This window comes from Pseudomonas fluvialis, from assembly GCF_014207935.1.
In the GTDB taxonomy this organism is placed as follows: domain Bacteria; phylum Pseudomonadota; class Gammaproteobacteria; order Pseudomonadales; family Pseudomonadaceae; genus Aquipseudomonas; species Aquipseudomonas fluvialis_A.
Window position 1 is genome coordinate 476733 of sequence record NZ_JACHLL010000002.1, and the last position, 55506, is coordinate 532238.

At 63.5% G+C, this 55506-nt stretch carries 56 protein-coding genes and 1 pseudogene (2 of these 57 running past the window's edge); 28 read left to right on the top strand and 29 right to left on the bottom strand.

Annotated elements, in window-relative coordinates; translation table 11 throughout:
* On the top strand, nt 1–393 hold the end of the coding sequence (locus HNP49_RS07250) for an ABC transporter ATP-binding protein (protein ID WP_184681895.1). 534 nt of this gene lie to the left of the window's left edge; the window shows 393 of its 927 coding nt (coding positions 535–927); its start codon lies off the left edge, out of view; it ends in the stop codon at nt 391–393.
* Nucleotides 390–1151, top strand: a complete 762-nt coding sequence (locus tag HNP49_RS07255) for an ABC transporter permease (RefSeq protein ID WP_184681897.1) — start codon at nt 390–392, stop codon at nt 1149–1151. The genes HNP49_RS07250 and HNP49_RS07255 overlap by 4 nt, the downstream gene beginning before the upstream one ends.
* 6 nt (nt 1152–1157) lie before the next feature.
* Here HNP49_RS07255 and HNP49_RS07260 read toward each other — a convergent pair whose 3' ends face one another.
* Nucleotides 1158–1478: a DUF5629 family protein gene (locus HNP49_RS07260; RefSeq protein ID WP_184681899.1), complete on the bottom strand. Its 321-nt coding sequence runs from the start codon at nt 1476–1478 to the stop codon at nt 1158–1160.
* Between the two features lie 99 nt (nt 1479–1577).
* Here HNP49_RS07260 and HNP49_RS07265 point away from each other — a divergent pair, with 99 nt between their 5' ends.
* The 3 genes from HNP49_RS07265 (at nt 1578) to HNP49_RS07275 (ending at nt 4592) form a co-directional block, all read left to right on the top strand.
* The gene (locus tag HNP49_RS07265) at nt 1578–2255 is read left to right on the top strand and encodes a COG3650 family protein (protein WP_184681900.1); all 678 of its coding nucleotides are present in this window, start codon (nt 1578–1580) and stop codon (nt 2253–2255) included.
* Between the two features lie 67 nt (nt 2256–2322).
* Nucleotides 2323–3357, top strand: coding sequence for a type I glyceraldehyde-3-phosphate dehydrogenase (gene gap, locus HNP49_RS07270; RefSeq protein ID WP_184681902.1), 1035 nt, complete (start codon nt 2323–2325; stop codon nt 3355–3357).
* A 134-nt stretch (nt 3358–3491) separates the two neighbouring features.
* Nucleotides 3492–4592: a polyamine ABC transporter substrate-binding protein gene (locus HNP49_RS07275; protein ID WP_184681903.1), complete on the top strand. Its 1101-nt coding sequence runs from the start codon at nt 3492–3494 to the stop codon at nt 4590–4592.
* A gap of 1 nt (nt 4593) precedes the next feature.
* Here the strand turns inward: HNP49_RS07275 and HNP49_RS07280 are convergent, their stop codons facing one another.
* Nucleotides 4594–5697, bottom strand: coding sequence for a PLP-dependent cysteine synthase family protein (locus HNP49_RS07280; protein ID WP_184681905.1), 1104 nt, complete (start codon nt 5695–5697; stop codon nt 4594–4596).
* 10 nt (nt 5698–5707) lie between these two features.
* Nucleotides 5708–6607, bottom strand: a complete 900-nt coding sequence (locus HNP49_RS07285; protein WP_184681907.1) for a DMT family transporter — start codon at nt 6605–6607, stop codon at nt 5708–5710.
* Nucleotides 6608–6786: 179 nt separating this feature from the next.
* On the opposite strand from HNP49_RS07285, the gene nhaA reads away from it, so the two are divergent.
* Nucleotides 6787–7968 (top strand): Na+/H+ antiporter NhaA, encoded by a 1182-nt coding sequence (nhaA, locus tag HNP49_RS07290; RefSeq protein WP_184681909.1) that lies wholly within the window; start codon nt 6787–6789, stop codon nt 7966–7968.
* A gap of 65 nt (nt 7969–8033) precedes the next feature.
* Here the strand turns inward: nhaA and bfr are convergent, their stop codons facing one another.
* From bfr to pyrC, 4 genes are all read right to left on the bottom strand, one after another.
* Complete coding sequence (gene bfr / locus HNP49_RS07295; protein ID WP_184681910.1) at nt 8034–8504, bottom strand: bacterioferritin; 471 nt, start codon at nt 8502–8504, stop codon at nt 8034–8036.
* Between the two features lie 178 nt (nt 8505–8682).
* Nucleotides 8683–8916: a bacterioferritin-associated ferredoxin gene (locus tag HNP49_RS07300; RefSeq protein ID WP_184681912.1), complete on the bottom strand. Its 234-nt coding sequence runs from the start codon at nt 8914–8916 to the stop codon at nt 8683–8685.
* A 213-nt stretch (nt 8917–9129) separates the two neighbouring features.
* Nucleotides 9130–9807, bottom strand: coding sequence for a ribonuclease T (gene rnt, locus HNP49_RS07305; protein WP_184681914.1), 678 nt, complete (start codon nt 9805–9807; stop codon nt 9130–9132).
* Nucleotides 9800–10840: a dihydroorotase gene (gene pyrC, locus HNP49_RS07310; RefSeq protein WP_184681915.1), complete on the bottom strand. Its 1041-nt coding sequence runs from the start codon at nt 10838–10840 to the stop codon at nt 9800–9802. The genes rnt and pyrC overlap by 8 nt, the downstream gene beginning before the upstream one ends.
* A gap of 220 nt (nt 10841–11060) precedes the next feature.
* On the opposite strand from pyrC, the gene HNP49_RS07315 reads away from it, so the two are divergent.
* Both HNP49_RS07315 and HNP49_RS07320 read left to right on the top strand, forming a co-directional pair.
* Nucleotides 11061–11963 carry an OmpA family protein gene (locus HNP49_RS07315; protein WP_311772084.1) on the top strand — a complete coding sequence of 301 codons (903 nt, stop codon included), beginning with the start codon at nt 11061–11063 and terminating at the stop codon, nt 11961–11963.
* A 110-nt stretch (nt 11964–12073) separates the two neighbouring features.
* Entirely contained in the window at nt 12074–13294 is a 1221-nt protein-coding gene (locus tag HNP49_RS07320; protein ID WP_184681919.1) for an argininosuccinate synthase, read from the top strand.
* A 54-nt stretch (nt 13295–13348) separates the two neighbouring features.
* Here HNP49_RS07320 and HNP49_RS07325 read toward each other — a convergent pair whose 3' ends face one another.
* Nucleotides 13349–14371 carry an AraC family transcriptional regulator gene (locus tag HNP49_RS07325; RefSeq protein ID WP_184681920.1) on the bottom strand — a complete coding sequence of 341 codons (1023 nt, stop codon included), beginning with the start codon at nt 14369–14371 and terminating at the stop codon, nt 13349–13351.
* Nucleotides 14372–14495: 124 nt separating this feature from the next.
* Here HNP49_RS07325 and HNP49_RS07330 point away from each other — a divergent pair, with 124 nt between their 5' ends.
* Entirely contained in the window at nt 14496–16052 is a 1557-nt protein-coding gene (locus tag HNP49_RS07330) for an NAD(P)/FAD-dependent oxidoreductase (RefSeq protein WP_184681922.1), read from the top strand.
* A gap of 52 nt (nt 16053–16104) precedes the next feature.
* Here HNP49_RS07330 and HNP49_RS07335 read toward each other — a convergent pair whose 3' ends face one another.
* Entirely contained in the window at nt 16105–16569 is a 465-nt protein-coding gene (locus tag HNP49_RS07335) for a glycine zipper 2TM domain-containing protein (protein ID WP_184681923.1), read from the bottom strand.
* A 154-nt stretch (nt 16570–16723) separates the two neighbouring features.
* Between HNP49_RS07335 and HNP49_RS07340 the strand changes: the two genes are divergently transcribed.
* Nucleotides 16724–16957 (top strand): hypothetical protein, encoded by a 234-nt coding sequence (locus HNP49_RS07340; protein WP_184681924.1) that lies wholly within the window; start codon nt 16724–16726, stop codon nt 16955–16957.
* Here HNP49_RS07340 and HNP49_RS07345 read toward each other — a convergent pair.
* From HNP49_RS07345 to HNP49_RS07355, 3 genes and pseudogenes are all read right to left on the bottom strand, one after another.
* Complete coding sequence (locus tag HNP49_RS07345) at nt 16945–18081, bottom strand: glycerate kinase (RefSeq protein WP_184681925.1); 1137 nt, start codon at nt 18079–18081, stop codon at nt 16945–16947. The genes HNP49_RS07340 and HNP49_RS07345 overlap by 13 nt on opposite strands.
* A gap of 3 nt (nt 18082–18084) precedes the next feature.
* On the bottom strand, nt 18085–18732 hold the full coding sequence (gene pdxH, locus HNP49_RS07350) for a pyridoxamine 5'-phosphate oxidase (protein WP_184681926.1): 648 nt from the start codon (nt 18730–18732) through the stop codon (nt 18085–18087).
* Between the two features lie 39 nt (nt 18733–18771).
* Nucleotides 18772–19329 (bottom strand): annotated as a pseudogene (locus HNP49_RS07355) (OmpA family protein); the annotation flags it as partial.
* A 241-nt stretch (nt 19330–19570) separates the two neighbouring features.
* Between HNP49_RS07355 and HNP49_RS18820 the strand changes: the two are divergent.
* Both HNP49_RS18820 and HNP49_RS07365 read left to right on the top strand, forming a co-directional pair.
* Nucleotides 19571–20899, top strand: coding sequence for a bifunctional diguanylate cyclase/phosphodiesterase (locus tag HNP49_RS18820; RefSeq protein ID WP_221445126.1), 1329 nt, complete (start codon nt 19571–19573; stop codon nt 20897–20899).
* Nucleotides 20889–21761 carry an HDOD domain-containing protein gene (locus tag HNP49_RS07365; protein WP_184681928.1) on the top strand — a complete coding sequence of 291 codons (873 nt, stop codon included), beginning with the start codon at nt 20889–20891 and terminating at the stop codon, nt 21759–21761. The genes HNP49_RS18820 and HNP49_RS07365 overlap by 11 nt, the downstream gene beginning before the upstream one ends.
* 4 nt (nt 21762–21765) lie before the next feature.
* Here the strand turns inward: HNP49_RS07365 and HNP49_RS07370 are convergent, their stop codons facing one another.
* Entirely contained in the window at nt 21766–22911 is a 1146-nt protein-coding gene (locus tag HNP49_RS07370) for a serine hydrolase domain-containing protein (protein WP_184681929.1), read from the bottom strand.
* A gap of 96 nt (nt 22912–23007) precedes the next feature.
* Entirely contained in the window at nt 23008–25215 is a 2208-nt protein-coding gene (locus tag HNP49_RS07375) for a beta-agarase (protein ID WP_184681931.1), read from the bottom strand.
* 128 nt (nt 25216–25343) lie between these two features.
* Here HNP49_RS07375 and HNP49_RS07380 point away from each other — a divergent pair, with 128 nt between their 5' ends.
* Nucleotides 25344–26168 (top strand): HDOD domain-containing protein, encoded by an 825-nt coding sequence (locus HNP49_RS07380; protein ID WP_184681933.1) that lies wholly within the window; start codon nt 25344–25346, stop codon nt 26166–26168.
* A 5-nt stretch (nt 26169–26173) separates the two neighbouring features.
* Here the strand turns inward: HNP49_RS07380 and dinG are convergent, their stop codons facing one another.
* The gene (gene dinG, locus HNP49_RS07385; protein ID WP_184681935.1) at nt 26174–28318 is read right to left on the bottom strand and encodes an ATP-dependent DNA helicase DinG; all 2145 of its coding nucleotides are present in this window, start codon (nt 28316–28318) and stop codon (nt 26174–26176) included.
* Between the two features lie 90 nt (nt 28319–28408).
* Here dinG and HNP49_RS07390 point away from each other — a divergent pair, with 90 nt between their 5' ends.
* The gene (locus HNP49_RS07390) at nt 28409–28873 is read left to right on the top strand and encodes a CopD family protein (RefSeq protein WP_184681937.1); all 465 of its coding nucleotides are present in this window, start codon (nt 28409–28411) and stop codon (nt 28871–28873) included.
* Here the strand turns inward: HNP49_RS07390 and HNP49_RS07395 are convergent, their stop codons facing one another.
* The 3 genes from HNP49_RS07395 to HNP49_RS07405 all read right to left on the bottom strand — a co-directional run bounded on the left by HNP49_RS07395 (nt 28874) and on the right by HNP49_RS07405 (nt 30802).
* Complete coding sequence (locus tag HNP49_RS07395) at nt 28874–29149, bottom strand: DUF1145 domain-containing protein (RefSeq protein ID WP_184681939.1); 276 nt, start codon at nt 29147–29149, stop codon at nt 28874–28876. It abuts the gene before it with no gap.
* Between the two features lie 104 nt (nt 29150–29253).
* On the bottom strand, nt 29254–29985 hold the full coding sequence (locus HNP49_RS07400) for an OmpA family protein (protein ID WP_184681941.1): 732 nt from the start codon (nt 29983–29985) through the stop codon (nt 29254–29256).
* 127 nt (nt 29986–30112) lie between these two features.
* On the bottom strand, nt 30113–30802 hold the full coding sequence (locus HNP49_RS07405; RefSeq protein WP_184681943.1) for an OmpA family protein: 690 nt from the start codon (nt 30800–30802) through the stop codon (nt 30113–30115).
* Nucleotides 30803–30929: 127 nt separating this feature from the next.
* Between HNP49_RS07405 and HNP49_RS07410 the strand changes: the two genes are divergently transcribed.
* On the top strand, nt 30930–31427 hold the full coding sequence (locus tag HNP49_RS07410; protein WP_184681945.1) for a DUF6231 family protein: 498 nt from the start codon (nt 30930–30932) through the stop codon (nt 31425–31427).
* A 1-nt stretch (nt 31428) separates the two neighbouring features.
* Complete coding sequence (locus HNP49_RS07415; RefSeq protein ID WP_184681947.1) at nt 31429–31905, top strand: YchJ family protein; 477 nt, start codon at nt 31429–31431, stop codon at nt 31903–31905.
* A 10-nt stretch (nt 31906–31915) separates the two neighbouring features.
* On the opposite strand, the gene HNP49_RS07420 is transcribed toward HNP49_RS07415, so the two are convergent.
* Nucleotides 31916–32479: a hypothetical protein gene (locus tag HNP49_RS07420; RefSeq protein WP_184681949.1), complete on the bottom strand. Its 564-nt coding sequence runs from the start codon at nt 32477–32479 to the stop codon at nt 31916–31918.
* A 179-nt stretch (nt 32480–32658) separates the two neighbouring features.
* Here HNP49_RS07420 and HNP49_RS07425 point away from each other — a divergent pair, with 179 nt between their 5' ends.
* From HNP49_RS07425 to HNP49_RS07440, 4 genes are all read left to right on the top strand, one after another.
* On the top strand, nt 32659–33156 hold the full coding sequence (locus HNP49_RS07425; RefSeq protein WP_184681951.1) for an LEA type 2 family protein: 498 nt from the start codon (nt 32659–32661) through the stop codon (nt 33154–33156).
* A 5-nt stretch (nt 33157–33161) separates the two neighbouring features.
* On the top strand, nt 33162–33359 hold the full coding sequence (locus HNP49_RS07430; RefSeq protein ID WP_184681953.1) for an SEC-C metal-binding domain-containing protein: 198 nt from the start codon (nt 33162–33164) through the stop codon (nt 33357–33359).
* A gap of 121 nt (nt 33360–33480) precedes the next feature.
* Nucleotides 33481–36021, top strand: a complete 2541-nt coding sequence (locus HNP49_RS07435; protein ID WP_184681955.1) for a penicillin acylase family protein — start codon at nt 33481–33483, stop codon at nt 36019–36021.
* Nucleotides 36022–36183: 162 nt separating this feature from the next.
* A complete protein-coding gene (locus HNP49_RS07440; RefSeq protein ID WP_184681957.1) occupies nt 36184–37392 on the top strand; it encodes a GGDEF domain-containing protein in 1209 nt (402 codons plus the stop codon).
* A 9-nt stretch (nt 37393–37401) separates the two neighbouring features.
* Here the strand turns inward: HNP49_RS07440 and HNP49_RS07445 are convergent, their stop codons facing one another.
* Together HNP49_RS07445 and HNP49_RS07450 are read right to left on the bottom strand one after the other, a co-directional pair.
* A complete protein-coding gene (locus HNP49_RS07445; RefSeq protein ID WP_184681959.1) occupies nt 37402–38688 on the bottom strand; it encodes a phospholipase in 1287 nt (428 codons plus the stop codon).
* 123 nt (nt 38689–38811) lie between these two features.
* Nucleotides 38812–39537, bottom strand: a complete 726-nt coding sequence (locus tag HNP49_RS07450; RefSeq protein ID WP_184681961.1) for an ABC transporter substrate-binding protein — start codon at nt 39535–39537, stop codon at nt 38812–38814.
* Between the two features lie 109 nt (nt 39538–39646).
* Here HNP49_RS07450 and HNP49_RS07455 point away from each other — a divergent pair, with 109 nt between their 5' ends.
* Nucleotides 39647–40627 carry a zinc-dependent alcohol dehydrogenase family protein gene (locus HNP49_RS07455; RefSeq protein WP_184681963.1) on the top strand — a complete coding sequence of 327 codons (981 nt, stop codon included), beginning with the start codon at nt 39647–39649 and terminating at the stop codon, nt 40625–40627.
* A gap of 71 nt (nt 40628–40698) precedes the next feature.
* Here HNP49_RS07455 and HNP49_RS07460 read toward each other — a convergent pair whose 3' ends face one another.
* Nucleotides 40699–42054: a DEAD/DEAH box helicase gene (locus HNP49_RS07460; RefSeq protein ID WP_184681965.1), complete on the bottom strand. Its 1356-nt coding sequence runs from the start codon at nt 42052–42054 to the stop codon at nt 40699–40701.
* A gap of 134 nt (nt 42055–42188) precedes the next feature.
* Here HNP49_RS07460 and HNP49_RS07465 point away from each other — a divergent pair, with 134 nt between their 5' ends.
* Nucleotides 42189–42674 (top strand): anti-virulence regulator CigR family protein, encoded by a 486-nt coding sequence (locus HNP49_RS07465; protein WP_184681967.1) that lies wholly within the window; start codon nt 42189–42191, stop codon nt 42672–42674.
* Nucleotides 42675–42726: 52 nt separating this feature from the next.
* Nucleotides 42727–44502: a GspE/PulE family protein gene (locus HNP49_RS07470; RefSeq protein WP_184681969.1), complete on the top strand. Its 1776-nt coding sequence runs from the start codon at nt 42727–42729 to the stop codon at nt 44500–44502.
* 252 nt (nt 44503–44754) lie between these two features.
* On the opposite strand, the gene rarD is transcribed toward HNP49_RS07470, so the two are convergent.
* The 3 genes from rarD to HNP49_RS07485 form a co-directional block, all read right to left on the bottom strand.
* Nucleotides 44755–45654, bottom strand: a complete 900-nt coding sequence (gene rarD / locus HNP49_RS07475) for an EamA family transporter RarD (protein ID WP_184681971.1) — start codon at nt 45652–45654, stop codon at nt 44755–44757.
* Between the two features lie 162 nt (nt 45655–45816).
* A complete protein-coding gene (locus HNP49_RS07480; RefSeq protein WP_184681973.1) occupies nt 45817–46416 on the bottom strand; it encodes an FMN-dependent NADH-azoreductase in 600 nt (199 codons plus the stop codon).
* Between the two features lie 112 nt (nt 46417–46528).
* Nucleotides 46529–46852 (bottom strand): 3-phosphoglycerate kinase, encoded by a 324-nt coding sequence (locus tag HNP49_RS07485; RefSeq protein ID WP_184681975.1) that lies wholly within the window; start codon nt 46850–46852, stop codon nt 46529–46531.
* Nucleotides 46853–46926: 74 nt separating this feature from the next.
* Here HNP49_RS07485 and HNP49_RS07490 point away from each other — a divergent pair, with 74 nt between their 5' ends.
* The 5 genes from HNP49_RS07490 to HNP49_RS07510 all read left to right on the top strand — a co-directional run bounded on the left by HNP49_RS07490 (nt 46927) and on the right by HNP49_RS07510 (nt 52326).
* Nucleotides 46927–47847 carry a LysR family transcriptional regulator gene (locus HNP49_RS07490; RefSeq protein WP_184681977.1) on the top strand — a complete coding sequence of 307 codons (921 nt, stop codon included), beginning with the start codon at nt 46927–46929 and terminating at the stop codon, nt 47845–47847.
* Nucleotides 47848–47856: 9 nt separating this feature from the next.
* The gene (locus HNP49_RS07495) at nt 47857–48651 is read left to right on the top strand and encodes an alpha/beta fold hydrolase (RefSeq protein ID WP_184681979.1); all 795 of its coding nucleotides are present in this window, start codon (nt 47857–47859) and stop codon (nt 48649–48651) included.
* Nucleotides 48652–48661: 10 nt separating this feature from the next.
* On the top strand, nt 48662–49219 hold the full coding sequence (locus tag HNP49_RS07500; RefSeq protein WP_184681981.1) for a peptidylprolyl isomerase: 558 nt from the start codon (nt 48662–48664) through the stop codon (nt 49217–49219).
* Nucleotides 49220–49287: 68 nt separating this feature from the next.
* The gene (locus tag HNP49_RS07505; RefSeq protein WP_184681982.1) at nt 49288–52032 is read left to right on the top strand and encodes a hybrid sensor histidine kinase/response regulator; all 2745 of its coding nucleotides are present in this window, start codon (nt 49288–49290) and stop codon (nt 52030–52032) included.
* Nucleotides 52033–52071: 39 nt separating this feature from the next.
* Complete coding sequence (locus HNP49_RS07510; RefSeq protein WP_184681984.1) at nt 52072–52326, top strand: YheU family protein; 255 nt, start codon at nt 52072–52074, stop codon at nt 52324–52326.
* On the opposite strand, the gene HNP49_RS07515 is transcribed toward HNP49_RS07510, so the two are convergent.
* From HNP49_RS07515 to HNP49_RS07530, 4 genes are all read right to left on the bottom strand, one after another.
* Nucleotides 52311–52643, bottom strand: coding sequence for a YnfA family protein (locus HNP49_RS07515; RefSeq protein WP_184681986.1), 333 nt, complete (start codon nt 52641–52643; stop codon nt 52311–52313). The genes HNP49_RS07510 and HNP49_RS07515 overlap by 16 nt on opposite strands.
* Nucleotides 52640–53068 (bottom strand): hypothetical protein, encoded by a 429-nt coding sequence (locus HNP49_RS07520; protein ID WP_184681988.1) that lies wholly within the window; start codon nt 53066–53068, stop codon nt 52640–52642. Before HNP49_RS07520 ends, HNP49_RS07515 begins: the two co-directional genes overlap by 4 nt.
* Nucleotides 53069–53232: 164 nt before the next feature.
* Complete coding sequence (locus HNP49_RS07525; protein WP_184681990.1) at nt 53233–54042, bottom strand: SDR family oxidoreductase; 810 nt, start codon at nt 54040–54042, stop codon at nt 53233–53235.
* Nucleotides 54043–54185: 143 nt separating this feature from the next.
* Nucleotides 54186–55506, bottom strand: partial view of a bifunctional diguanylate cyclase/phosphodiesterase gene (locus HNP49_RS07530; protein WP_184681992.1) — the 3' portion only. It continues 569 nt past the right edge of the window; the window shows 1321 of its 1890 coding nt (coding positions 570–1890); the start codon falls outside the window, past its right edge — the gene reads right to left on this strand; its stop codon occupies nt 54186–54188.

The following is a 55506-nucleotide window of genomic DNA, read 5'->3' on the forward strand; positions in this document are numbered from 1 at the left end:
CGCCTGCGCGAGCGCGGCGTGACCATCATCCTCACCACCCACTACATCGAGGAGGCCGAGGAGATGGCCGACCGCATCGGCGTGATCCGTCAGGGCCAGCTGATTCTGGTCGAGGACAAACACACCCTGATGCAGCGTCTGGGGCGCAAGGAGTTGCTGCTGCAGCTCAAGCAGCCCCTCGCCGCCGTGCCCGCGAGCCTCGCCGCGTACCAGCTGGAGCTGCTGGATGACGGCCACGCCCTGCGCTATGCCTACGACACCCAGCAGGAACAGACCGGAATTGCCGAACTGCTCGCCGCACTGGCAAGCGCCGGCATCGAGTTCAAGGACCTGAAATCCAGCGAGAGCTCGCTGGAGGAAATCTTCGTCAATCTGGTGAGGAACCGCGCATGAACCTGCAGGCCGTCCGCGCCATCTACCTGTTCGAACTGGCCCGCACCTGGCGCACGCTGCTGCAGAGCATCGCCACGCCGGTGATCAGCACCTCGCTGTACTTCGTGGTGTTCGGCTCGGCCATCGGCTCCAGCATGACCGAGGTCCACGGCGTCAGTTACGGCGCCTTCATCGTGCCCGGGCTGATCATGCTGGCCCTGCTCACCGAGAGCATCTCCAACGCCTCTTTCGGCATCTATATGCCGCGTTACTCGGGGACCATCTACGAGCTGCTCTCGGCGCCGGTATCGCCGCTGGAGATCGTCATCGGCTATGTCGGCGCCGCCGCCACCAAGTCGATCATCCTCGGTCTGGTGATTTTGATCACCGCACGGCTGTTCGTCGACTTCGAGATCCTCCACCCGCTGTGGATGCTCGCCCTGCTGCTGCTCACCGCGTTCAGCTTCAGCCTGTTCGGCTTCATCATCGGCATCTGGGCCGACGGCTGGGAGAAGCTGCAGGTGGTGCCGGCGCTGATCGTCACGCCGCTGGCCTTCCTCGGCGGCAGTTTCTACTCCATCAGCATGCTGCCACCGCTGTGGCAGACGATCACCCTGTTCAACCCGGTGGTGTACCTGATCAACGCCTTCCGCTGGAGCTTCTTCGGCGTGGCGGATGTGGATGTCGGCGTCAGCCTGGCGATGATGGCCGGCTTCCTGACCATCTGCCTGGGTGTGGTCAGCTGGATGTTCCGCAGCGGCTACAGGCTGAAGAACTGACGCGATTCAAAGCTGCTCGGCGTCGCTGCTCTCGGCGCCGGGCTCATCGTCCGGGTCATCGTCATTGTCGGCGCAGATGGCGCCCAGGCACTGCAGGCGATGCTCGCCCTGAGCGCTGCGCAGTTGCCAGTCGTCGCCGTCCTGGCGTGCGGCGGCCAGTTCCTCGGCCGTGAAGCTCCACACACGTCGATTGCGGCCGTCCATGCACTCGATAAGCAGCGCCGGCTCGGTGTCGTTAAGGGTGAACTGCCAGGCGTGCAGATCGTCGATGATCAGCATGTCGCAGCTTTCCAGCACGCTGCGCAGGGTGGTCGGGGTTTGGCTCATGGCTGAATATCCGCAAATGAAAGGCGCGCATCATACCCCGTACGCTTGAGATCATCGCGTCGGGCGGCTAACGTGGCGCCACCGTTTTGGAGACCCCGCATGCGCAACCTTCGCTCTTCCCTGCTGCTGATCCTGCCGCTGTTCGCCGGCTGCCAGACCCTCGCCGATCTGGAATACAAGGACCCGGTGAAAAAGCCCAGCCAACGCTTGCAGGGCGAAATCAGCCGAGAGGGTGATCAGTGGCTGCTGCGCCCCTGCCAGGAACAGCGCCGTTTTGTCCTCAGCGATGGCGAAGGCCAGGACAACCTCAAGGACCTCGCCAGCCTTGCTGCCGATGGTCAGAACAGCCTCTATGGCGACTTCAAGGGCCAGCTCGACAGCAGCACCCAGGCCGGCGTCGACGGCCAGTTCAACATTACCCGCCGCTACCGCGTGCAGGGTGAAGGCCATGGCTGCGATGACCCGAACTACAAGCGCGTGCGCATCCAGGCCAGCGGTCATGAGCCGGAGTGGAGCATCGCCGTCACCAGCAAGGGCCTGATCCTCAACCGCCCTGGTCAGGAAGCCCTCGCCCTGCCCTATCTGGAAGAAGACCTGCTGCAGGGCCGGCGCAACTTCTCCAGCGCCGCCAACGGCCAGCAGCTGGAGCTCTGGGTCGCCCCGCAACGCTGTCAGGACGGCATGAGCGGCAGCGTGCAACACCTCAGTGCCGAACTGCGCCTCAATGGCCAGGTCATGCGCGGCTGTGCCTATTACGGCGGCGCCCAGGGCGACTGAGCCCCAGGCAATCCCGTTAAGCGAATGACTGCCTATGCTGAGGTAAACCCCTCAGCGAGGCAGTCTCATGTTGCGTATTGCCATCAACGGTTACGGCCGCATCGGCCGGGCCGTGGTCCGCGCCCTGTTCGAACGCGGCCTGCACCAGCGCCTGCATCTGGAAGCGATCAATGACCTGGGTGACTTCGCCACCCTTGCCCACCTGACGCGCTTCGACTCCACCTTCGGCCGCTTCCCGCATACCGTGCATCTGCACGACGATATTCTGCAGATCGACGGGCAGTCGGTGCACCTGTTCCAGGAACGCGACACCGTCAAACTGCCCTGGGGCAAGCTGGGCGTGGATGTAGTGCTGGAATGCTCGGGCAAGTTGAAAAGCCGCCAGGCCGCCGAACAGCACCTGATTGCCGGAGCTCCGCGGGTGCTGCTGTCGCATCCGCTGGACAGTGCCGACCTCACCGTGGTCTACGGTGTCAACCACGAACAACTGGGCAGCCAGCAACTGGTGTCCAACGCCTCCTGCACCACCAACTGCCTGGCGCCGCTGGCCAAGGTGCTGCACGACGCGGTCGGCATTCGCCAGGGCCTGGTGACCACCGTGCATGCCTACACCAACGATCAGAACCTGCTCGACAAGGATCACGATGATCTCTATCGCGCGCGCGCCGCCGCCCTGTCGATGATCCCCACCAGTACCGGTGCGGCCAAGGCCATCGGCCTGGTCCTACCGGAGCTGGCCGGCCGTCTGGATGGCCTGGCGGTGCGCGTGCCCACGCCCAACGTATCCCTGGTCGACCTCACGTTCCAGGCCGAGCGGGCCTGCACCCTGGCCAGCATCAACCAGGCCCTGCAACAGGGCGCGCGGCAGCTGCCGCTGGGGGTCATGGAGTGCAATGACCTGCCCCTGGTATCCGCCGATTTCAATGGCTATCCGGTGTCCTGCGTGGTCGATCTCAACCACACCCGAGTCCAGGGCGACCTGGTCAAGGTTCTGGCCTGGTACGACAACGAGTGGGCCTTCGCCAACCGCATGCTTGACGTGCTGCTGGCCTGGCTACACCCGCTGGAGCAGCACTACAGCACTCCACGCGGCGCGGGCTAAAGCGTGACGCAACGCACATTTTTTAAGTTGCTTTTGTAAAGCAAAGCAAACACTATCGGGTGACATTTCGCACGCCCGTACCGCCACGAGCGCGCTCGACAGCAGATCAATAACAACAGTCCGAGGTTCTTCCCATGCGTCTCCGCTTCGCAAAATCGTTGGTCAGTCTGGCGCTTGGTGGCCTATTGGCCAGCACCAGCGCCCTGGCCGAAACCACCCTGCGTATCTACAACTGGTCGGACTACATCGCCGAAGACACCATTGCCAATTTCGAGAAAGAAACCGGCATCAAGGTGGTCTACGACGTCTTCGACAGTAACGAGACCCTGGAAGCCAAGCTGCTGTCCGGCCGCTCCGGCTACGACATCGTGGTACCCACCGCGCATTTCCTGTCCAAGCAGATCAAGGCCGGTGCCTTCCAGAAGCTGGACAAATCTCAGCTACCAAACATGAGCCATCTTGACCCGATCCTGATGCAGCAACTGCAGAAGGCAGACCCGGGCAACGAATACGCCGTGCCTTACCTGTGGGGCACCAATGGCATTGGCTACAACGAGAAGAAGGTGAAGGAAATCCTGGGCGAGGACGCTCCGGTCGACTCCCTGCAGCTGGTTCTCGAACCCAAGTACGCCGAGAAGCTGGCCAAGTGCGGCATCGCCATGCTCGACTCCGGCGACGAGATTTTCCCGCTGGTGCTCAACTACATGGGCCTGCCGGGCGAAAGCACCAATGCCGCGGATTACACCAAGGCCGCCGAAAAGCTCAAGACCGTGCGCCCGTACATCAAGTACTTCCACTCCTCGCGCTACATCAGCGATCTGGCCAACGGTGACATCTGCGTAGCCGTCGGTTACTCCGGTGACGTGCTGCAGGCCGCCGCCCGCGCCGAAGAAGCCGGCAACGGTCAGGTGATCAAGTACAGCATTCCCAAGGAAGGCTCGCTGCTGTGGTTCGACATGATGGCCATCCCCGCCGATGCCAAGGAACCCAAGGCCGCACTGACCTTCATCAACTACATCCTGCGCCCGGAAGTGATCGCCCCAATCAGCAACTACGTGGCCTATGCCAACCCGAACAAGGACGCCAAGCCACTGGTGGATGAAGCCATCACCAACAACCCTGGCGTCTACCCTTCCGAGGAAGTGCTCAAGACCCTGTGGGTATCCGATGTGCTGCCGCAGAAAGTCCTGCGCGCAATGACCCGCGCCTGGACCAAGGTCAAGGGCGGCAACTGATTCAGTCGCGCCAACGTGCACTGCCGGCAACCACTGCCGGCAGTGCCGCTCCCTCTTCCGCGCACGCGCGTATCCGCTCCAGATCCTCCGCCAGCTCAAACCCATTGGCCTGCAACCAGGCGGCGTCATAGTAGCTGCCCGCGTAACGCTCCCCGCCATCGCACAGAATTGCCACCACCGAGCCACGCTCGCCTCGCTCGTGCATGTGCCTGGCCGCCAGCAAGGCCCCCACCAGATTGGTTCCAGTAGACGCCCCGACCCGCCGCCCCAGTCGCCCGCTCAGGTAGCGCATGGCCGCCAACGACAGGTTGTCCGGCACCCGGCACATGGCATCCAGGACATCGGGCATGAAAGATGGCTCCACCTGCGGCCGGCCAATGCCCTCGATCCGCGAACCATCCTCGCGCCTCAGTGTGCGGTCACCGCTCACGAAAGCCTCGTAGAACACCGAGCGTTCAGCATCCGCACACAGCACCTGGGTCGGGTGCTGCCGATAGCGGACATAGCGTCCCAGCGTGGCCAGTGTGCCGCCGGTTCCCGGGCTTGAGACCAGCCAACGAGGTAGTGGATTGGGCTCGAAACGCATCTGCTGGAAAATCGACTCGGCAATGTTGTTGTTGGCCCGCCAGTCCGTGGCCCGCTCGGCGTAGGTGAACTGATCCATGAAGTGCCCACCGGTTTCACGCGCCAGCTGGCGCGAGGCCTCATGCAGGGCGCACGGATCATCGACCAGATGGCTCTGCCCGCCATAGAACTCGATCTGGGCGATCTTGGCCTTCGAGGTTGTGGCCGGCATCACCGCGATAAACGGCAACCCGAGCAACCGGGCAAAATACGCCTCGGAGACTGCCGTCGAACCACTGGAGGCCTCGATCACCGGCGCCCCCGGTCGCAACCAGCCATTACACAGCGCATAGAGGAACAGGGAGCGGGCCAGACGGTGTTTCAGGCTGCCGGTTGGGTGGCTGGACTCGTCCTTGAAATACAGATCCACGCCTGGGAACCCAGGCAGCGCCAACGGAATCAGGTGCGTGTCCGCGCTACGCTGGAAGTCAGCCTCGATCCGCCGCACGGCCTCGCCCACCCACTGCCGGTAATCGCTCATGGAGTTCTCCTCAGTCAAGAATGCCGGCTGGCGCCGACGCTTTTGATCGCCACTGGCTCAGGGCCAGCCCAGCAAAAACCAGCCCTGCCGCCAGGATCTGAGCGCCCGACAGCCGCTCGCCCAGCAATGTCACCGCGAAAATCAGGGTGAACACCGGAATCAGGTTGACCCAGGCTGCCGCCTGCGAGGCCGGCAGACGGGCCACGGCGTAATTGAACAGCCCATAGGCTCCCACCGTCACCAACGTCCCCAGATAGATCACCGCGAGCCCTCCCTGCCAGCCCGGCAGTACCGGTGGAGACTCCAGCCAGAACGCCAGCGGCATGAAAAACAGTGTCCCGGCAAAAGCCTGCAAGGCCGTCAGCAAGAACGTCGAATAGCGCGGGGAGAGATGCTTGAGCAGCAAGGTATAGCCAGTGGCACAGAGCATGGCCAGAAACTCGAAGGCATTACCCAGCAGCGGGTTGGGCGCGCCTGCCTGCGCATCACCAGCCAGGCTCAGCCAGACCGCCCCGGCGATCGCCAGCCCGAACCCGAGCAGAGTCATGCGGCTGACCCGTTCGCCCAGCAGGACATAGGCGCCGACCGCCACCAGCAGGGGGAGAAGCGCGGTGATCATGCCGGCCTGCGCAGCGCTGGTGTTCTGCAAGGCCCAGGCCTCGAAGATGAAGTACAGGCAGGGCTCGCAGAGGGTCAGGCCCAGCAGGTACTTCCAGTCCCCAGGCTGGTAGCGCATTCCCCCGCGCCAATGCCAGGCCAGTGCAAACAGCCCGGCACCGATCAGCATGCGGGCAGCAATCACCCATAGTGCCGGCAGCTCGGCAAAAGCCAGTTTCAAGGCAATGAAGGAGCTGCCCCACAGGGCCATGGCCAGCACCAGCGCCAGCAGCGCCCCTTTTGCGCGCACCATAAGGACTCCTGATAAAACCGCAGTATAGAACCCGGCACACTGGGACTCCGGTACAGCAGGGTGCTATTGCACCCGTACAGCGCCCTGAAAATGCGCATATAGCAAATAAGAATATAATTTTTGTTTAACCAAACTCTTTATCTGGTTAGGCTTTAACGCGTTTTTCAAGGAGTATTCCCATGACTGCACTGCGAAACGCGCTTGCGCGCTTCTTTCAACTGGAGTCAGCCAGCGGCCTGCTGCTGATTGCTGCCGCTGTGCTCGCCATGCTGATCAGCAACTCCCCCTTCGCCCACCTCTACAATTCTTTCCTGGACGTACCGGTTGCCGTGCAGATCGGCGCCCTGAACATCGCCAAGCCCCTGCTGCTGTGGATCAACGACGGCCTGATGGCGATCTTCTTCCTGCTGGTCGGCCTGGAGCTCAAGCGTGAGGTGGTCTACGGCCAGCTGGCCACCCCTTCACAGATCATCCTGCCGGGCGCCGCTGCCATCGGCGGCATGCTGGTGCCGGCGCTGGTGTACGCCTGGTTCAACCAGGGCGACAGCGAAGCCATGCGCGGCTGGGCCATCCCCATGGCCACCGACATCGCCTTCGCCCTGGGCGTACTGGCCCTGCTGGGCTCGCGGGTGCCAACCTCGCTCAAGCTGTTCCTGATGACCCTGGCGATCATCGACGACCTGGGCGCCATCATCGTCATCGCCCTGTTCTACTCCAGCGAGCTGTCCAGCCTCTCGCTGATGCTGGCTGGCGCGGCACTGATCGGCCTGTTTGCTCTCAACCGCATGGGCGTACGCCAGCTGGGCCCTTACCTGCTGCTGGGTCTTTTCCTCTGGGTCTGCGTGCTGAAAAGCGGCGTGCACGCCACGCTGGCCGGTGTGGCACTGGCCTTCTTCATTCCGGTCAAAGGCGACAATCCCGAGTACTCACCGCTGGCCACGCTGGAACATGCCCTGCATGGCTGGGTGGCCTTTGGCATCTTGCCGCTGTTTGCCTTTGCCAATGCCGGCGTCTCGCTGCAGGGCATGAGCCTACAGAGCTTCCTGCAACCGGTACCGCTGGGCATTGCCGCCGGCCTGCTGCTAGGCAAGACCGTCGGCGTCCTTGGTCTGACGGCCATCGCCGTGTTCACCCGCCTGGCCCGCCTGCCCGAAGGCGCCAACTGGGGGCAACTGCTGGGCGTGGCCGTGCTCTGCGGCATCGGCTTCACCATGAGCCTGTTTGTCGGCTCCCTGGCCTTCACCCCGGATGTCAGCCCCTATGCCGGCCAGGACCGCATGGGCATTCTCACCGGCTCACTGCTGGCCGCCGTGCTCGGCTATCTGATCTGCCGGCTGAGCAGCCGTGCTCCCGGCCACTGATGCCAGCGCACAGCAAAAAGCCCGTCCATTGGACGGGCTTTTTGTTTGGCCGGGCTGACGCCGGATCACTCGTCCATCTGTGACTGCAGGTAGTTCTGCAAACCCACCTTCTCGATCAGGCCAAGCTGGGTTTCCAGCCAGTCCACATGCTCCTCTTCGGACTCGAGGATGTCTTCGAGCAACTCGCGGGTGGCGTAATCGCCGGCGCTCTCGCAATAGGCAATCGCCGCTTTGAGATCAGGAATACCCTTCATCTCCAGCTTGAGATCGCACTCGAGCATTTCCTTGACGTTCTCGCCGATCAGCAGCTTGCCCAGATCCTGCAGGTTGGGCAGACCTTCGAGAAAGAGAATGCGCTTGGTCAGTTTGTCGGCATGCTTCATCTCGTCGATGGACTCGTGGTACTCGTGCTCGCCGAGCTTTTCCAGTCCCCAGTCCTGATACATGCGCGCGTGCAGGAAGTACTGGTTGATGGCCACCAGTTCGTTGCCAAGGATCTTGTTCAGATGCTGAATGACCTTCTTGTCGCCTTTCATGACTCGCGCCTCTATCAAGCCCAATGAGTAACGCCCGAGTCTGGTCCGCGACCTCCTCACTGTCAAACCCAGGACAAACAACGCGGAGCCTGCAGGCCAGTGCGTGCCGCAGCGTTGAGTCCATAAAAGGCAGACGAAAAAAAACCGGGCCTGGCCCGGTTTTGCTCGACGCTGATGCTCATGCCACCGCGTAGGCCGCTGGCGTAAAGGTCTGTACGCCGACCTGACCAACATGGGCAGTGTGCATGTTGCTCACGGTTTCGCGCACGATCTGCTTGGCCAGGCAGGCGCATTTACCACACTGGGAGCCGACACCGAGGGTTTCACGCACTTCGCGATAGCTGCAGCAGCCTTCATAGATGGCTTCGCGGATCTGGCCGTCGGTAATCCCGTTGCAGAGGCAGACGTACATGCGAATGAGTCCTGATTAAGCGTTTGAGCGGAGCTTAATCTTAATGAGAATGCTTGTCAAAGCATCCGCTACTTATTCGTAACAGCAGTCCCGAAGAAGCAGGCCGTTGATTGAATCTGGCCATAGGGTGCGCCGACCAACGGTCAGTCATTAGCCAACGAGCAGACAGAAAAAACCCGGCCGTAGCCGGGTTTTCGATCAGGACGAGTGCACTCAGTCCTCGTCGTCCATCCAACCGCCCATCTGCTTCCAACTGTTGACGATGCCGCAGAACAGCTCGGCGGTCTTTTCGGTGTCGTAACGTGCCGAATGCGCCTCCTTGCCGTCGAAAGGGATACCGGCTGCCTGACAGGCCTTGGCCAGCACCGTTTGGCCATAAGCAAGGCCGGCAAGGGTCGCGGTATCGAAGCTGGAGAACGGGTGGAACGGGTTGCGCTTGAGCGCGGTGCGATTGACCGCAGCATTGAGGAAGCCGAGGTCGAAACTGCTGTTGTGACCGACCAGGATCGCCCGCTTGCAGCCATTAGCCTTGAGCGATTTGCGGATGCCGCGGAAGATTTCGCCCAGCGCGTGCTCTTCACTCACCGCCATGCGCAGCGGGTGATCCAGCTTGATGCCGGTGAAGTCCAGCGCCGCCTGCTCGATATTGGCTCCGGCGAAGGGCTCGATGCGGAAGAAGTAGGTGTGCTCGGGAAACAGCAGGCCCTCCTCGTCCATGCCGATGGTGACCGCGGCAATTTCCAGCAGGGCATCGGTGGCCGAATTGAAGCCACCGGTCTCGACGTCCACCACCACCGGCAGATAGCCACGGAAACGCCGGGCCATCGGTGGTTTGAGACCACCGCTATGCGGCTCCAGCTCGTCTTCGTAGTACTCCAGATCTTCACTCATCGACGAGTCTCCAGCGCAGCTGTTCATTGGCCCGCAGCGGCACGACTTCAAGATCGCCGAACGGCAGGCTGGCCGGTGCTGTCCACTCCTCACGCACCAGGGTGATGCGGTCGGTGTTGCGCGGCAGGCCGTAGAAATCCGCGCCGTAGTGGCTGGCAAAGGCTTCCAGCTTGTCCAGGGCGCCCTGCTGCTCGAAAGCCTCGGCGTACAGCTCGATGGCGGCGTAGGCGGTGTAGCAGCCGGCACAGCCACAGGCGGCTTCCTTGGTGTGCTTGGCATGCGGTGCCGAGTCGGTTCCGAGGAAGAACTTCGGGTTGCCGCTGGTGGCAGCCTCCAGCAGCGCCTGCTGGTGGGTACCGCGCTTGAGAATCGGCAGGCAGTAGAAATGCGGACGGATGCCGCCAACCAGCATGTGGTTGCGGTTGTACAGCAGGTGATGGGCCGTGATGGTGGCGCCGACATTGGCCGGAGCTGCCTTGACGAACTCGGCGGCATCGGCGGTGGTGATGTGCTCGAAGACCACACGCAGGGTCGGAAAGCGCTCGACCACGCGGGTCAGCTGCTCGTCGATGAAGCGCTTTTCACGGTCGAACACATCCACTTCGGCACGGGTCACCTCGCCGTGCACCAGCAGCGGCAGACCGATCTCGGCCATGGCTTCGAGCGCTGGGAATATCTTGTCCAGGCTGGTCACCCCGGAATCGGAGTTGGTGGTCGCCCCGGCCGGGTACAGCTTGGCGGCATGCACAAAACCACTGGCTTTGGCGCCGCGCACGTCATCGGGCGTGGTGTTGTCGGTGAGGTACAGCACCATCAGCGGCTCGAAGCGGCTGCCGGCGGGACGCGCCGCGAGAATGCGCTGGCGGTAGACATCGGCCTCGGCGGCATTGCGCACCGGCGGCACCAGGTTGGGCATGACGATGGCGCGCCCGAAGGTACGTGCGGCATCACCGACGGTCTGCGCCAGGGCGGCACCGTCACGCAGGTGGATGTGCCAGTCATCGGGGCGCAGCAGGGAAATACGGTCGGACATGGAGGCTTTCCAGGCGGGCAAAACGTGGGCGAATGCTACCGGAAAAGGCCGATTGCCGGGCAGCGAATTTCGCCGCCCGACCGCCAGTGGTCTCTAAGGGACTACTAACGCATCGGCGCAAACCCGATTGCTGCGCCAAATGCAAACAGACCCTAGCATCAAGTTTGCCGGCCGGCCGCCGATACTGACGGCATCGACCCTTTTCACTCTGGAGCGCACCGTGCACCAGCCCACATTCGCCCTGCTCGGCCTGCTACTGAGCCTGCCGGCCACCGCACTGACCTTCCAGACCCGCCTGGAAAAGGCCCAGTGGCAAGTCGAAGGCGATCAGTTCGAGTGCCGCCTGAGCCAACCGGTGGCGGATTTCGGCAGTGGCGAATTCGTGCGCAAGGCCGGCGAGCAGGCCATCTTCCGCCTCAGTGCCAGCGAGCGCCTGTTGGGTCAGGGCCAGGCCACCCTGCTGGCCGCCGCCGCTCCATGGCAGCCGGGACGTGGCGACATCAACCTGGGGGCGGTCAAGGTACAGCTTGGCAGCACCCCGCTGGCGACCAGCGAAACCCAGGCCGCACGGTTACTCACCGGGCTGCTGGAAGGCCGCAGCCCGCTGGTGCGCCACCAGAGCTGGCAGGGTGATCGCACCGAGGTGCGCCTGTTGCCTACGCACTTCGCCAAGGCCTATGCCGAGTTTGCTAGCTGCAACACCAAGCTGCTGCCGGTGAACTTCGAGCAGATCAAGCGCAGCCAGATCGGCTTTGCCGATGGTGTTGCCCTGGATGACCTGGGCCAGGCCAAGCTGGACATCATCCTCGACTACCTCAAGGCCGACCCGACGGTGAACCGCATCCAGCTGGACGGTCACTCCGACAACAGCGGCAATCGCCTGCTCAACCGTGACCAGTCGCGGCGCCGGGCAATGGCGGTCTTCGAGTACCTGAAAGCCAAGGGCATTGCCGAAGAGCAGATCACCCTGCGCTTCCATGGCGAGCGCTATCCACTGGTACCCAACAACTCCGCCAGCAACCGGGCCAAAAACCGCCGGGTCACCATCACCCTGTCGCGCGAACCTGCAGCCGAAGAGGCACCAGCCACGGCGCCCAACGGCGAACCTGCGGCCACCTCCTGAACCACGCTCAGCAGTCGCTTTGTCGTCACGAGGTGTCGCGCCCCTGTAAAAGCGCGTCTACCACCGGTAGAATCGTGCGCTTTTCCGTACAACCCCGTGGAGCTGATGGCATGACGGACGTTAAGAAGGTCGTTCTGGCCTATTCCGGTGGCCTGGACACCTCGGTGATCCTCAAGTGGCTGCAAGACACCTATAACTGCGAAATCGTGACCTTCACCGCTGACCTCGGTCAGGGCGAAGAAGTCGAGCCAGCCCGTGCCAAGGCCCAGGCCCTGGGCGTGAAGGAAATCTACATCGACGACCTGCGCGAAGAGTTCGTCCGCGATTTCGTCTTCCCGATGTTCCGCGCCAACACCGTCTACGAAGGCGAGTACCTGCTGGGTACCTCCATCGCCCGTCCGCTGATCGCCAAGCGCCTGATCGAAATCGCCAACGAGACCGGTGCCGACGCCATCTCCCACGGCGCCACCGGCAAGGGTAACGATCAGGTTCGCTTCGAGCTGGGCGCCTATGCGCTCAAGCCGGGCGTGAAAGTGATCGCCCCTTGGCGCGAGTGGGACCTGCTGTCCCGCGAGAAGCTGATGGATTACGCCGAAACCCACGGTATTCCGATCGAGCGCCACGGCAAGAAGAAGTCGCCCTACTCCATGGACGCCAACCTGCTGCACATCTCCTATGAAGGCGGCGTGCTGGAAGACACCTGGACCGAGCATGAAGAAGACATGTGGCGCTGGACCGTCTGCCCGCAGAAAGCGCCGGACGTTCCCACCTACATCGAGCTGACCTACCGTGCCGGTGACATCGTCGCCATCGACGGCAAGGAAATGACCCCGGCCCAGGTGTTGACCGAACTCAACCGCATTGGTGGCGAGAACGGCATCGGCCGTCTGGACATCGTCGAGAACCGCTATGTCGGTATGAAGTCCCGTGGCTGCTACGAGACCCCCGGCGGCACCATCATGCTGCGCGCCCACCGCGCCATCGAGTCCATCACCCTGGACCGCGAAGTAGCCCACCTGAAAGACGAGCTGATGCCGAAATACGCCAGCCTGATCTACAACGGCTACTGGTGGAGCCCGGAGCGTCTGATGCTGCAGCAGATGATCGACGCCTCCCAGGCCAACGTGAACGGTGTCGTACGCCTGAAACTGTACAAGGGCAACGTCATCGTCACCGGCCGCAAGTCCGACGACTCGCTGTTCGACGCCAACATTGCGACCTTCGAGGAAGACGGCGGCGCCTACAACCAGGCCGACGCTGGTGGTTTCATCAAGCTCAACGCACTGCGCATGCGCATTGCCGCGGGCAAGGGCCGCAGCCCGCTGAAATAAGCGACTGCAGCTGTTAAAAAGCCCCGTGCGGCCACGACCCGCACGGGGCTTTTTTCATTCCGGCGCGGCTTGCTCGCGCCGCCAGGCCGCCGGCGTGCAACCGGCCCAGCGCTGGAAGGCATGAATGAACGCTGCAGCTTCGGCATAGCCCAACGCCAGCGCTACCTGCTCGACACTCTGAGCACCACCGAGCAGCAATTGCCGGGCGCGACTGAAGCGGGTCTCGTCGAGCAACTGGCGATAACTGCTGCCGGCGGCACTCAGTTGGTGGCGCAGGGTACGCTCGGCCAGGCCCAGCGCGGCCGCCACCTGAGCCGCATCCGGATAGCCCTGCGAATACAACGCCAGGTGCTGGCGCACCTGGGTCACCACGTCGCCACCCCGCTGCTCCTGCAGCTGCTGCGCCAGCCGCTCGTCGCACTGCCCACGGTAGTAGGCATGGGCCGTCGGGTCGGCCGTTGGCAACTTCAGCTGCAGGTGCTCGTTGGCAATCCAGAAGCGCGTCTGCTCGGAGCCGAAACGCACCGGACAACCGTAGTAGGACTCGTAGGGCCGGCTGTCCGCCGGAGCGGGATACGGCACCTCGACCCGCACAGCGCGCAGGCTCAGACCGAGATTGTTCTGCAGATCGAGCAGCAGTTTGTAGGTACCGGCCATTTCCACGTCGACCAGAAAACGCCGACCGGGCTCGGGCAGTTCCAGCGGCGTCAGGCACAACGCGCTCTCGCGATCGCCGGGGACGAAGCTCAGCGGGCTGAAAAGAAAGGTCAGTTGCTGATAACGCAACCCGCACTGCAACGCCTCATAGGCATTGGCGCAGGTCAGCAGCAGAAAACTGAACGGCCCGTAGCCGGTGAAGCCGAAGCCCTGCCCCAGGGTCAGCCCCAGATCGGCGCGCGGCAGGCGCCCGGCCAGGTCGCAGAGCAGGCGCAATTCCAGCGTGCGGTCGATACGCGCCCCCGGGGCCAGCTGGGCCTCCGAGAGGCCATAGCTGGCCAGCACGGGGGCCAGATCGAAACCCTGGGCGCGCAGGGTATTGAGCATGTACAGCAGGCCAAGCACGGGTTGAGTGGTCATGGACGACACTTGCCGGAATTATCAATTTATCCTGCCACCCTAGCATATCCCCACAAAACGGCAGCCCATTAAAGTGCGGGTCATCGGCCAACCCGCCGTCCGACAACAAGAAGGAAGACTGCCCATGAATGCTCGCGTCACCCCATCGTTCGACCCGGCCAACGCGCCTTCCCCGCTGCTGGTGGATGTCGCCATCATCGGCGCCGGCTTCGGCGGCCTGTGCATGGCCATCCAGCTACTGAAAGACGGCAACGATCGCTTCGTGGTGCTGGAAAAGGCCGCCGAAGTGGGCGGCACCTGGCGCGACAACAGCTACCCGGGCGCGGCCTGTGATGTGCAATCGCACATGTACTCCTTCTCCTTCGCCGGCAAGGCCGACTGGAGCCAGCGCTATGCGCCCTGGCAGGAAATCCAGCAGTACATCCTCGACACCACCGAGGCCTACGGCCTGCGCCGCTACATTCGCCCCAACTGCATGGTCAGCGGCGCCCGTTTCGACAAGAGCACCGCCCTGTGGACACTGGACACCGCAGCAGGCGATGTGATCCGCGCACGCCATGTGGTGCTCGCCTCCGGGCCGCTGCACGTACCTGCCATCCCCCAGTTCAAGGGTATGGAAACCTTCAAGGGCGCACTGTTCCATTCGGCGCAGTGGGACCACAGCGTCGACCTGAAGGGCAAGAAAGTGATTTCCATCGGCACCGGCGGCAGCGCTATCCAGTACTGCCCGGAGATTGCTCCGGAGGTCGAGCAACTGACCGTGATGCAACGCACGCCGGCCTGGGTCATCCCGCGCGATACGCGCAAATACCCGCAGTGGAAGAAAAAGCTCTTCGCCCGCTTCCCGCTGATCCGCAAGCTGCACCGTGCGCGCCTGTACTGGAGCAACGAATCGCGCGTCTGGCCGATCTTCAATCCGGCGATCGCCAAGGTCCTGCAGAACCTGGCCAAGCTGTTCATCCGTTACCAGGTCAAGGACCCCGAACTGGTGCGCCGACTAACGCCGGACTATGTGCTGGGCTGCAAGCGCATCCTGATTTCCAACAAGTGGTACCCCATGTTCAACCGGACCAACGTGGAGCTGGTCAGCGAAGGCGTGCGCGAGATCCGCGAGCACTCGCTGGTGACCAGCAGCGGCCGCGAGATAGAAGCCGACTGCATCATCCTTGGCACCGGTTTCCAGGTCGATCCACGCCTGTACATGCAGGATTTCCCCTGCAGCGGCCTGCCCGGCCACGAGCTGATGGACGACTGGAAGGACGGTGCCGAGTCCTACCTAGGCATCAGCGTGCATGGCTACCCCAACCTGCACCAGTTGGTCGGCCCCAACACCGCGCTGGGGCATAACTCGATCATCTTCATGATCGAAGCGCAGGTGCACTACATCCTCGAAGCCATGAAGGCTATGGACAACCGTGGCGCCGACTATCTGGATGTAAAACCCGAAGCGCAGGCGCGTTTCAATGCCAAGGTGCAGGCGGCGATGAAGGGGACGGTGTGGAGTTCAGGCTGCGTCAGCTGGTACCAGCAGGGCGACGGCAAGAACTTCACCATCTGGCCCTGGTCGACCTGGCGCTACTGGCTGGCCACACGCCAGGTACCGCTCGCCGACTACAGCTTCCACCGCCGCGAGGCCCAACCGGAACCGCGTCGCCAGCTGAAAGCCGCAGAGCCCGCCTGACAGCGGAAACAAAAACGCCCCGCAATGCGGGGCGTTTTCGCTGGATGTGTGATCAGTGGGCGACGCGGCTGGTGCCGTTGACACTCATGATGCGCACACGCTCGCCAACCCGGAAAATCTCGTTTTCCTGCACTTCCTGCACATAGGCGCGCAACGAACCGTCATCTTCACGCACGGTGATCTCCACGCCCTGAGCACGGGTCAATCCCTCCTCGGTAGCCGCACCGATCAGGCCGCCGGCCACCGCACCGATGATCGCGGCGACATAGCTGCCCTTGCCGCCTCCGATGGCGCTACCACCGATGCCACCCACAGCCGCACCGGCAACACTGCCGATCGGCGTCTTGGTGCCTTCGATTTTCACCGGCCGCAAACTCTCGATGGTGCCCATGCGCACGGTCTGTACCTGGCGCGCTTCGTCGCGGGAATAGGAGTCGCCGGTCAGGCTCGACTGGCAGCCGCCAAGCAGCAGGCCAACACTGGTCATGGTAGCCAGCAGCACAACGGATTTACGCATGATGAGTCCTCGCTTCAAAGATGTAGCCATTAGACCGCGGCAAACGCCGAGTGTCACCGCCGATCTGGGAAAAACCCTGGCAGCGCGCGACAATCAGCCCAGTGTCACCAGCCCCGCATCCTGCAGTAGCCTGCACGCGAGCAGAGGATAGCCCATGGATTACTTCATCATTTTCATCACCACCGCCGCCGGCCTGTACTTTCACTGGTGGCTGTTTATCCGCATTCGCCGCTGGAGCGATCGCGATCTCGCGCTATCGATGGCCGAAGGTGATGCCGGTAAACGCGCCTATATGCTCGAGCAACTGGCCAAGGCTCAGGCCGAGAAGATCAGGCGCAGTGACCTGCCTGAATGGCTACAGCAGGCCGCGGGGAACTATCGGCCCTGAGCCACGCGCCACAGGCGGGCAATGGCGCGCATGCGTGACTCGATCTGCAGCTCGGCACAGGCCATCGCTTCGGCCAGCGATTGTGGCCCCTCGCACAGACTGAACGCGGCGCTCACGCCCTGCTCATAGAGCGCCTCATAACCGGGGCCGAGACTTCCCCCCAAAGCCACCACCGGCACACCCGCGGCCTGAGCCAGGCGTGCCACGCCGAGCGGGGTCTTGCCGTGCAGCGTCTGACCATCCAGGCGCCCCTCGCCGGTCACCAGCAGATCGGCGCCCTGCAGATGCGCCGCCAGCCCCACCTGTTCGGCCACCAGGCTCACGCCCGGGCGCAGCACCGCCGTCAAGACGCAACGCAGGGCAAAGCCGATGCCGCCAGCTGCACCGCTGCCGGCGAGAGCGGCAGCAGGGAGTCCGGCTGCCTCTTCCAGCAAGCGGGCGTAGTGCCCGAGAGCAGAATCGAGCAGCGCCACCTGCGCCGGGCTGGCGCCTTTCTGCGGGCCGAATACCACTGAGGCGCCACGCGGGCCACAGAGCGGATTATCGACATCCACCGCGGCCTCGAAGGTGCAGTCCTTGAGACGCTGATCCAGTCCGGACAGGTCGACATGGTGCAAGCGCGCCAATGCCGCGCCACCACGCTCAAGCTCGGCACCACCCGCATCACGCAGGCTGACGCCGAGCGCCTGCAGCAAGCCGGCACCGCCATCGTTGCAGGCGCTGCCGCCGAGGGTCAGCAGCAGATGGCGGACGCCATGCTTCAGTGCTTCGACGATCAACTGGCCTGTGCCAAAACTGCTGGCACGCAGCGCATCTCGCCGACCGGCCTCCACCAGTGCCAGGCCGCTGGCGGCCGCCACTTCGATAATCGCCGTACCATCCGCAAGCAGCCCCCAGTCGGCCTGCACAGGCTCGCCCAGCGGCCCCTCGACCCGGGCCTGCAGGCGCTGGCCGCAACGGGACGCGAGCAAGGCATCCAGCGTGCCTTCGCCACCGTCGGCCATCGGCACGCAAATGCACTCGGCCTGCCGATCAACCCCCTGCCAGCCACGCGCCATGGCCGCCGCGACTTCGCCGGCGGTCAGGCACTCCTTGAATGAGTCGGGGGCAAAGACCACCCGCATGGATCAGGGAGCCAGCCGCTCACGCTGCCAGTTGCCCTCGACCAGGCGGTAGTTCAGGCGGTCATGCAGGCGACTAGCTCGCCCCTGCCAGAACTCGATACGCTCGGCCAGCAGGCGATAGCCACCCCAGTGTTCAGGGCAGTGCGGCGCGGTGTTGAGAAAACGCTCCTGGGTTTCGGCCAGCAGCCGCTCCAGCTCATCACGGTCAGCGATGATGCGGCTCTGCGGTGAAGCCCAGGCGCCCAGGCGACTGCCCAGCGGGCGAACCTGGAAGTAGGCGTCGGACTCCTCGGCGCTGACGCGCTCGACGCGACCCTCGATGCGCACCTGGCGCTCCAAGCTGGGCCAGAAGAAGGTCATGGCGGCGAACGGACGCGCCGCCAGCTGTTCGCCCTTGGCACTGTCGTAATTGCTGAAGAAGGTAAAGCCACGCTCATCCAGCGCCTTGAGCAGCAGCACCCGGCAATGCGGGCGACCGTCGGCGTCCACCGTGGCCAGGGTCATGGCATTGGGCTCGACCGGCAGTTGCTCGGTCTTCACCGCCTCGCCAAACCAGCGGTGGAACAGACTGAAAGGTTCATCCGGAGCCAGAGCTTCGCTCAGGCCATCCCGGGTGTAGTCGCGCCGCATGTCGGCGAGGTTCTGAGTCATGGCAATGCTCCGCAAGAAAAGTCTGAGCGCAGCTTAGTTGGCCTTGGGTTTGCTGGATTGATCTGCGACAAGAGTCGGTTGTGCCGGCTGACTGTAGAAATTCATCAGCGCCACCAGCGTGTTCTTCGGCGTCAGGATGATCTCTACCCGGCGATTGAGCGCACGCCCAGCCGCGCTGTCGTTGGCTGCACGCGGCATGTTCGAGCCCATGCCCTTGAGCAGCATGCGGTCACGCTGCAGACCACTGAGACGGAAGATCGAGGCCACCGCAGCGGCACGCTGCTCGCTGAGTTTCAGATTCTGCTCGGCAACACCACTGCTGTCGGCATGGCCCAGCACCAGTACGGCGGCATCGGCATCCTGCTCGGCAATCTTGGCCAGCCGGGTCAGCGGGCCGAGTTTGGCCGGCATCAGCATCTGCGGACGATCGGGGTTGAAACCGCCCTGTACCGGCATGCTCACTGCCAGCACATTGCGCCGACGCTCCAAGGTAAAACCGCTGCCCTCGATCGCGGCCTTCAACTTCGGTTCGTAGCGATCCAGCCAGGCCTTGGTATCGCCCGCCAGGGCTTCAACCTCCTGCTTGGGTGTCAGCGGCTTGTTGTCGCTGGCACTGACCCGTTCACTGGGAAAGCCGCTGCAACCGGCGAGCATAGCCAGACTGAACAGACAGATGATTTTCTTCATGGTTATTCCCCCCGATGGAATAGTGCGCCGACCCGAAACTACCGACGGGTTCATGCTGTCGGCCATGATAAGCCCTCTGCGGCGCTCTTGCCTTGCAATCTGTCGGTTCAGGGTCAAGGCTCTGTAGCAAGCCCCGATTGGATGTACCAGCGTGTCCGATCCCTCCGTCATCGATCCGCTCAGCGGCTGCCTCAATCGCCAGGGCTGCCTGCGTATGGGCGCACGCCTGACCGAGCTGGCGCAGAAGAACCGCCAGCCACTGGCCGCGCTGTGGCTGAACCTTGATCGTTTCCGCAAGGTCAACGACTCGCTCGGCCTGGGCGGTGGCGACAGCGTGATCGCCAAGCTGGGCAACCGCCTGAGCCATGGCATCGGCCATCGCGGTCATGTGGCGCGGATGAGCGCCGACGAATTCGCCATCCTCGCGCCCATGCTGCGCCAGGGCGAAGCGCAGATGCTCGCCGCCGAGCTGCTCAGCCTAATCAGCGCCCCGCTGGAAATCGGCGCCATGTGCCTGCACCCGACCGCCTCCATCGGCGTCGCCTGCCTGGAATACGACGAGTCGGCGGAAAGCCTCCTGCAACGCGCCGAACACGCTATGCTCGATGGCAAGCACCAGGGCGGCGCCATGCACGTGCTCTCCGGCGAGGAGAAACAGGCCGGCCGCCTGGGGGTCAAGCTGGCCCGCGAGGAGCTGGAGGTCGAACACAAGCTGCATGCCGCCCTGGAGATCGGCGGCCTGTACCTGCACTACCAGCCCATCGTCACCTTCGACGGACGCATCGAGGCGATCGAGGCACTGATGCGCTGTGAGCTGAACGGCGAGCTGATTCCACCGAGCAAGTTCATTCCGGTGGCGGAAAAGACCGGCCTGGTAGTGCGGCTCGGCGAGTGGTGCCTGCTGCAGGCGGCGCTGCAGGCAAAGCGCCTGCTCGATCTGGGCGTGCCGACCAAGATCGCGGTCAACGTCTCGCGGGCCCAGCTGACCGCGCCCAAGTTCTCCCAGGCGCTGTACACCGCCCTGTTGTGCAGCGAAACGCCGCCGGCCCTGCTCGAACTGGAGATCACCGAGTCGCTGTTCATGGACATCTCCGAGCTGGTGCAGAGCAACCTGCGCAAGGCCATCGAGATGGGCGTCAGCCTGTCGATCGACGACTTCGGCACCGGTTATTCGTGCCTGGCCACGCTCAAGGACATACCCGCCGGCAAACTCAAACTCGACCGCGCCTTCATCGCCCCGCTGCCCGACGACAAGCGTGTGCTGGCCGTGGTACGCGCCATCACCCAGCTTGGCCGCGAGCTGGGCATGACCGTGGTGGCCGAGGGGGTGGAAAACCTCGACCAGTTGCACACCCTGCAGCGTGCCGGGGTAGATGCCATCCAGGGTTATCTGCACGCCCGGCCGATGGGCGCCGAGGAAATCACCGCCTGGCTGCAGCACTTCCAGCAAACCCACCCGGAAAGCCCCCATGACCAGTGAAGTCGTCTCCAGCGAACTGGACGAGCTGTACCGCAAGACCGTGCTGGATATCGGCATTCCGCCGCGCCCGGCCATACTCGATCAGCTCGGCCAGGAGCTGCGAAGCGCGGAGCCTGATTTCCGCCGCATTTCTGATTACGTCAGTCGCGATGTGGGACTGGCTGCCGGTCTGGTGAAGATCGCCAACTCGCCCTATTTCGGTTTTCGCCTGCGCGCCCGCACCGTGCTACAGGCGCTTAACCTGTTGGGGCTGGACGTGGCGAGCAAGGCCCTGGCCGGCATAGCCCTGCGCAGTGAGTTTTCCGGCCGCCCTAGCCTGGAACGTTTCTGGGATGCCTCGGAGAAAATTGCCGAGTACTCCGGCATGCTGGTTGGCCTGCTTGGCCAGCAGCAGGGGGTGCACGCCGATGATGCCTACACCTTCGGTCTGTTCCGCGATTGCGGAGTGCCGGTGCTGATGCGCAAATTCCCGCAATACCGCGAGATTCTTGGCCTGGCCAATGCCGAGCCACTGCGGCGCTTCACCGAAATTGAGGAAGAGCACCTTCCGACCAACCACGCCTTGGTCGGCTGCATGCTGGCGCAGAGCTGGTCGCTACCCGAGGAAATCTGCCAGGCGATCCGCCACCACCACGACTTCATCCTGCTCAGCCACCCCGGCGGCAACCTCCCCGCCGCCAGTGCCCGCCTGGTGGCGCTAAGCCAATTGGCCGAACATTTCCACCAGCGCAAGAGCGGCCGCAGCCAGGGCCACGAATGGGCCAAGCTGGCACCAGCCTGCCTGGCGATCCTGCAACTGCAGCCCGAGCAACTGGATGAACTGCAGCAAGCACTCAGCCACTCACTGCAGCAGCACGCTTAGCGGATTACAGACACTCGCCCAGCAGGCGAGCCAGGCGCTGTGCACGGGGGTCCATCAGCACGTAAGGGCCTAGGCTGTTGGTCACGAAGGCGAACGCCACGCCGCGCTGTGGGTCGGCAAAGCCGATGGAGCCCCCTGCCCCCGGATGGCCGAAGGCCTGCGGACCGAGACCATAGGTAGCGTTGGCCACCTGCGGCTGATCAAGCATGCAGCCAAGGCCGAAGCGGGTCTGGGTCAGCAGGGTGCGGTCCTCGCCACAGGCGTGCTCGCGGGTCAGCTCGGCGAGCAAGGCCGCATCCAGCAGCTGCCCCTGCAGCAACCCCGTGTAGAAACCAGCCAGCGCCCGTGCCGTACCGTGGCCGTTGGCTGCCGGCTGCTGCATGCGTCGCCACTCAGGCTTGTTGGTGCTGGTCATGATCGACGGCGGATTGGTGAAGGCCCGCGTGGTCATCGAGGCTGGTTCGCTCATCATGCAGCGCAGCAGGCGCTGGGCGGCCGCATCGCCGAGATCGCCCTTCTTCCGGCCGATGGCCGCCACCCGAGGAAACTCGTCATCGTGCAGGCCGATATGGAAATCCAGCCCCAGCGGGGTGGCCGTACGCCGCACGATGGCCTCGCCCGGCCCACAGCCCTCGACCCGCCGGATCAGCTCACCGAGCAGCCAGCCATAGGTGATCGGGGCATAGCCATGTCCGCTGCCCGGCTGCCACCAGGGCTGTTCCGCCGCCAACGCCGCGGTCATCGCCCGCCAGTCATACAACGCTTCGGGCGGCAGCATCTCGCGCAGGGCCGGCAAGCCAGCCTGATGGCTGAGCAGCTGACGCAGGGTGATGGCACCCTTGCCGGCCTGGGCGAACTCCGGCCAATCCTGCGCCACCGGCCGATCCAACGCCAGTTTGCCTTCATCGACCAGCTGCAGGGCGGCCACCGCGGTAAAGGTCTTGGTGCAAGAGAACAGGTTGGCCAGGGTATCGCTGTGCCAGACCTGCTCGCCGTCCTTGTCGGCCACACCAGCCCACAGATCGAGCACGGTTTCCCCGTCGATCTGTACGCACAAGGCGGCACCGCGCTCCTGCGGATCATTGAACAACGCGGCGAAGGCCTCCTTCACCGCCTCGAAACGAAGATCGAAATAGCCCTGAATCTGCACAGCCGAACTCCTGTACTGCGGGATGAATGAGTAGCGGGACGCGATTGTTTCAGGCCCACCCAGCGCGGGAAACCCGGCGCAAGGTGGGTGCACGCTTTATTGAGCGGCGGAATGCCCCGGCATAGGTGCTGCGGGCGGTGCCTTCAGCCAGTTCGGCAACTGCAGGTTGGCCTTGCGTACCTGCTCGACAAAGCCCTGCCAGGGACGATCGGTGATGGCTACCAGCCCCAGGTGGCCGTTCTCGCCATCCAGCAGGCGGCCACTGGCGGGCTGGTCGAGGTACTGGAACCAGTGCGCACCAACGATCAGCGGCTGGCGGGCAGCTTTTTCCAGGAACTGGGCATAGGCTGGGCCACGTTCCTCTTCCTTGTACACCTCGACCACCCCTCCCCAGAACGGCCCGCGATCACGCGAGCCGAAGTGGAACTCGCTGATCAGCACCGGCTTGTTCAGCTCCTTGAGCACGGCAAAGTCGTAGCCATGCTCGGGCTCTCGGGTGTACAGGTTGAAGCTCAGCACATCGCAGTACTGCGCGCAGGCGGCCACCGCCTCAGGGGTGCTGACGGCAAAACGCCCACCCAGCAGCAGGTGATTGGGCGCATGCCACTCCAGAGAGTCGGCAATGGTCTTGAAGTAGGTATCGGCATAGGTGCGCAGAAAGCGCTGCAGATCCTTTTCAATGGCCGGGAACTCGGCACTCGGCAAGGGCGCCTGGAAGCCGGGGTCCTCCATCAGTTCCCAGGCCCTCAGCTCGATGCCCCAGGCCTTGGAAAGCCCTTCATGGTTGCGGTACTTGTCGCGCAGCTGCTTGAGGAACACGCGCTTGGCCGGCACGTCGGTAGTCAGACGCAGGGTGGCATAAGCCAGTGCATAGCGTGCCTGCGGCTCGCCGCCAGGCGCAGCCCAGGCCACCTCATTGTCGGCGAAGAAACCCAGCAGCCAGGGGTCTTCCCGATGATCGCGGGCGGTAATCGCCACCGCACGCTCAACCGCCATGGCAAAGCGCGGATCGAACGGATCGGGAACCCCGCCCCACCAGGCATTGCCGCTGTCGATGGTGGCGAAGTCGCCCTGGATCGACAGCGAGATGGTGTAGGGAATGCGGTCCTCGCCACTGAATACGCCTTCGCTCCAGCCTCCCAGGGTATTGAAACCCCAGGCCTGCAGGCGCTGCAGGGCACTGCTGCGCCAGGCAGGCAAGTCGGCCTGGCCGTAGCTGCGTGCACGGTTGGCGGCATAGAAGTCATACCACTGGCCCTGGGCATAGCCACGGCCGCGATTGGCGGCATTGTCACTGCGGCTGTCCGCCTCGCCGTAGAAGGCTGCCAGCGGCTCGCCCGGCTTGGGCAACTGCCGAAACATGCTTTCCCGGCCAGTCACATAGGTCTGACTCTGGTGGGGCGTCACCGCATTGACCCCGAGGGAGAAGAACGGATTGCCTTCCGGCGTCACCAGGTACCACTGCCCCTCGCGCTGCTCGGTGCGGAAGAAACCACTGGCCTCGAACGGCTGACTGGTCTGCCAGCCGCCAAAACGATCCTGCGCGGGGCGCTGCTTGAGCCAGCCCTGCACCTGCTGCTGCTCACGCGCCGCCTCGGTCTTGAGCTGGGCGTCGCTGGCGATCTTGCCCGGCCAGTCACGCCGGGTCGACTGGCCATAAGCGTCGATCAGGTCGGCATACACCGCAGCCAGCGGCGCCTCCGACTGACTGCCAAAACGCCCGAGCAAAAGGCTTTGCGCAGCCTGCGGCTGCTCCAGCGACAACTCCACGCGCTTGATCTGGCGCGCATCCAGCTGGCCGCTGACTTCGGTGGCCACCAGCCAGCTTTGACCGTTATGCCGCCAGGGCATCGGCGGCGCCGCGCGCATGCCCTGAGCAATAGGCGCCGTGGCCAGCAGCGGTACCAGCAGGGTTTGCGCAGGGCCGGCCGGTACGGCAACACGACTGAGGAGCTGCTGGCCATCGAGCGACTCGATGCGCACCAGCAGGGTCAGGTCCCAGTCCATGGCATTTTGCAGACGCAGACTCATGGCGCCCTGCTGCGACCAGTCCCAGCTGCCCTGTGCCGGTGTCAGGCTCAGGGTCGGCTGCGCGGCGGGGTTGAAGGTCACGCGCCGGAGAATCTCCCCCTGACCGTTGGTCTCGGCCTGCAGATCGGGCAGCACGGCATCCTTCAGGGCAACCTGCACGCTATCCAGTGGTCGTACGAAGTTGAACAGCACCGACTCCGCCGCCGAGGCCAAACCGGACGAGCCCAGCAAAACCATGAGCAAGGCAGCCGAGAGCCGGTTGCGGTGTTGCATAACGCCTGTTGTCACAGCCAATCCCTCAAAAAAATCAGTGTATTTTTTGTAGTTTCGCGCAAAAGCCGGAGCAAAACCCTGACCCCTGACTATTGTTTTTACATGGTTCAACCCGTCGGAGCGTTTTCATGGATCTGCACAGTCTTTTCGATCAGCTGCACAGCCTACCCAGCATTCCCAAGGTCGCCCAGGACCTGATCTTGCAATTCGACAACCCCAACACCAGCATCGACAGCGTGGCGCGCAATATATCCCTGGACCCGGTAATCGCCGCCAAGGTCCTGCGCCTGGCCAACTCGGCGCGCTTCCGTGGCGCCCGCGAGGCCGCCAGCGTCGAAGATGCCGCCAACCGCCTGGGCTTCAACACCCTGCGTACCCTGGTTCTGGCCTCGGCGGTCACCGGGGCCTTCAAGACCGACTCCGGCTTCGACCTCAAGGCCTTCTGGCTGCACAGTTTCAAGGTTGCCAGCCTGTGCCGGCTATTGGCCAAAAGCCGGGGCGTAGCCGCGGAAACTGCCTTTACCTGCGGCATGATGCACAACATCGGTGAACTCTTGATTCAGACCGGCGTACCGGAAATTGCCGCCCGCCTCAATCGCAAGAACGCCGGGGATGCCGCCGGCCGCGTGGCTCAGGAGACGTTGCAGCTGGGCTTTGGCTTCCCAGAGGTCGGTGCCGAGCTGGCCAGGCGCTGGCAGTTGCCGGAAGTGATTCAGCAGGCCATCGCCCTGCAGACGCAGCCCCACAAGGCCGGCCCGGATATGCCACTGCCACGCCTGATGGCCCAGGCCGTGATGATTGCCGAGGCGATAGACCAACATAACGGCGACCTGGAAGCGACCAAGAACGAGCTGGACAGTCCGCTTTGCGAAGGTTTGGACATGGAAGAGCTGTTCAGCAAGCTGCCCGAGGTGCTGGAAGCTGACAAGGCCTTTGCCGAATTGCTCAACTAGTCCGCTCAGGCAATCTCGCGACGAAACGGCGGCAGGGCATTGAGGATGGCCTTGCCGTACCGCTGTGTCACCACCCGACGATCGAGCAGGGTGATAATGCCGCGGTCCTCCTCGGTCCGCAGCAGCCGGCCACAGGCCTGCACCAGACGCAACGAGGCATCCGGCACGGCAATTTCCATGAAGGGATTGCCGCCACGGGCCTCGATCCACTCCGACAGAGCCGCCTCCACCGGATCATCCGGCACGGCAAAGGGAATCTTGGCGATAACCACGTGCTCGCAATAGGCCCCCGGCAGGTCGACGCCCTCGGCAAAGCTGGCCAGGCCGAACAGCACGCTCGCCTCACCGTCGTCGACCCTGGACTTGTGCTTGTTCAGGGTTTCCTGCTTGGACAGGTTGCCCTGGATCAGGACACGCTTGCGCCAGTCACGCGGCAGGCCATCAAAGACCTCCTGCATCTGCTTGCGCGAGGCGAACAGCACCAGGCTGCCACGCTCGCCATCGACCAGATTGGGCAGCTCGCGGATGATCGCCGCGGTGTGTGCCGCGGCATCACGCGGATCGGCCTTGAGATCGGGCACGCGCAGCACGCCAGCATCGGCATGCATGAACGGACTCGGCACCACGGCGGTCACCGCCGAACGGGGTAGCCCCGCGCGCATGCGGAAACGCTCGAAGCTGTTCAGCGCGGTCAGGGTGGCCGAGGTCACCAGGGCGCCGTAGGCAACATTCCACAGGTTGCGGCGCAATGTCTCGGCGGCGAGGATCGGGCTGGCATTGACCTCGATATCAAACAGCGCGCCGCTGTCGGCCAGGGTCAGCCAGCGTGCCATCGGCGGGCTGTCCTCAGGGTCCTCGGCGGTAAAGGCCAGCCACAGGTCCCAGTTACCCTGAGCACGCGACAACAGGCTGCCGAACAACGGATACCACTCCTCGGCCTGATGACTGGCGATGCCGACACCGGCCTCGCCATCCATCGCCTGCTTGAGCAATTCGGCCAGGCGTGTGAACAGGTCGGTCAGCTTGGCAAAACCCTTCTTCAGCTCGATGCCCATCTCGCGCAGGTGCTCGGGCACCACACCCGCCGGGAAACGGTGCCGTGGACGCTCGCGCCCTTCCATATCCTCGCCAGCGCGGAAGTCGGCCAACTCCTCGCAGGCTCCGAACATGAACTGCTGCTGACTGCGCAGCTCGCGGGCCAGCTCCGGCACCTGCTCGACCAGACGCCCCAACTCGCCGGGCATGGGATGCTGGGCCAGCAGCTTGCTCAGGTTCTTGTCGATCTGTGCCAGCCAGTCGGCGGTAGCGCGCAGGCGGGTGTAATGGGCGAAATGGCCAATGGCCTTGTCCGGCAGGTGGTGGCCTTCGTCGAACACATAGAGAGTCTCGCGTGGGTCAGGCAACACTGCCCCTCCACCCAGGGCCAGGTCAGCCAGGACCATGTCGTGATTGGTGACGATCACGTCGACCTTGGTCATGCCCTCTCGCGCCTTGTAGAAGGCACACTGCTGGAAATTGGGACAATGGCGATTGGTGCACTGGCTGTGGTCGGTGGTCAGGCGCGCCCAGTCCTCGTCATCAACGGCCTCGGGCCAGGCGTCGCGGTCGCCGTCCCAGCGGTTACCGGCCAAACGCTCGATCATGCTGTTGAACAGTTTCTGACTGCGCTCGTCGACGTCGATGCGAAAGCCTTCATCGGCAAACAGCTGGGCGGTGGCACTCTGTGCCTGGCCTTCCTGCAGCAACGCATCGAGCTTGGACAGGCACAGGTAGCGACCCCGTCCCTTGGCCAGAGCGAAGCTAAAGCTGAGCCCGCTGTTGCGCAGCAGGTCCGGCAGATCCTTGTGAACGATCTGTTCCTGCAGCGCCACGGTGGCGGTGGCAATCACCAGTCGCTTACCGGCGGCCTTGGCTGCCGGAATCGCGGCCAGGCTGTAGGCCACGGTCTTGCCGGTACCGGTACCTGCTTCAACCGCCACAACGGCCGGCTCTCCCTCGCGATGCCCCTCATCGTCACAGCGAATGCCGCCCAACCCCTTGGCCACCTCGGCAATCATCAGGCGCTGGCCATAGCGGGGCTTGTGCCCCTTGGCCTCGAGAAAGCGGGTGTAGGCGCCCTGAATCTGGGCTTTGAGTTCGGCACTGAGCATGGATCGGACAACGCAGGAGCTGGATAAATTCTCAGTACTTTATCAGGCCAGCTATGATAGCGCCCCGTCTTTCCATCGCCGGAGTCCGTGATGACGCCTTTCGCCCTGCTCTACGCCCTGCACGTCCTCGCCGCCCTCATCTGGGTCGGCGGCATGTTCTTCGCCTGGATGATCCTGCGCCCCGCGGCCGTCGAGGTCCTGCAGGCACCCGAGCGTCTGCGCCTGTGGGCCTCGGTATTCCAGCGCTTCTTCCGCTGGGTATGGCTGGCTGTGCTGGTGCTGCCAATCAGCGGTGTGGGCTTGCTGCACCTGCGCTTTGCCGGTCTGGAAACCGCACCGCGCTATGTGCAGATCATGATGGGCCTGTACCTGGCCATGCTCACTCTGTTCCTGCGCGTACAACTGCTGCAACTGCCAGGCCTGCGCCAGGCGATTACTGCCGAGAACTGGCCCGCCGGCGGTGAGGCCCTAGGGAAAATTCGCCGTCTGGTGGGCTTCAACCTGCTGCTCGGCCTGCTGCTGATCGCCATGGCCAGCGCCCGCCCGACGTTCTGATCAGACGGCGCCAAAACCCTCTGCCGCTCGACCTGGAGCAGGCAGCCGCAAGGCGCCGAACGGCAAGACCAGCAGGCGCTGGAGCCAGGAACCTGGATGCTGCTTGAGCAACTGATGATGGATAGCCACAGCCAGCAGATTCAGCACCAGCATGGCAACGCCGCTCAACTGCAGCAGCCCGGCAAATGGCTGACTCACTGGAGCCAACAGGTTGGCCAGCACCAGCCCCCAGAACAGCAGCACAAGGGCGTGGGCCACAACGCGCAACCACAGCATATGTAATCTCCACACGACAGGAGCCGCCACCATAGCTTTGGCCCTTGCCAAACACCAGAAACGACAAGGGACGCCTAGGCGCCCCTGATCGACCACAACAACACTCAACGATCGACGAACAACTCCACCCGACGGTTCTGCGCCCGCCCGGCGTCGGTCGAGTTATCCGCAGCCGGCTGGCTTTCGCCCTGCCCGGCAGCCGAAAGCTTCTCAGCTGGCACGCCATGACTGGACAGATAGCTGACGACACTTTGAGCACGTCGCTCGGAAAGGCCCTGATTGTAGGCATCCGAACCGACGCTATCGGTATGCCCGACTACCCGCACACTGACCAGACTGGCACCGGTCAGGCGATTGGCCACCTGATCCAGCACGGCCTGCGCGTTACTCGTCAGTTCTGCCGAATTGAACTCGAACAGCACATTGCCCAGATCACTGAGCACAATGACTTCGTCCTGAGCGACTTCTGGTTCGGCTACGGGGGCGGGAGCGGGATCATCCTTGTAAGGACAACCGTTGGGGAAAACCGCAGAGCCTGCCGGCGTATCCGGGCAACGGTCTCGGCGATCGTGCACGCCGTCGCTGTCCTGGTCGCCATCCTGCGCATAGCAGATCAGCCCGCCGACCAAGGCACCGGCAGCAGCGCCACCACCGGCCCAGGCTGAGCTTTCTATCGCGCCCAATCCGCCGCCTACGGCACCGCCGATCAAGCTACAAATAGGCCAGTTCTGCTGATTGAGTGCCGCATCCCCCGTGCTGGAGGTTGAAACACAACCAGTGAGAACACTGCTGACCAAGAGAAGGGGTAGTGCAGCCCTTGAGAGTCTTGTTCTCATGGCATGATCTCCTGTGTCTCCGGTTAAGTCCCGGTGACACAAGAGTTAAGACCACACGCTGCAGGTCTACAAGGCAACCTGCAGACGGCCAGACCAGAGGTCAAGGCCGTCGCAGGCTTGAAGCGACTTACGGACGAGCTTCGACTTCGGCTTCAACGCGGCGGTTGATGGCACGGCCTTCTTCAGTGGCGTTATCGGCAACCGGACGGCTCTCGCCATAACCCACCGAATTGAGACGCTCGCCACCTACGCCGTACTGATTGACCAGCACGTCACGCACCGCACCGGCACGCTTCTCGGAGAGGGACTGGTTGTAGGCATCGGTACCAACGGCATCAGTGTGACCTTCAACGGTCGCGGTGGTCTGCGGGTATTGGCTCATGAAATCAGCCAGCGCCTTGATGTCAGCCTGACTTTCTTCCTTGACCACGGCCTTGTCGAAGTCGAACTTGACGTCCAGCTCCACACGCACCGGCTCGGCAGCTTCAGCTACCGGAGCAGGCGCGGCCTCTTCCGGAACCGGGCAGCCATCGGCATCGACCTTGGTGCCTTTCGGAGTCCCCGGGCACTTGTCGAGTTTGTTGACCACGCCGTCACCATCGGCATCGCCGTGGACCCAGCAATAAGCGGCACCGGTGATGGCACCTACGCCCAGACCGGCAGCGGCCCAACTGGAGCTTTCGATAGCGCCCAGTGCGGCACCGCCAACACCTCCGACAGCGGCACAGGTCGGCCAGTCGCTTTCAACCAGGCCGGCGCAACCACTCAACAGGCCGCTAACCAGAATCAGGGGTACTGCAGTCCTTACCATGCTCATTGTCGACTCTCCTCGATGAATCGGTTTATCCCGATTTTGGAATTAAAGACGCTATTTTTAAAATCCGTCAAATCTAGTCAGTACGACAGCGCCACGTTAGGCTGACGAATTGAATCAAGGGACGCCCATGACTATCGCCATTTCCTCTCGTACGCCGCAGCAAGCCCTGGCCGCCCTGCTGGACCGCTATCAGCCACGGAGTCTGCTGGTGCTTGGCGCCAGCGAAATGCCTGCCGTGCAAGCCTTTGTAGAGGCTCACCCGGATTGCCGTATTGATCAGAGTCAAACGGTGCCACTCAGCACCGAACTGGCGGCCAAGCGTTATGACCTGGCGCTGGTGGTCGATTGCCTGGAACACCTGCCCAAGCGCGAAGGCCTGGAGTTGCTTGGCGGCATTCGCAACCTCAACAGCAATAGACTGGCAGTACTGGCCGACCTGGCAGCCTGTCACTGGCAGGAAACCGACTTCTTCGCCCTGGCACTACAGGCCAGCGAGTGTTTCCAGCGCGAACAGCAGACTCTGCATCTGTTTACCTACGACCTGCTCAGCTACAAGCAGGTGCCGGACTGGCTGAACGCCAAGTTCTGGGCCAACCCGGAAAACTTCGGCAAGTACTGGTGGTGAGATGAGCCAGTCGGAATGTCCCTGTGGCTCTGGCCGCAGCTATGCACACTGCTGCGCCCCACTGCACCTGGGGCAGAACGCAGCCAACGCCGCGGCACTGATGCGCTCGCGCTACTGCGCCTACGCACTGGGTGAAATCGACTATTTGGTGAACACCACCCTGCCCGCGCAGCAAGCCGGGCTGGATCGCCAGGCCATCGAGCAGTGGAGCCGCCAGAGCCAGTGGCTGGGGCTGACGGTGGAACAGCATGAAGAGCTGCCCGGTCAGCCCAGGCATGCTCGTGTCACCTTCACCGCCCACTGGCGCGATACACAGGGCGAGCATAGCCACCGAGAAAACTCGGCATTCGTCGAAGTTGCGGGGCGCTGGTACTTTCTCGATCCGACCGTGCCGGGCAAATATGGCCGCAACGATGCCTGTCCCTGCGCCAGCGGGCAGAAATTCAAGAAGTGCTGCAGCGCGTTCCTGCCTGGCTGAGGCCTGACACTCAAAGCACCTTGAGGTGGGAGGTATCCGGTGGTGGCGCAGCCGGTTCGGGCCTCGCCTGGCCCATGTCGCTACCCACGGGTGCCAGGCTGAACTGGCTGAGATCCACCGCCGGTGCTGCAGGATCGACCGGCTGATCCTGCAGGTCGGCACCCACCGGCGCCAGGCCGAAGTCCGGTGCATCCACGCCTGAAAAAGCTGCCATGTACTCATCGCGCGGCGCCACCTGCAGCCGTCCGCTACTGCCACTCACCGAGCCCGGCGCAGAGGCTGGCGACAAGCTGGGCGCTGGCTGCTCAGCAGGAGGGGGGGCCAACTCAATATTTTCGATGGGCAAGTCCATATCCAGCACATCCACTACCGCGCCAGCCCGCTCCAGGGTGATGCGGTACTTCTCGGCAGCAGCCGGGTCCAGATTGTTCTTGATGACCATGCGCCGCCCGGAAAACAGCAGGGCTATGCGCTGAGCATCGGCCTGAAACAGGCGGGCCAGATTGGCCTTGACCTGCTCCAGGTCGGCACCGGGCTGGATCTGCCCGGAAAAGGCAATCTCGTAACGGCTCATGGTCACACTCCTGTCAAAATGACGCGCTAGGCTCGCGCGCCGCTGGCGGGCAAAGGCGCCTGCGGCCAGCACTCCGGCACGCTCTTGGCCCGACAGTATGGCGCAGGTTTTTTTCCGCCCACAACCGATTGCAGCCAAGCGCTTGCTTGTTACACTGGGCCATCTGGTGGAGTAACCGCATGCGGCAACAGGCACAACTGATAACAATAATAAGCCGACTGATCCTGTTGAGCCTGCTAATGGCCGTGAATGGGTGCTCTACCTGGTTCACTGGCGAGTTCACCGCGCCCAAGGTGCATCTGGTCAAGGTCGACATCATCAAGGCCAAGCTGCTTGAGCAGCGCTTCATGCTGCATTTTCGCATCGAAAATCCCAACGATTTCAGCCTGCCCATCCGTGGCCTGAGCTACAACGTCAGCCTCAACAACATCAAACTGGCCGAGGGCCAGACCAGCACCTGGTTCACGGTGCCCGCTCATGGGCGTGAAACCTTCAAGGTGCCGGTCAACACCAACCTGTGGCGTCACGTCAAACGGGTGGTGAAGATGCTTGAGCGGCCGGACCAACCGATCCGCTATCAGCTGTCCGGTGAAGTCGAAACCGGGCTGATGTTTGGCAAGAGCGTGCACGTACAACGCGAAGGCGAGATAATTCCGGGCAACTACATCCCGGAGTGACTCCCATGAACCAGCAACCCCATGTTCACGGCCCAGACTGCAACCATGATCACGACCATCATCATGATCACGGCCACGTGCATGGCCCGCACTGCAACCATGGCCCGGCCGAACCGACTCGCAATCCGCTGAAGGATGTCGGCCGCAATGATCCCTGCCCCTGTGGCAGCGGCAAGAAATTCAAGAAGTGCCACGCTGCCTGAGCCCCCTGGCCCATCCGAAGATGGGCCCTGCTCTTGCCTGACCTCCTTGCAGCGCCCGGCCAGCCTCACTAAGGTAGCCACAACCTCTTCCGCCCCACTTTCCATGCCCCAGGAGCCCGTGATGGCTTTGCGCCTGATCTCCCGTCCTTTTGCCCTCACCGCCACCAGCGCCCTGCTGGTCAGCATGCTCGGCATCAGTGGCTGTCAGTCTTTCCTCAACGGCCGTTATGCCAGCAGCCTGCATCCGGATCGCGGCAGCGTGGCGGTCAAGGGACTGGCGCAGAACGTCAGCATTCGCCGTAACGAACTTGGCATGCCGCTGATCGAAGCCAGCAACTTCCACGACACTCTGTTTGCCATCGGTTACGTGCACGCCAGTGACCGCCTCAGCCAGATGGTCGGCATGCGCCTGATGGCCGAGGGGCGTCTGGCCGAGATGGCGGGGGCCGGGGCAGTGGATATCGACCGTTTCATGCGCGCGGTCAACCTGAAGAAAAGTGCCGAGGTGCTCTATCGCAATGCCTCACCGCAGCTGAAGAAGTTCTTCGAGGTCTATGCCCGCGGGGTCAACGCCTACCTGTACCGCTACCAGGACAAACTGCCGATGGACCTGGCCGAGTCCGGTTACCGGCCGGCCTACTGGAAGCCACAGGATTCGGTGCTGATCTTCTGCCTGCTCAACTTCGGCCTGGCGGTGAATCTGCAGGAGGAAATCGCCTCGCTGGTTCTGGCGCAGAAAGTCGGTGCTGAGAAACTCGCCTGGCTCAGCCCGATCTACCCGGACGAACCCTTGCCCTTCGATGAGGCCGAGAAACTCAAGGGCCTGAGCCTGACAGGCCAACTGCAGGGCCTCAGCCAGATCGGTCAGGCCAGCCAGCAGATCGCCGCGCTCAACATGCTCGGCGTGGCCGCATCGAACAACTGGGCGATCGCGCCACAGCAGGCGCGTTACGGTAAAAGTCTGCTGGCCAACGACACGCACCTGCCGATTGCGATGCCCTCGGTGTGGAACTTCATCCACGTCCGCTCGCCGCGCTACCAGGCCGCCGGCGTCTCGGTCGCCGGCGTGCCTGCAGTGGTCGCCGGCTTCAACGGCAAGCTGGCCTGGGGCATGACCATGGTCATGGCCGACAACCAGGACCTGTTCCTCGAAAAAGTCCGCCGCGAAGGCAATCGCCTGCTGTATCTAGCCGATGGCAAGTGGCTGCCGGCCACCGCCCGCCAGGAGACCTTCTTCATCAAGGGCCAGCGACCGATCCGCGAAACCCTGTTCGAAACCCGCCACGGCCCGCTGCTCAACAGCGTGCTCGGCGAGCGCAAGCACATGCTGCAGCCGATGCAGCTGCAGAGCGGTCTGGGTATCGCCCTGCAGACCACCCAGTTCGACGCCGACCAGTCGCTGGATGCCTTCTTCAAGCTGTCCCGCGCCCAGTCGGTGGATGAAGCGCATGAGTCGACCCGGGCCATCCGCGCCATGGGCCTGAACATGGTCTATGCCGATGCCCAGCACATCGCCTGGCAGGTGACCGGGCGCTACCCGAACCGCCGCGCCGGTCGCGGCCTGCTGCCCTCCCCCGGCTGGGACAGCCGCTACGACTGGGACGGCTACGCCGATCCGATGCTCCATCCGTACGATCAGGACCCGGCGCAAGGCTGGCTGGGTACAGCCAACCACCGTACCGCCCCCAGCGGTTATGGCGTGCAACTGTCCAATTCCTGGTACTACCCCGAGCGTGCCGAACGCATCGCGCAAATGGCCGGCAATGGCAAGCAGGACCAGAAAAGCATGATTGCCATGCAGTACGACCAGCAGTCGCCGTTCGTGCCCAAACTCCAGGCCGTGCTTAAGGATCCGGCCATGCAACCGGCCCTGCAGAGTGCGATCAGGTCCCTACCCGCCGCCGAGCGCCAGGACGCCGAACGCAGTCTGCAGAGCCTGCTGCGTTTCAACGGTCGCCTCACGGCCAGCTCAACTGACGCCGCGCTGTATGGCGCCTTCCTCCACGAAAGCGCACGGGCGATCTTCCAGGATGAACTCGGCGCTGATGGCACGCCGGCTTGGGAGGCGCTGGTGGAAACCGCCAACCTGTCCTACTCGGCGCAGGCCGATCACCTGCTCGGCCGGCTCGACAGCCCGTTCTGGGACGACCAGCGCACCGCCCAGAAGGAAGACAAGCCGGCGATCCTCGCCCGTAGCCTGGCCGCGGCCCAGGCTTATGCGCGCCAGGCCATGGGCAGCAATCCGGCCAGCTGGCAATGGGGCAAGCTGCACCAGTACACCTTTGCCACCGAAACGACGCAGATGGCGCCCTACATGAGTGCCAGCGAGCGCACCGGCATCAATGCCATCCGCGACTACCTGGACCGCGGTCCCTATGCCGCTGGCGGCGACCACAGCACGCTGAATGTGTCGGCCTACCACTGGGGCAAGGACTTCGATACCTGGCTGATTCCGGCCATGCGCATCGTTGTCGACTTCAGCCGAGAGGAACCGCTGATTGGCCTGAACAGCACCGGCCAGTCCGGCAACCCGGCCAGCCCGCACTACGCCGACGGCATCGACGCCTGGCTCAAGGGCCAGTATATGAGCTTCCCGTTCCAGTCGAAGAACCTCGAACGCGCCTACGGCAACACCCGCCTGACCCTTACGCCGGGGCGCTGACGACCACTCGTCGCCTGGCGCTGAACTTACTGCCGCCGGGTGACTCAGAGTTAACGGACTTACTCCATATCTTCAGGGCGCTCTCGGGCGCCCTTTCTTTTGCCCGTCATTGTCCGCCGTTGTGAGCTAGCGTTTTAAGGCACACCCGGCGGATTGGCTCTCTTGCGCAAACCACTGCTTACCCGACTGCTCAAGCTGCGCGAACTCGACAGAGTCTGGTGCGCACGCGTGCAACAGGAAAATCTCAAGCGCCTGTACTTTCTCGCGCTGTTCGGAGTATTCCTCAGCCTCAGCCAGATTTGCCTGTTCTGGTTGCTGGATGCCACTGGCTCAGCCGCCGAAGCGCGCTGGCGCGAAATATCCCTGCTGGTGCACCCAGTCATCCTGCTGCTATCACTGCTGATCGGCGGGCTGACCCTGCGTCTGCGCCGCCAGGACAATCCGAGCGCCGCAGTCGAGCGGCTGAGTACCCTCACGGCAACCCTGATACTGGCCATTGGCCTGATGCTGACGGCCTTCGACCAACTGGTGATCCAGGGTGTAACGCCACTGGTTGCCGCTTGCAGCGTCACCGCCCTGCTGCTTTACCTGCGGCCGTTCACCGCCCTGATCCTGTTCAGCGCGGCGCTGATCATCGGGCTGCTGATCATCGACCAGCTGTCGAACAGCCCGGCACTCAAGCTCAGCAGCACCATGAACAGCCTCACTGCCTGCGCCAGCGGCCTGCTGGTATCGTGGATTCTGTACCGCAACTTTCTGCGCGAGCAGCAGCTGCGCAAGGTACTGCTGCGCCAGCGCGAGATTCTCAAGGCGCGTACCCGCCAGCTGCAGTTTCAGGCCAGCCACGACACTCTCACTGGCCTGTTCAACCGCCGCGAGTTTGAACGTCTGACCGAGAGCGAGCTGTCGCGGGTCAACCGGCACCCTGCCCCTCTCAGCCTGCTGATGCTCGATCTTGACCACTTCAAGGCGATCAACGACAACTTCGGCCATCCCGCCGGAGATGCGGTGATTCGCCATGTCGCCCGCCTGCTCGGCGAACACACCCGCAACTGCGACACCATCGGCCGCCTGGGTGGGGAGGAGTTCATCATCCTGCTGCCGGAAACCGACCTGCCACAGGCGCAACAGACGGCCGAGAAACTGCGCGGACTGATCGAGCACAGCTCCATCGATATCGACAATGGCCGCCTGCAGATTACCGCCAGCATTGGCCTGGCATGCCTGGCACCGGGCTGCCAAACTCACCTGACTCCGTTATACCAAGCCGCCGACCAGGCCCTGTACCGGGCCAAGCGCGGCGGCCGCAACCGGGTCGAACACTTCTATTTCACGCCCGGCCTCGATACGGTGCCGGCCGAAGCGCCTTGAGCGCCGCGCTTAACGTGGCGCGGTAGCGCGAACGGCATTGCGCGTGTGCGCGCCAAAATGGCCGATCAGCTCGATGATCAGCTGCTGCAGCTGCGCATCAGGCCTGGCCGCGGTCAGCTGGTTACCCTGACGAAAATCCCCGACGGCCGGCTGCTGCTCCAGCCACTGGCCGATCAGCCCGTCGAACTGATCGGCACGCTGGTGCGACTCCAGGGCCACGGTGTCACGCAGGTAGCGATAATCGAACGGTGGATAGCGGCCATCATTGGCTGCCTCGGCATAGGCCTTGAGCAACGAGCGCTGGCTATCGCCGCTGGCCATCTCACCGCGCAGCCACTGCAGCTGATATTTCTCCACCTCGGTATGGCGCGTGGCCACGCGCGCCATGGCCGCCTGCTTGTCCGCCGGGAAACCGCCGAGCGCCTTGGCTGCCGTCCACAACAGGCCCGTCGTGGTTGAGCCCGGCAGCACGCTGGCGTGATAGGGCTGAGTCATATCTTGGATGTAATGCAGCCCCCAGCCGAGGAACCGGTAGCCCCAGTACGGATGCCCCCGTTCGAAGGCAAAGCGAGCCAGACCGATGTACTGATAGGAACGCCACTGCGGATAGGTGCGGCGCAGGAAAGGCCCCGCGGCGAACACCAGCGGATCCTCGTGGTAGTAGCCGATATGAAACGGCGCCTGCGAGGAATACTCGAAGCGCGCGTCGCCGAACGGCTGCGTCCCGAAGTTGTAGCGCGCCCCTGCCGTGCCCGGGTTATCACTGAACAGATTGATATCATGGCCGTAGTCCGGCTCGTCTGCGGCACTGCTGAGCACCGCCAGCGGGCTGAGCAACTCGCCCTCGCCAACCTTGAAGAAACGCCATTCGCTCCACAGGCTGAGTTTGCGATACACCGTCACCGCACCGGCATCCAGACGCTCACGCTGCCCCGGCGCAACGCCGGGAACGGCCTGAATGAACAATGCCAGGCGGGTTTCCGGGTTGATCCGCAAGGCCTGCAGGAAAGCACTACGGCGATCGGCAGCACCGGCCTGCCAGCGCAGCTCATCGGGGCGCGATGGGTACTCCTCGAACTGCGCGCGGGCAAAGCGTTCCTGCTCGTCCAGCAGCACCCGTAGGCCTTCTTCCTCAGCCTCGAGGAAACGCTCCAGAGACTCGACCCGCAGGGTTTCTGCGGCCATCCCCTGCAGGGGCGCCAGCGCCAAGCTGCTACCCAGCGAATGATTGGACCAAGCCTGCACCTGCAAGGGCAGCAGCAAGAGCACAGAGAAGCAGGCAGACAGCAGTTTCATCACAGACTCCAGGCAGACATCCGGCCACGACCACAACAACGGCCACTCTAGCCTTGCAGCCTACCAGTCATGCTCCGCCGGAACATTGTCCACTCCGGCCATTGCCACTCACCAATCACGCCGTCACTGCGGCAGATAGCGCAGCCGGATGCGCTGATCCTCGCCGCGCTGCTGCACCCGCAGCAACGCCTGATCGAAGCGGTCCCGCTGTTCGGCACGGATAAAGCCGACCTGATAGGGCGTAGGCGGGAAGATGGCGAACCAGTCCACCGCCTGGGTGGTATCGACCTGATCGGCAACCTCGCGACTGAGGTACTCGAAGATATTGCGCTCGGCCACCACCAGATCGGTGCGACCACTGAACAGCAGGCGGTTGCGCCCAAGCTGCTGGGCCTCCTCGTGGTAGCGCGGGTTGTTCTCGGCCATCTGCTGGAATTCCGGCCCAAGCAGATAACGGGCGCGCTGGTAGGCACTGATCGAAAAGCTCGCAAGGTCGGCGACCTTGCGGATCGACAGATGCCGCGAAGCCAGGGCACCCACCATGTTCTGGTAATGAATATAGGGCTGCGAGTAGAAGGCCTTGACCCCGCTGCGCTCATTGGTCGTGGTGATGGCATCGATCTCGCCCCGCGCCAGCAGCAGGTGCAGACGCTCCTGCGGGGCATACACTGGATCGATCTGCCAGCCCGCCTCGCTGACCGCCGCGGCGACGATTTCGTACTCGATACCGCGCTGCAGGCCCTCGAAGATATAGGGAGGCTTGTGCAGGCCGAAGCCAACACGCAACAGCTCCGCACCCCAGCTCACTTGCAGGCTTGCGCACCACACCAGCAGCCAGCACCACCGCATAGACACTGCCCCCGTCATCACTGCGCCGTATAGTCGGCAATAGCGCTGCCACCGGCAGCATCAGTCTAGACTGATGCCTCCCGTGCAACCCAGTTTGTGGAGCCCCATCATGTTGAAAGCCGAATACCAGCAACGCGGCCCGGTGCCGCAGGACGTCATCGCCGCCGTGCCCTTCGACCTGCCGGAACTCGGCGCCGGCGAAGCCCGGGTAAAAGTGCTGGCGGCACCCATCAACCCCTCCGACGTCCTCACCCTGACCGGTGAATACGGCATGCTGCCGCCGCTGCCGGCCATTGGCGGCAACGAAGGTGTCGGCCGCGTGGAGGCGGTAGCCGCCGACGTCGAGGGCCTCAAGCCCGGCCAGATGGTGCTGCTGCCGGTCGGTTGCGGCACCTGGCGCAGCCACCTGCAAGTCAAGGCCAAGCAACTGATCGCACTGCCGGAGGCCGACCCGCTGCAACTGGCCATGCTCACGGTCAACCCGCCGACCGCCTACCTGATGCTGCGTGAGTTCGTCGACCTCAAACCTGGCGACTGGGTCATCCAGAACGCCGCCAACTCCGGGGTCGGCAGCTATCTGATTCAGCTTGCGAAAATCCGCGGCCTGAAGACGGTCAACGTGGTCCGCCGCGAGTCGGCCATCGACACCGTCAACGCCGAAGGCGGCGATGTGGTATTGGTCGACGGCCGCGACCTGCACAAGCGTGTGCGCGAGGCCACGGGTGGCGCGGCCATCAAGCTGGGCATCGACGCCGTGGCCGGGCAGTCCACCGATCATCTGGCCCAGTGCCTGGCCGAGGAAGGCGTGCTGGTCAACTACGGCCGCATGAGCGGCGAGCCGTGCCAGGTCACGCCCAGCTCGTTCGTCTTCCGCGACGTTACCCTGCGCGGCTTCTGGCTGGCCAAATGGTTCCAGAAGGCCAGCCAGGCCGAGCAGATGCAGGTGTTCGGCGAGCTGATCGGACTGATCGCCCAAGGCAAGCTGAAGACCCGCATCGGCGCCACCTACGACGTCAGCGAGATCCAGCAGGCGGTGGCCGCCGCAGCGGCCGGCGAACGCGACGGCAAGATCCTCGTCGTGCCCAAGTGAGTGTGACTGCGGCATGAAAAAGGGCGCCCCAAGGCGCCCTTTTTGTTTCCCGGAGTTTTCCCCCGAAATGCTTACTCGGCAGCTGGCGCCGCCGGCTTGCGCCGCTTCAGCGGAGCGGTACCGTCGGTATTGCCAACCAGACTCGGGCCGGAAGACTTGGCCTTGTCGGCGCTCGGCTTGCGCCGCGCCGGGGCTTTGCTTGCGGTCTTCTTGCCATCTTTCTTGTCGGTCTTTTTCTTCTTCACACCAGCCGCCTTGCCCGAGGCCTTGAGCTTCTTCGGCCCCTGGTAGTGAGCTTTCAGGCCCTGGATGTTGCGCCGCTCGAAACGCTGCTTGAGATAGCGCTCGATGCTCGACATCAGGTTCCAGTCGCCATGGCAGATCAGCGAGATGGCCAGCCCCTCGGCGCCGGCGCGGCCGGTACGGCCGATACGGTGCACATACTCGTCACCCGAGCGCGGCAGGTCGAAGTTGATCACCAGATCCAGTCCTTCGACATCCAAACCACGAGCCGCCACATCAGTGGCCACCAGGATCTTGGCGCCGCCCTGCTTCATGCGCTCGATGGCCTGCTTGCGCTCCTTGTGGTCCTTGTCGCCGTGCAGGATGAACACCTTGTGCTGGCTGGCTACCAGATGGCCATAGAGGCGGTCGGCCTGGGCGCGGGTGTTGGTGAAGATGATCGCCTTCTGGTAGGTCTCATTGGCCAGCAACCACTCGACCAGACGCTCCTTGTGGGCATTGTCGTCGGCGGTGATGACCTGCTGGCGAGTGCCCTCGTTGAGCTCGCTGACCCGGTTGATCTGCAGGTGCAGCGGCTCGCGCAGCACGCTGGCGACCATCTCGCGCAGACCGCTGCCACCGTTAGTTGCGGAGAACAGCATGGTCTGCTGGCGCTGCGCACACTCGTCAGCCAGACGTTTGACGTCTTCGGCAAAGCCCATGTCGAGCATGCGGTCGGCCTCGTCCAGCACCAGCACCTCGACCTGATTGAGCTTGAGATGACCGGCATTGAGGTGTTCGAGCAGGCGGCCCGGGGTGGCAATCAGCACATCCGGGCATTTGCGCAGCAGAGCAGCCTGCACCTTGAAGTCCTCGCCACCGGTGATCAGACCGGACTTGATAAAGGTGAACTGGGAGAACCGCTCGACTTCCTTGAGCGTCTGCTGGGCCAGCTCGCGGGTCGGCAGCAGGATCAGCGAACGCACATCGCTGCGCGCCTGTGAGGCGCCGTCGCCGAGCAGGCGGTTGAGCAGCGGCAACACGAAGGCCGCGGTCTTGCCACTGCCGGTCTGCGCCGTCACCTGCAGGTCACGGCCCTCCAGGGCCGGCGGAATCGCCGTCAGCTGCACAGGCGTGGGCTCGATGAATTTGAGCTCAGCCACGGCTTTGAGCAGGCGTTCATGCAGGGCAAATTGGGCAAACACGGCGGGCACCTCGGTGAAAAACGGGAAATCAGTTGCATAGGGTAACGGTTAGCGAGACAAATCGCCCCTTTTACTGCGCGCAGTTCGGCCTAAACTGGCAATTGTCTGTTACCGACCATTGCCCGGAGGCAAGCATGTCACTCCCCCGCATTTTCCTGCTTGGCGCCAGTGCGCTGGTCCTGAGCCTGTCGCTGCAGGCCGCCCCGAACAACGACAAGGGCCAAGGCCAGGGCAACAAGGGTCAGCAGCACAGCCAGAAACAGAACGGCCAGGGCTCATCGAACAAGCCTGCGCAATACCACGACGACGGTGGCAAGCAGAGCCAGAACCGCCAGCGCGATTACCGCAACGACTACGACGATGACCTCAGCGATATCGAGCGCATCCTGCGCGGCTACCAGAGCCCGACCCCGGCCAAGGCCCTGCCACCGGGCATCGCCAAGAACCTCGCGCGAGGCAAGCCGCTGCCGCCCGGTATCGCCAAGCAGATCGACCCGGCCCTGGCCCGTCAGTTGCCCTACTACCCAGGTTACGAGTGGCGCCAGTACGGCACCGATGCGGTACTGGTCGAGGTCGGCACCACGGTGGTACGCGAAGTCCTGCGCGACATCCTGCGCTGAAGCCGGGGCCCGGCCACAGGAGAAGAGCATTGACCTGTAGCAGTTTGCCAGCATGAACCAGACGCCATACTGGCAGGACGAACTGCTGGGGAATCCGCCATCGATGAGCGTGCAACTGAAAAATAGCGGCGAGCTGCATGAGTGGCTGCGCCAGCATCACTGTGGCAGCGGCCGGCACGCCAGCCTGGGCGTACTGCTGCTGGAAAGCGGCGTGATCACCCCGACCCAGCTGGAGCGGGCGCTCAATCATCAGCATGAACACCCGGAAAAGGGCCGCCTCGGCCAGATCCTGCTGGAACTGAAGATGATCAGCCCCGAGCGGCTGGCATTGACCGTGGCCGAGCAACTGGGCATTCCCAGGATCAGCCTTGATGATTTCGACTTTGACCAGAGCTGCATCAGCCTGATTCCGGAAAGTCTTGCACGGCGCTACCTGGTTGTACCGCTGATGATCGACGGCGAGCGATTGGTTGTCGCCACCCCCGACCCGACCCACAGCGAGCTGCTGCACCTGCTCGGTTTTGTCACCGGCAAACCGGTGGAAGCGGTGATGGCCACCCCCGCCGCGGTCGAGGAAGCGGTCAACCACCTGTATGCCTGCGCCGTCGCCGAGCAGCTTCCGGAAAATGAAGTCGACGAACAGCCCATGAGCCTGCACAGGATCAAGCAGCTGGCCGAAGACAAACCCACCGTACGCTTTGTCGAAAACCTGCTGGAGGAGGCCATCAGCCGCCGTGCCTCGGACATTCACCTGCGCCCGGGTGAACACGAGGTCAGCGTACTGCTGCGCGTCGATGGCCTGCTGCAGGAAATCCGCCGGGTCAAGCGCGCCCACCTGGCCGCCATCGTCAGCCGTATCAAGATCATCGGCGGGATGAACATCGCCGAGCACCGTCTGCCTCAGGACGGCCGGCACATGGTGCACCTGAGTGACCGCACCATCGACCTGCGCCTGTCGATCATGCCCACCGTGCATGGCGAAAGCGTGGTCATCCGGATTCTCGATACCCAGCAGAGCATGAAAAGCCTCGATCAGATCGGTTTCAGCGAGCAGGACGTCTCGCGCTTCCGCAACCTGATCAGCCACAATCAGGGCATCCTGCTGGTGACCGGCCCCACGGGCTCGGGTAAGAGCACCACCCTCTACGCGGCCCTGAACACCATCAAGGCCAGTGGCGTGAACATCATCACCGTGGAAGACCCGGTGGAATACCAGATCGACGGTATCCGCCAAATTCAGGTCAAACCGGCGATCGGCTACACGTTTGCCCGCGCCCTGCGCCACATCCTGCGCCATGACCCGGACGTGATCATGGTCGGCGAGATCCGCGACCAGGAAACCGCCCTGATGGCCGCCGAAAGCGCCCTCACCGGCCACTTGGTGCTGTCCACCCTGCACACCAACAGCGCCGCGGCCACGGTGACCCGCCTGCTGGAAATCGGTATCGCCCCCTACCTGCTCAATGCCAGTCTGCTGGGCGTGCTGGCCCAGCGTCTGGTACGGCGCAACTGCCCGCACTGCCTGACCGAAGAGAAAGTACCCGAGCACGTCCGCAACGCGCTGGGGCTTGAGGCTGACGAACCGTTCTACGTCGGCCAAGGCTGCCCGCAGTGCCATGGTAAAGGCGTCTCAGGCCGGGTGGCTGCCTACGAACTGCTGGAAGTGACACCTGCCCTGCGGGCGATGATCGAGCCCTCGGTGGAGGCCCAGAAGATCGAGCAGCAGGCCATTGCCGACGGCATGCGCCCACTCACGCAAAGTGCCCTGCAACTGGCGCGCAACAAGCTGATCTCGCTGGCCGAGGTCTATCGCGTGCGCCTCGAATAGACCTGAGAACCTGTTTACGATCTGCTGCGCGTCGGCGATACGGCGTTAAAAACAGCCTCAGCAGGCCGCTTATGGCCAACGCACTTTAGTGCGGCCCCGAAGGGGCGAGCGTAGCGAGTTATGCTCATTTACCACTCGTAAACTCGGCTCTGGCTTCCTGCTTCGCTCTACCGCCTACATCCCTGTAGGCGTGCGCTTCTTCGGCTGTTTTTGCCTTGTCTCGCTCTAGCTCGCAAGACCCTAAACAGGTTCTCAACTGGTGCCGTAGCGCGCCTGCTTACGCAGCAGGCGCGCACTGTCCCAACCGGTAAACAGCACCGCCAGCCAGATCGGCAGATAGGTCAGCAGCTGTGCCGGGTCGAATTTCTCACCGAGAAACATCACCGAGGCGACAAACAGCAACACCGGCTCGACATAGCTGAGAATGCCGAACAACCCCAACGGCAACAGACGGCTGGCAGCCATCATGGCGCCGAACGCCAGCGCACTGAACAGCCCCAGCCCCGGTAACAGCCAGGCCAGCTGCGGCGCCTGCTGCAGCAGATCGGCCTGCCCCAGGAAAAGAATCAGGCCGATAGCCAGCGGCGCCAGCACCAGCATTTCCAGAATGAAGCCGGACAAGGCGTCCAGGCGCATCCAGCGACGCAGCATGAAATACGGCGGATAGCCCAGCGCGGAGACCAGGGTGACCCAGGAAAAGGCACCGGTCAGCCACAGCTCATGCACCACGCCCAGCAGGGCACAGCCCACCGCCACCTTCTGCAGCGGTCGCAGGCGCTCGCCATAAAACAGGCGGCCGACCAGCACCATGGCCAGCGGCAGGAGGAAATAGCCAAGCGAGACGTCCAGCATGTGTCCGGTCAGCGGCGCCCAGAGAAAGATGCCCCACTGCACCCCCATCATCGCCGCCGAGAGCGGCAGCGCCAGACACAGCAGCGGCTCATGCCGCAGGCGCCGGAAAGCGGCCAGCAGCACCGGCCACTGGCGCATCAGCAAGACCAGCAGAAGCACCGCCGGGATCGACCACAGCACGCGCTGGGCGAAAATCTGCACGGCATCCAGCGGCGCCAGCCAGCGCACATAGCCCGGCATCAGGGCAAACATGAACGATGAGGCCAGCGACAGCGCCACCCCTTGACCCGACAACTTCACAACAACCTCCGGCCACCCTCGGCCGGGCAGAATCCCAGCACAATGCGTGCAGTATTTTTAACACAGCAGACATAAAAAAGCCGGCCTGTTTACACAGACCGGCAGGCTCGGGGTTCTGCCCCCGACAGGGCGACCGGCGGAGCAGCCGGCCGCAGGAGAGAATCAGGCAACCTCGGCAATGGCCTGACGCGCAGTCGCCAGGCCGCGCTGCTGGAATTCATCACCCATGTTCAGGCCTTCGGCATGGATGAACTGCACGTCATGAATGCCGATAAAGGCCAGCGCCTGACGCAGATACGGCTCCTGATGATCCAGCGGACCGCCGGCATACACACCACCACGGGCCGTCAGGACGATGGCGCGCTTGCCACTGAGCAGCCCCTGCGGGCCGGTTTCGGTGTATTTGAAGGTCACCCCGGCGCGCAGCACATGGTCCAGCCAGGCTTTGAGGGTGCTGGGGATGCCGAAGTTGTACATGGGCGCAGCCAGCACCAGCACATCGGCGGCCAGCAGCTCCTCTGTCAGTTCGTTGGAACGGGCCAGGGCCGCCTGCTCGGCGGGGGTCTGCTCGGCAGCCGGTTTCATCCAGCCGCCCAGCAGGTCGGTATCCAGGTGCGGCAAAACCGTGCTGGCCAGATCACGCTGGATGATCTGATCGGCCGGATGGCTGGCCTGCCAGCGCTGGAGAAATTCGGCGGTGAGCTGGCGGGAAATCGAGCCCTGCTGACGGGCACTGCTTTCAACAACGAGAAGACGCGACATGGTGGGCTCCATCGGGGTGGTGTGTGTCGATGGGGCCCAGTTTGCTCAGCAGTTGATCGATAAAAAAGCGCAAAAATCCGCTTTAAAAGATCACCAAATTCGATTAATCATGTCACTTGCTGTCGGCGAGGTGGCAGGTCAGCTTGATCCGCAGGCGAATCACACTGCGTTTGAACTTGACCGTCAGATTGCTCTCGCCGCGGGCCGGCAGCACGGCCTTGCGCGTGCGCCCGGCTTCCGGACCGTTGCGAAACACCGCCGTGCACTGCGCCGCGCTGTCGCCGAGGTTGTAGAGCGCCAGGGCCGCCATGTCATGGTCGATCTCGATGGTCTGGTAGGACACTTCGGCACCGTTCATCTGCTTATCCACTTCAATGGGATAAGCCAGGGCAACACCAGGCAGCAGGCACAGCAGGGCAAGACAGACGGATTTCATCGGGCAGCTCCTTGAACGAGGGCGCCAGATTAAAAGTACTGGGGCGGCATTACCAGCGCCCATGGAGAAGCAAGATGAAGGCTCCCCGCGTAACGCTGGACCAGTGGCGTACCCTGCAGGCCGTGGTCGACCATGGCGGCTTTGCCCAGGCCGCCGAGGTGCTGCACCGCTCGCAGTCCTCGGTCAGCTATACCGTGGCGCGCATGCAGGAGCAGCTGGGGGTGCCGCTGCTGCGCATCGACGGGCGCAAGGCCGTGCTCACCGAGGCCGGTGAAGTGCTGCTGCGCCGCTCGCGGCCGCTGGTCAATCAGGCCAGCCAGCTGGAAGAGCTGGCCCTGCACATGGAACAGGGCTGGGAAGCCGAGGTGCGTCTGGTGGTGGATGCCGCCTACCCCACCGCGCGCCTGCTGCAGGCCCTGGCGGCGTTCATGCCGCAGAGCCGCGGCTGCCGCATCAAGCTGCGCGAGGAAGTGCTTTCCGGGGTCGAGGAAGTCCTGCTGGAAGGCTCTACCGATCTGGCCATCAGCAGCCTGTCGATTGCCGGCTACCTGGGCCGCGAACTGGAAGCCGTGGAATTTCTCCCGGTCGCCCACCACGACCACACCCTGCATCGCCTGCAACGCGAACTGACCTTTCAGGATCTGGAAACCCAGCTGCAGGTGGTGATCCGCGACAGCGGCCGCACCCAGCCACGGGATGTCGGCTGGCTTGGCGCCGAACAGCGCTGGACGGTCGGCAGCCTGGCCACGGCCGCCACCTTTGTCGCCAGCGGCCTGGGGTTCGCCTGGCTGCCACGTCACCTGATCGAGCGCGAGCTGCACGAGGGGCTGCTGAAAATCCTGCCCCTGCAGCAGGGTGCCATCCGCCACCCGCGGTTCTACCTGTATGCCAACAAGAGCAAACCGCTGGGCCCGGCCACTCAGATTCTGGTCGACCTCTTGACCACCTTCGACGCCGTACCGCTGAATGCAGCCTATGCCGCTCCCCAACCCTAAGGACAGCCCATGCCCTACTTCACGCACCAGGATTGCCAGCTGCACTACGAGGAATATGGCCAGGGCGAACCGCTGCTGCTGGTTCACGGCCTGGGTTCGAGCATCCGCGACTGGGAGTACCAGATTCCCGTACTGAGCCAGCACTACCGGGTGATTGCCCTGGATGTGCGCGGCCACGGCCACTCCGACAAGCCGCGCCAGCGCTACCGGATCGCTACCTTCGCCGCCGATGTCGCGGCGCTGATCGAGCACCTAGAGCTGAAGCAGGTGCATCTGGTCGGCATCAGCATGGGCGGCATGATCGGCTTCCAGCTCGGCGTCGACCGCCCGGAGCTGCTGCAGAGCCTGACCATCGTCAACAGCGGCCCCGAGGTCAAACCCCACTCGCTGCGCGACTGCGTGGAAATCGCCAAGCGCTGGCTGCTGTCACGCCTGCTCAGCCTCGACACCATCGCCAAGGCGCTGGGCAAACTGCTCTTCCCCAAACCGGAACAGGCCGAGCTGCGGCGCAAGATCGAACAGCGCTGGCCGGAGAACGACAAGCGCGCCTACCTCGCCAGCCTGGATGCCATCATCGGCTGGGGCGTGCGTGAGCACCTGGCACGCATCAACTGCCCGACCCTGGTGGTCACCGCCGACCGCGACTACACACCGGTCAGCCTCAAGGAAGCCTACGTGCGCGAACTGTCCGATGCCCGCCTGGTGGTAATCGAGGACTCGCGCCACGCCACGCCGCTGGACCAACCCGAACGATTCAACCAGACCCTGCTGGAGTTCATCCGCAGCCACGTCCAACCTGCCTAAGGAAAGCCCCATGCTCAAACACCTCATGATGACGGCCTGCACCCTGCTGCTCAGCGGCCAGCTGCTCGCCGCCGACAAGCCACACGTACTGCTGACCACCTCGCTGGGCGAGATCGAACTGGAACTGGACGACGCCAAGGCGCCGGTCACCGTGGCCAACTTTCTTGCCTATGTTGATAAAGGCTTTTACTCAGGAACTATATTTCATCGAGTTATACCGGGCTTCATGATCCAAGGCGGAGGATTGACTCCACAGGGCAAAACTAAGCAGACCACCCACCCAATTCCCAATGAAAGCTCGAATGGCCTAAAAAATCTGCGCGGCACTGTAGCAATGGCCCGAACCAACAACCCGGATTCAGCTACCGCTCAGTTCTTCATCAACCACAAAGACAATGACTTCCTAGACCACAAGCCCGGAAGCTCCGGCTATGCCGTATTCGGTAAAGTTGTTCGTGGCATGGAGGTTGTTGAGCTAATCGCTAAAACACCAACTAGCGATCGAGGCAGCATGCAAAACGTCCCTATCACTACAGTGCTGATCGAATCCGCACAACGCCTGCAATAGGCCTACTGCTAGACTAAAACCTAAGCGTCGGAAAGCTCGCTCGGCTCAGCCCATATAGAGAACCATGAATGCCGCATCTGCTATTGGTCGTCCTGCTGTCGCTGCTGAGTCATGCGGCCTGGGCCCTGCCCAGTGCAGTGTTCGAGCAAAACGACCTGCGCCTGCCACTTGGCCAGCAGATGGGCTACCTGCGCGACGATGCCGGAACCCTCAAGCTCGAAGAAGTCATCGCCCTCCCCGACAGTGCCTTCACCCCCGTCAACAAGCCACACGCCAACCTGGGCAAGAACTCGGCCGTGTGGTGGTTCCGCGTGCACCTGGACAACCGCCTGTCGCATGCCTTGCCAGGCTTTTTCGAGGTCAACTACCCGCTGCTCGACGACATCCAGCTGACCCTGAGCAACCCCGACGGCAGTCGCCTCAACCAGCGCAGCGGCGATCGCCGGGCCTTCGCCACGCGGCCGGTGCAGGTCCGCAACTTCTGGTTTCCCGTCGAGCTGGCCCCGGGCAGCAGCACCCTGACGCTGCGCATCGAATCGAGCAGTACGGTGATGGTGCCGCTGTTCTTTGCCACCGCCACCGCCAGCGCCGCCCAGCAGGAAAACCTCATGGGTTTCAACGGCGCTTTCTATGGCGTGGTTGTGGCCATGCTCTGCTACAACCTGTTCCTGTTTCTGGTGCTGCGCGAGCGCGCCTATTTCTGGTACCTGATCTACAGCGCCAACATCGGCCTGTATGGCGCCTGCTTTGACGGCATGCTGTTCAAGATGCTGCCCAACAACGTCGAGTTGCAGTCGGTCAGCATCTACATCCTGATGTACACCCTGTGCCTGAGCGCCACCCAGTTCAGCCGGCACTTCCTGCAGACCGCTCTGCACTTCCCGCGCCTGGACCATGCTCTGCGCCTGATGATGTGGCTGGTGCTGTGCATCTTTGCCAGCGGCCCGCTGATCGGCCTGCAGGCCTGGAACGTGCTGGCCAGCCTGTCGGTACTGGGCAACTCGCTGGCGCTGCTGCTGGTGGGCGTCTATGTCTGGCGCCAGGGCCAGCGCTTCGGCTCCTACTACATCTTTGCCTGGAGCGTGCTGTTGCTCTCGCTGATCAACGCCACCGCCGGCTCCCTGGGGATCGAGCTGTTCGGTCCGTTCAGCGCCGACTCGGTGAAGATCGGCGTGACCATCGAACTGATCACTCTCTCCATTGGCCTGGCCGACCGCATCAACGCGCTCAAGGAAGAAGGCTTCCGCTCGCGTCGCGAGGCCGAGCAGGCGGTGGTCGAGAGCGAGGCCAAGAGCCGCTTCCTGGCCAAGATGAGCCACGAAATTCGCACCCCGCTCAACGGCGTGCTGGGCATGCTGCAACTGCTCAAGGAAACCCCGCTTGACCGCAGCCAGCGCTTCTACGTCGACACTATCGCCAGTTCCGGCTCGGCGCTGATGACGGTGATCAACGACATCCTCGACTACGCGCGCATCGAGTCCGGCAAGATGGCCCTAGAGGAAATCCAGATCGATATCGAGCAACTGCTCTCGGAGACCTTCAGCCTGTTCACCGCCCAGGCCCTGGACAAGCGCCTGCGCCTCTACCTGAGCCTGGAACGGGGCGTACCGCGACACATCCATGGCGACCCGACGCGTCTCAAACAGGTGCTGATGAATCTGCTGGGCAATGCCCTGAAGTTCACCGCCGAAGGCCAGGTCAGCCTCACCGCCCGCGTGCTGGAGTTGCCTGGGCAGGCGCCACGCCTGCAAATCGCGATCAGCGACAGCGGTATAGGTATCCGCCCAGAAGCCCTGGAAAACCTGTTCAAGTCCTTTGCCCAGGCCGACTCCAGCACCACCCGGCGCTACGGCGGCACCGGCCTTGGCCTGGCCATCAGCAAGGATCTGGTGGAGATGATGGGCGGCCATATCGAGGTACAGAGTACCCTCGGCCAGGGCACCTGCTTCAGCTTCGATATCGCCCTGCAACCGGCCGACCAGGCCGAGCGCGACGAACTGAGCGAGCTGCTCAACGGCCAGCATGCCGTGCTCGCCTCACTCGACAGCGACGGCCTGCAACACCTCTCCCACCTGTTACAGCGCTGGGGCCTGCACACCGAGCTGTGCCGCACTCCCGAGCAACTCAACCGCGCCATGCAAAGCTATCGGCAGCCGCCTTTGCTGATCGTCATGGCGCCCTGGCCCGGCGGTCCGCAGCATGCCCTGGACAGCCTGCGTTCGCAGTTTGGCGAGGGCCAGAAGGTTCTCCTGCTGTGTCCGCCGGAGCAGTGTCGGCCCAACCAGATCGGCGGCGCACTGAGCGTCACCAGCCTGGCCCAGCCGGCCGCTATCACACCACTGCGCCAGGCCCTGCAGGAGCTGTACCGCCCCACCGCGCAAGTACTGCAACTAACCCCGCGCGAGCTGGCCCCGGCCAGCGGCCCGGCCCCCTGCGTACTGGTTGCCGAGGACAACCCGGTCAACCAGCTGGTGATCCAGGGCTTTCTCGGCAAGCGTGGCTATCAGGTACGTCTGGTGACCAACGGCCGTAATGCCGTGGAGGAGTTCCGCCGCGCGCCGCAGCGTTACCAGCTGATCCTGATGGACTGCGAGATGCCGGAGATGGATGGCTTCGAGGCGACCCGGCAGATCCGCCAGTTCGAGCAGCAGCAAGGACTGCTGCCGGTGCCGGTGATCGCCCTGACCGCGCATATCTTCGACGAGCACCGCGAGGAAGGTCAGCGGGCCGGAATGAACGAGTTTCTCGGCAAACCAGTCGATCGTGTGCAGCTGTACACCACCCTCGATCGCTACCTCGACAGCAGCGCCTGACTCAGGCACCCTGCGCCGCCGCACCGCCGAGACCACCGCATGCTGATCCCTTACCAGATGCTCGAAGCCGACACCCTGCAACGCCTGATCGAGGACTTCGTCACCCGCGAAGGTACCGACAACGGCGACGATACGCCGCTGGCCACAAGGGTGGCGCGCGTGCAGCAAGCGCTGAAGCGTCGCGATGCGGTGATTGCCTTCGACAGCGAGCATCAACAGTGTCAGCTGCTGCTGCGCAGTGAAGTGCCGCGCGAGTGGCTGGAAGACTATCTGAGCGATCAGGACGCCGAGTAGCGCGGCCCCAGCAGCAGAATGGCTGCGCCAAGCAGGCAAAGGGCCACACCCAGCCAGTCACTGAGCAGCGGTTTCTGCCGTTCCACCAGCGCCAGCCAGACCAGCGCCGCCACCACGTAGACACCGCCGTAAGCGGCATAGGCGCGTCCGGCAAAGGCGGCCTCGGCACGGGTCAGCAGCAGGGCAAACAGCAGCAGGCTGAGCAGCCCCGGCAGGCACCACCAGACGGAGCGTTCCAGGCGCAGCCACAACCAGAAGCTGTAGCAACCGGCGATCTCGAAGAACGCTGCCAGGGCAAACCACAGGTAACTGGTCACCGCCTCAGCTCGCTCTCGTGCTCCCAGGTGCAACGCACGCGCAGATCGTCTTCATCGGGGCTGTGAAAACCGCGCTCGCTCTCCCAGCGGAAGGTGTGCGTGCCGTTCAGCTCGGTTTCCAGGTGCACCACCGCGCTGGCCCAGTAAAGGCGCTTGAGCAGTGCCTCGAACTCGGCCACCCAAAGTGCCCACTCATACTCGACTGCCTTGTAACTGGCACCGAAATGGATCATCTGGGTCTGGAACAGGCCGGCGCCCTCCTCCTGACAGCAGGAGAACATGTCACGGCCGATGAACGGCCAGGCATCTCCCGCCGGCAGGCTGGCCAGCACCCGGCGATTGATACTGCGGCGCAGGCGCTGCTCGCCCGCATCCTGGGAAGGCCAGTCGCGGATGCAGCCGTAGACCAGAGATTCCGATTCCACGCAAAGACTCCAGAAAAACCAGGCTGCCTTCTAACACAGGCGCCGGCCACTGGAAAGGAACGCCGTGGCAACTGCACGGCAAGATGATCAAGGCCCGACAGAAAGACCGGCCCAGAGCCGCTACACGCTTCATACGAACGTGCAGCGGCCACCAGCAGGACGGCTTAACCGGCCTGCGTTTTGCTGCGCATCTTGCCCGCCATGTTGGCCATTTCGTCGTACAGCAGCTGCGGGTTCTTCTGCTTCAGCGCCCAGGCCATGCGGCCCTGCTCGTGGGGCAGGATCATGAAGCTGCCCTTGGCCACTTCGGCATAGACATACTCGGCGATATCGGCGGCGCTGATCGGCGAGCTTTCCAGCAGTTTGCCGACCTGCTGCTTCATGGCCGGAGTCGGGCCGCGGAAGGAGTCCAGCAGGTTGGTCTGGAAGAACGACGGGCAGACCACATGCACGCCGATCTGCTCATCACGCAGTTCGATCAGCAGGCTCTCGGACAGCGCCACCACGCCGGCCTTGGCCACGTTGTAGTTGCTCATCGCAGGGCCCTGCATCAGCGCCGCCATGGAGGCGATGTTGATGATCTTGCCGTGGCTCTTCTGCAGCAGCGGCAGGAAGGCCTTGCAGCCCTTGACCACGCCCATCAGGTTGATCGCGATCTGCCAGTCCCAGTCTTCCAGCGACAGCTCGTTGAAGAAGCCACCAGAAGCCACGCCGGCATTGTTGATCACCACGTCGATGCCACCCAGACGCTCCTCGCAGGCCTGGGCCAGGGCGGTGAGCTGGCTGTAGTCGCGCACATCGCAACGCTGAGTGAAGCCATCGCCGCCGGCTTCGCGGACCAGCTTGAGGGTTTCTGCCAGGCCGGCTTCGTTGACATCGGCCAGCGCCAGCTGGCAACCCTCGCGCGCCCAGCGCAGGGCCAACTCACGGCCCAGACCGGAGCCGGCGCCAGTAATCATGATGCGGTTTTGCATGGTGAGTAACCTTAGGCAGCGGGTAGATGGGCGCAGTCTAGTCAGTACGACCGTGCACCACAGCTTCCATCAGGCCACTGAATACCGCAGGCAAACCCCAGGTTCATGCCGCAGGCACCCTCGTGAGTCGGTCGGCCTTTCGGCTAGTCCGGCACGCCCAGATTAGCCCTGGCATAGTCGGCAAAATCGGCCGCATTCAGCGGCCGGGCAAACAGGTAGCCCTGGCCCTGCTCGCAGCCCAGCTCCGCCAGCAGCCCGGCCGTGGCCGGGTCTTCGATACCTTCGGCGGTGGTGGTCAGGCCCAGGCTGTGGGCCATGCCGATGATAGCGGTGACAATGGTGCGCGCCGAGTGCTTGTCCTGCACCTCCCGCACGAAAGAGCGGTCGATCTTCAGCTTGTCGACACGAAAACGCTGCAGGTACGCAAGATTGGAGTAACCGGTGCCGAAGTCGTCGATGGCCAGTCGCACGCCCAGGCCCTTGAGGCGTTCGAGCAGCTCGGCGAAGTCGGCGCTGTCATGCAGCAATACCGTCTCGGTGAGTTCCAGTTCCAGGCATTCAGCCGGCAGATGGGCACGCTGCAGAGCCGTCTGGACCAGCAGATCGAGATTGCCGCGCCGAAACTGTACCGGCGACAGGTTGATTGCCAGCACGAAGCGCGGCAGGCCCTGCTGCAGCCATGCGCCGAGCTGGCGGCAGGCCTCGCCAAGCACCCACTCGCCGATCTCGACGATCAGCCCGGAGCGCTCGGCCACCGGGATGAAGCGCTCGGGACTGATCAGCCCCTGCTCCGGGTGCTGCCAGCGGATCAACACCTCGGCACCCTGCAGGCGGCCGCTGGCCAGCTCGACGATCGGCTGGTAATGCAGGATAAATTCGCCCTGGCGCAGTGCCGTGCGCAAACCGGCATCCAGCTGCAACTGCTGCAGCAGGTTGGCATTCATCTGCGCATCGAAGAAGCGGAACGCCCGCCGCCCGGACTCCTTGGCCTGGTACATGGCGGTATCGGCATGCTGGCTGAGCTCAGCGAAGCTGCTGCCATCCTGCGGGTACAGGGCAATGCCGATCGAGCAACTGGTGACCACCTCGACACCCTCGACCTGCACCGGTTGCGCCAGGCTGGCGAGGATCTTGCGCGCCACCTGCGCGGCATCCTCGGCCCCACCGATATCGCCCAGCACGATGAGAAACTCGTCCCCCCCCTGGCGACTGACCGTGTCAATCTCCCGCACCGCCTCGCCCAGGCGGCGTGCCACCGCCTCGAGCAGGCTGTCGCCGGCCGCGTGGCCGAGGGAGTCGTTGACCGTCTTGAAGTTGTCCAGATCCAGGTACAGCAGGGCCACCTGGCACTGGTGTCGGCGCGCCTGGTTCAGCGCCTGCTCGAGGCGGTCCTGCAGCAACAGACGGTTGGGCAGCCCGGTCAGGGCATCGTGCTGGGCCAGGTGACTGAGGCTGGCCTGCGAC

Coding starts and splice junctions, on each gene's coding strand:
- HNP49_RS07255 (WP_184681897.1), top strand. CDS start 390: ATGAACCTGCAGGCCGTCCGCGCCATCTACCTGTTCGAACTGGCCCGC.
- HNP49_RS07260 (WP_184681899.1), bottom strand. CDS start 1,478: ATGAGCCAAACCCCGACCACCCTGCGCAGCGTGCTGGAAAGCTGCGAC.
- HNP49_RS07265 (WP_184681900.1), top strand. CDS start 1,578: ATGCGCAACCTTCGCTCTTCCCTGCTGCTGATCCTGCCGCTGTTCGCC.
- gap (WP_184681902.1), top strand. CDS start 2,323: ATGTTGCGTATTGCCATCAACGGTTACGGCCGCATCGGCCGGGCCGTG.
- HNP49_RS07275 (WP_184681903.1), top strand. CDS start 3,492: ATGCGTCTCCGCTTCGCAAAATCGTTGGTCAGTCTGGCGCTTGGTGGC.
- HNP49_RS07280 (WP_184681905.1), bottom strand. CDS start 5,697: ATGAGCGATTACCGGCAGTGGGTGGGCGAGGCCGTGCGGCGGATCGAG.
- HNP49_RS07285 (WP_184681907.1), bottom strand. CDS start 6,607: ATGGTGCGCGCAAAAGGGGCGCTGCTGGCGCTGGTGCTGGCCATGGCC.
- nhaA (WP_184681909.1), top strand. CDS start 6,787: ATGACTGCACTGCGAAACGCGCTTGCGCGCTTCTTTCAACTGGAGTCA.
- bfr (WP_184681910.1), bottom strand. CDS start 8,504: ATGAAAGGCGACAAGAAGGTCATTCAGCATCTGAACAAGATCCTTGGC.
- HNP49_RS07300 (WP_184681912.1), bottom strand. CDS start 8,916: ATGTACGTCTGCCTCTGCAACGGGATTACCGACGGCCAGATCCGCGAA.
- rnt (WP_184681914.1), bottom strand. CDS start 9,807: ATGAGTGAAGATCTGGAGTACTACGAAGACGAGCTGGAGCCGCATAGC.
- pyrC (WP_184681915.1), bottom strand. CDS start 10,840: ATGTCCGACCGTATTTCCCTGCTGCGCCCCGATGACTGGCACATCCAC.
- HNP49_RS07320 (WP_184681919.1), top strand. CDS start 12,074: ATGACGGACGTTAAGAAGGTCGTTCTGGCCTATTCCGGTGGCCTGGAC.
- HNP49_RS07325 (WP_184681920.1), bottom strand. CDS start 14,371: ATGACCACTCAACCCGTGCTTGGCCTGCTGTACATGCTCAATACCCTG.
- HNP49_RS07330 (WP_184681922.1), top strand. CDS start 14,496: ATGAATGCTCGCGTCACCCCATCGTTCGACCCGGCCAACGCGCCTTCC.
- HNP49_RS07335 (WP_184681923.1), bottom strand. CDS start 16,569: ATGCGTAAATCCGTTGTGCTGCTGGCTACCATGACCAGTGTTGGCCTG.
- HNP49_RS07340 (WP_184681924.1), top strand. CDS start 16,724: ATGGATTACTTCATCATTTTCATCACCACCGCCGCCGGCCTGTACTTT.
- HNP49_RS07345 (WP_184681925.1), bottom strand. CDS start 18,081: ATGCGGGTGGTCTTTGCCCCCGACTCATTCAAGGAGTGCCTGACCGCC.
- pdxH (WP_184681926.1), bottom strand. CDS start 18,732: ATGACTCAGAACCTCGCCGACATGCGGCGCGACTACACCCGGGATGGC.
- HNP49_RS07365 (WP_184681928.1), top strand. CDS start 20,889: ATGACCAGTGAAGTCGTCTCCAGCGAACTGGACGAGCTGTACCGCAAG.
- HNP49_RS07375 (WP_184681931.1), bottom strand. CDS start 25,215: ATGCAACACCGCAACCGGCTCTCGGCTGCCTTGCTCATGGTTTTGCTG.
- HNP49_RS07380 (WP_184681933.1), top strand. CDS start 25,344: ATGGATCTGCACAGTCTTTTCGATCAGCTGCACAGCCTACCCAGCATT.
- dinG (WP_184681935.1), bottom strand. CDS start 28,318: ATGCTCAGTGCCGAACTCAAAGCCCAGATTCAGGGCGCCTACACCCGC.
- HNP49_RS07390 (WP_184681937.1), top strand. CDS start 28,409: ATGACGCCTTTCGCCCTGCTCTACGCCCTGCACGTCCTCGCCGCCCTC.
- HNP49_RS07395 (WP_184681939.1), bottom strand. CDS start 29,149: ATGCTGTGGTTGCGCGTTGTGGCCCACGCCCTTGTGCTGCTGTTCTGG.
- HNP49_RS07400 (WP_184681941.1), bottom strand. CDS start 29,985: ATGAGAACAAGACTCTCAAGGGCTGCACTACCCCTTCTCTTGGTCAGC.
- HNP49_RS07405 (WP_184681943.1), bottom strand. CDS start 30,802: ATGAGCATGGTAAGGACTGCAGTACCCCTGATTCTGGTTAGCGGCCTG.
- HNP49_RS07410 (WP_184681945.1), top strand. CDS start 30,930: ATGACTATCGCCATTTCCTCTCGTACGCCGCAGCAAGCCCTGGCCGCC.
- HNP49_RS07415 (WP_184681947.1), top strand. CDS start 31,429: ATGAGCCAGTCGGAATGTCCCTGTGGCTCTGGCCGCAGCTATGCACAC.
- HNP49_RS07420 (WP_184681949.1), bottom strand. CDS start 32,479: ATGAGCCGTTACGAGATTGCCTTTTCCGGGCAGATCCAGCCCGGTGCC.
- HNP49_RS07425 (WP_184681951.1), top strand. CDS start 32,659: ATGCGGCAACAGGCACAACTGATAACAATAATAAGCCGACTGATCCTG.
- HNP49_RS07430 (WP_184681953.1), top strand. CDS start 33,162: ATGAACCAGCAACCCCATGTTCACGGCCCAGACTGCAACCATGATCAC.
- HNP49_RS07435 (WP_184681955.1), top strand. CDS start 33,481: ATGGCTTTGCGCCTGATCTCCCGTCCTTTTGCCCTCACCGCCACCAGC.
- HNP49_RS07445 (WP_184681959.1), bottom strand. CDS start 38,688: ATGAAACTGCTGTCTGCCTGCTTCTCTGTGCTCTTGCTGCTGCCCTTG.
- HNP49_RS07450 (WP_184681961.1), bottom strand. CDS start 39,537: ATGCGGTGGTGCTGGCTGCTGGTGTGGTGCGCAAGCCTGCAAGTGAGC.
- HNP49_RS07455 (WP_184681963.1), top strand. CDS start 39,647: ATGTTGAAAGCCGAATACCAGCAACGCGGCCCGGTGCCGCAGGACGTC.
- HNP49_RS07465 (WP_184681967.1), top strand. CDS start 42,189: ATGTCACTCCCCCGCATTTTCCTGCTTGGCGCCAGTGCGCTGGTCCTG.
- HNP49_RS07470 (WP_184681969.1), top strand. CDS start 42,727: ATGAACCAGACGCCATACTGGCAGGACGAACTGCTGGGGAATCCGCCA.
- HNP49_RS07480 (WP_184681973.1), bottom strand. CDS start 46,416: ATGTCGCGTCTTCTCGTTGTTGAAAGCAGTGCCCGTCAGCAGGGCTCG.
- HNP49_RS07485 (WP_184681975.1), bottom strand. CDS start 46,852: ATGAAATCCGTCTGTCTTGCCCTGCTGTGCCTGCTGCCTGGTGTTGCC.
- HNP49_RS07490 (WP_184681977.1), top strand. CDS start 46,927: ATGAAGGCTCCCCGCGTAACGCTGGACCAGTGGCGTACCCTGCAGGCC.
- HNP49_RS07495 (WP_184681979.1), top strand. CDS start 47,857: ATGCCCTACTTCACGCACCAGGATTGCCAGCTGCACTACGAGGAATAT.
- HNP49_RS07500 (WP_184681981.1), top strand. CDS start 48,662: ATGCTCAAACACCTCATGATGACGGCCTGCACCCTGCTGCTCAGCGGC.
- HNP49_RS07505 (WP_184681982.1), top strand. CDS start 49,288: ATGCCGCATCTGCTATTGGTCGTCCTGCTGTCGCTGCTGAGTCATGCG.
- HNP49_RS07510 (WP_184681984.1), top strand. CDS start 52,072: ATGCTGATCCCTTACCAGATGCTCGAAGCCGACACCCTGCAACGCCTG.
- HNP49_RS07525 (WP_184681990.1), bottom strand. CDS start 54,042: ATGCAAAACCGCATCATGATTACTGGCGCCGGCTCCGGTCTGGGCCGT.